Origin of the sequence: Vibrio sp. RM-69-4, assembly GCF_024743775.1 — a bacterium.
Classification (GTDB): domain Bacteria; phylum Pseudomonadota; class Gammaproteobacteria; order Enterobacterales; family Vibrionaceae; genus Vibrio; species Vibrio anguillarum.
The window spans coordinates 1-57,671 of the sequence record NZ_JAMQXI010000017.1; the positions used below are offsets into that span (position 1 = coordinate 1).

Consider the following 57,671-nt stretch of genomic DNA (forward strand, 5'->3'; position numbering starts at 1 on the left):
AGCCTGCCTAGCCTTTTTAAGGAAAAACTATGAATGAGCTTATCCACGAACTAAGCCTGTTAGATACTGATGCGTTGTATTTGTTTACGGTCGATAATGTGAGGATACAAGGGAATATTGCAGAGTTTGACTTAACTATCCAAACGTCATCCCAGATTTTGAGCCGATGGCTCGTAACATGTAAGCACTGCCTAAAAGCTAAGATAGATCACACAAATCTAGCCAGAGAGGTAACAATCAAATACGACATATTCATCGTTGGCAGTAGCTACTTTTCAGGGTCATACTTTGAGGCCACGAGGTTAACTTCATGACTTCGGAAGACATACTGCACATAATACAAGACGAGATGGGGGAGAAGGTAATCGCATCGGTCACATTAAGTGATACCGGAAACCTTATAGTCCAGTACGGCGATAAGGTTGTGGTCTACAAAACTGCCACCTCTGCAAAGCCTGCATCTGAGCTATTAAAAATAGTGGCTGATTTCATTAACTGATTTCCCAATCCAATCATGATGAAGGGGCGTTAGGGTGTTTAGCTCAAATTCCCCCCAAAATAGTTGGCAAACAAACCCCATACCGTGTTCTAGTTTATAACTCATAATTGAGTTTAATCATCGAAGCTAAAATGGACATGAATTAGCAGAAAAATAATATAAACCAGTAAGCTGTTTAGCAACTGATGCTTAAAATCTCTGTGTATAGCATCAGAAATTTCGATATGATGAAAAATAAAATGGAGTTCTATATGAGTTACCAATCTGTACTCAGTGAGTTCAAAGGCGCATCCGACTCACTTGTTTTCACTAATGACCACATTAATCTAACTTTTGGTGGTAAACAAAATCGATTTACCGTAGACCTGATGGAAGGTGAGCACCAGTTTTTTGTTCGATATCATGATGCCGACACACCTCTAATTGCAGCGTACTTGCTTGATAATGAGACACAAGTTGCGGTTGAGACTGGAGTAATTGCATGGCTAGAATATAATAATTTTGTTTATAAAATAGAGGCTTTAACTGAAGATGCAGAGCACTCTCCGCTAATGCCACTAGATTGCTGCCTTACTGTAAATATGGATAAAACCATCAGGCATTTGATTGAAGAAAGCCAATAAAGATGAAAGCAGCAGACTGAGTTATTTCTTATAAGGCTGCTCTTTGCGCAGCCTTACTTTAGATAAACAAAGTATTTGGCATCTTCCGGGCTTTGTTGCGTAATTCAGGGTGGAGACAGATTTATCCTGCTTTGTGTATTTCTTAGTCAACACGACAAGTTTCAGGCATACCTAACCCTGTAAGCTTGTTTAACGCTTTCATCATGGCGAGAAGTGGAAGCCTAACCAACCTGAGCGTTGTAGTTTCTCCGGCTTAATTTTCCGCCTAGCAGTTGCTTCACCAGATGCATAGCCGTTTCTGAAATAGAACGCTTGTGGTAATCACACCATTGTTTCCAGTGCTTATTAGAGCCATACAACTTCTGACAAGCCGAGCTTGTTCCCAGAATGTGGCTCCGTCTCGTGGAGGAATGAGTGCGTCTGTTCGCTTTCTACGGATAGCTTCGTACAGTCCTTGGTGCCATAAGCTCCATCGCCCGATATCTCAGTAATCTTTCTGAGTGTTTGCTTGAGTAGATTGGATAGCACTTCTGCATCAGTCACATTCGATAAACTCAACTCCGCAGCGATAATTTCGTGAGTATCTGCATCAACGGCTATATGGAGTTTTCGCCAAACTCTGCGTTTACCGTCCGTGCCATGTTTTTTAACTTTCCATTCACCTTCATCATAAACCTTGAGACCAGTGGCCTCGATGGCTAAGTGTCTTATCACTCCAGAAGTTTTAGGTTTGAACGAGATTTCCACCTGTTTAACTCGCGACTGATACAAGTGTAATGCGGGCGCTTCAATGGTACTTGGGCAAGCATAAATACAGAGTCAATAAAGCCTTGCAGAGTGCGTAACGGTATTGAGAAGATATGCTTCTTCATCAACGCAGTTGTGATCGCTAGGTCACTAACTCAGCGAGGTCTTCCACGCTTTTTTGTTTGCTTTGTTTCCACTCTCTTATCGCTTCTTCATCAATCCAGAAGGTGAGTGAGTCTGTGTTCTGCCCAGTTGTTCAAATAAGTGGGAGTGAAAATAGAGAGCTTTTTAAGCTGTGACCTCATGAGTCTATGATACAAACCGTTATACTACTCATTGCGATAAGATTGCTTGTGTACACTCCAATGGCACAACAGAAATTTGATGTAGTCTTATAATTTAGATACTTAACAATGATTTGCATATTTATGCATAAATGTTTTATACCAAAAGAGTGTTTTTATGAGACCATTGATTTATCAAAGTGGAAGCCTGATGCTATAATAATCGCACCATTGGTGCATTGGTGTGTTGTGCTTTGATATATTGTGTTATAGGGCTTGGAGGCCTTACTGTTCAAGGTTTGGTAAATTTAAAGTGCACACACACATGTGTGTTGCTTGAAAATAACCTTATATAAGAGTTCGAATCCTACAGGGCGCGCCATTTATTCAAGAAAGCCCCGATAACTCAAAAAGTTGTCGGGGCTTTTGTTTTTCATGTTCATCCGTTCGGTTTTTTACTCCGATGGTACTTTTGTGCAGAGTGTTGATAATTTCATCGCTTTCATCTTATTACATCTTGCTCCTACTGGCCTCGCAAAACGCACCTTCTTAGCTATCCCACGAATATTTTGTGCCACACTCCAAGTGAAACTTAATTCATATGAAGGATGCGTAATGAATCTAACCAAATCTTCTTTAGTGACATGGTTTATCTGTTTTAGCCCAATGGTGGTAAGCCATCAGTTGTATCCTGATGTCGATACACCACGACTTAACGAAGCGCAGCTTGCAGAGAGTCAACTGCCATTTTCTCTGATTAGCGATGATGAGTTTGTTTTTCGACCTCATCAACGTCCTTTCAATATTGAAGATTTTATTGGCACCCATCAGCCACATTGGCTTGAGCTTGTCGAGTCAGTTAGCCATTGGGCTGGGGCAACGGGGGTTGATCCTCGAGTGTTATTGACCACTTTAGCGTTATTAGAACAAGAGAGTGCTTCGGAGCAAAGCTTGGACGATAGACAGCGGCAGATCAAAGATATTGCGAATCAACTGTCTCAGCGTTTTTATCACTATCAAGAAAGTTCATCGGCTCTTCAATACAATGCTGCGACATTAGCGGTCATACAGCAATTGAATCGGGTGGATGATTGGGCATTATGGAAATCGCAATATGAGCTTTGGTTTGGTGCTTTCAGCGAACCACAAAACACACCAGCTCCTATGCGTATGGGAAACCTCATTGCTTCGCCTAGTGAGGGGTTTATGCAGTGGCCATGGCGCAAAGGGTACCAGTGGATACCTAACGGTACGCATGCGCACAGTGGCTCAGGTTTTCCGCTTTCTTCAATCGACGTTTCTTACGATTGGCCAGCTTGGGGCGCGCCAACTTACAGTGTAACGGCCGCGCATGATGGCTACGTGTCGGTGATGTCTCGGTGCCAACTGCGCGTGACGCATCCAAACGGTTGGGCGACGAACTATTACCATATGGACGGAATCCAAGTCGCGAATAATCAGTGGGTGACGAAAGACAGTAAGTTGGGTGTTTATGCTAATCAGCGTTCCATTGCTTTGTGTGAAGGTGGATCGTCCACCGGCCCTCACTTGCACTTCTCATTGCTTTATCAAGGGCGTTTTCAATCTTTACAAGGTGTGAGTTTTGGGCCATATAAGGTTCAGACTGGGCGATATAGTTACGATAATCATTGCCAATATACATGGCTGTATGACCAACGTAAGCAGCAGAAAGTCTGCTTATGGCAACCTATTTATAATTAAGGTTTACGCTGAAATGTTGTGATGGAAAATGTTGGTGCAAGGTTCTCTCTTACACCAACATTCATTTTGTGCTCAACCGATTTGTTGTGTCGTGAGCCGATCACTGACTTATCGTTCTTTAACGACGAAACGAACGGTTACGTGCGGAACGCTCTTTATGGGCAGAAGCCGCTTTAGCCTGTGAGTTTAAAATGGAATCAACCGTCAGCTCCATTGGCTCTTTAGGTTTGAGGCCATGTGGGAAAGTGCGCGCGCGCGGTGGCAGATCATATTCTTCAGCTGAAGCGCGTGGCATACGTTTAAAGCGATATAGGTAGAAGTTTTCTACTTTCTCTCTCGCCCAATCGGTTTTATTGAGATATTTCACGCTGCTGGCAACCGATGGGTTGGTATGGAAGCAGTTAAAACGCATTGCCGTATCGAGAATATCCCAACCGTAAAAATCCACTAGTTCTTGCAGTAATGTTTCTAACTTAAGACCGTGTAATGGGTTATTTCTTTGTAATTCAATTCTTTCTTCTTCAGTCATCATAACGAGTTCCTAAGTAGTTCACTAACCGAGGCCAGCAGGGGTGTATGGTTTTCGTTGGTTTTTTATTCAAACAACGTGGCATCACGAATGATCATCTCTTAACACGCTAGTTGAAGGGGCCGCATTCTAACAGAATTCAGTGACCCTCCCTAAGATTATCGTGCGGAAGATCAGCGTTGTTTGATTGGTCAGATTTTTCTGCGTTCAATAAAAGGACATAGCGCTTAAAGAGTTTGGATTGCCGTCTTTACACAGATTTACTTGTTACTTCATCTACTTTACGTTGTGATTGTTACTCTTAGATAACCTTTCAATTTAAGTGGTTATTGTGATGAGCAGAGTAAGCAAAACGGTATTGATTGTGATGGTGGTTGTCTCGGTATTATGGATGCAAGCCGAGCCAACGCTTTTGGTGTCTGAAAACCTCTTCAAGTGGCGATCGGCTTTTATCCAGTGGTCAGGCATTTTGGCCATTGTGGCGATGTCATTGGCTATGGTGCTGGCGCTTCGTTTGCCCCTTGTTGAACAGTGGACACAAGGAATCGATAAAGGCTATCGGATACACAAATGGCTGGGCATTTCGGCCACGTTGCTTGGTTTATTTCACTGGCTTTGTTACCAGATACCGAAATGGATGATCGCACTTGAGCTCCTGACTAAACCTAATCGGCTCAATGGCTCTGGTCCACAGGGGAGCTTGTCGGGTTTTGCGCTTTGGGTAAAAGAGATGCGCCCGATTGGGTTAGCCATTGGCGAATGGGGGTTCTACTCATTATTGCTGCTGGTGGGTGTATCACTGTGGCTAACCATTAAATACAAACCGTTTCGCTTATCGCACCGTTTGATGGCGGTGGTGTACCTTTTGCTGGCTGGGCATTCGGTATTATTGTTGAAAAAGGCGTATTGGGGCTGGCCGATTTATTGGTTAGTGTTGATGTTTATTGCGCTTGGCTCCGCGGCCGCAGTCTACAGTTTGCTTGGATTTGTGGGCCGAAATGCACGTTATTCAGCGAAGGTTAGCGCATGCCACTACTGCGCAGCGAGCCAAACGTTAGATTTAAGAATTAAGATGGAGAAACCTTGGCCCGGGCATAAAGCAGGGCAGTTTGCCTATTTGAGTTTTGTTGACGAAGAGCCACATCCGTTTACTATTGCTTCGTACAATGAGGCTAATGAGCTGCGATTTTTGATCAAAGAGCTCGGCGATTTTACCACAGGTCTTTATAAGAGAATTACCGTGGGTGAGCCGATTGAGGTCGAAGGTCCATATGGACGATTTGAGTTTTATAGTGATAGGCCACAAGTCTGGATTGGTGGCGGTGTCGGCATCGCTCCATTTATGGCTGGGTTAGATTATTTACACACGGTAAAAGCGCATCCGGCTACTTATCTGTTCTTCTGCTGCAATCATGCAGAGCAAGCCCTGTGTGATGAGCTTAAGCAGAAAGCATTGCGTGCAGGTGTCTCCCTCACAGTGATTGATTCAAGCATTGCGCCGCATTTGTCTGCCGAGACTATTGCTCGCCAGTGTGGTGATTTAAGCGGTTTTGAGTTTTTCTTTTGTGGCCCTGTTGCGTTTTCTCGGACTTTAAAACAGGCGTTGAAGCCTTACCATGTAGACGTTGAAACTCAGTTCCATGAAGAGTTGTTTATGATGCGTTGAGTATTTGTTGTGAAATGACCAAGCCCCATGTTTTCTAAGAATTACAGCACGAATGACAGCATGAACAACAGATAGTGACCTTGCGAAAAAGAATAGATAAATCAAGTCACTTACTTGAATAAAATTCATATTGCACTTCAATGTTATTCACTATGATCCTGCTCACAGTATGCTTCAATGGCACTGACCAATAAAGCATTATGGATACGATATTATGAGCAAATTAACCCTTCTTGATGGTGGCATGGGGCGTGAATTAAAAAGAATTGGCGCTCCTTTTTCTCAGCCACTTTGGAGCGCGCAAGCGCTGATTGAATCTCCACAACATGTTCGTTTCGCTCATCAAGGATTTATTGATAGCGGTGCCGACATTATCACGGTGAATAGCTATGCGTGTGTCCCTTTTCACTTGGGCGAGTCACTATATCAAACCGATGGTGCAAGGTTAGCGAACTTAGCCGCGCAGATTGCTGCGGAAGTAGCACAACAGTCAGAACGTCCGATTTTAGTGGCGGGTTCTATGCCACCGGCTATGGGAAGCTATCGGCCTGATCTCTTTCAAGCCGACGTCGCACGAGCGATTTCACTCACTTTGTATCAAGCACAAGATCCTTATGTGGACGTCTGGTTAGCGGAGACGATTGCCAGTTTAGAAGAGTTGAGCATGATCCAATCGGTGTTTGCCTGATCAACGAAGCCTTGCTATTACGCACTGACTCTGAAAGATGACTCTAATATCGCACAATTGCGTTCTGGGCAGTCAGTGTCTGAAGCCGCAGAACAAATCTATTCTGCGGGTGGGGCGGGTATTTTCTTTAACTGCTCAATACCCGAGGTGATGGCTGATGCCATTCAACAGGCGAAAACGGTGTTGGAAGGCCGAGCGCAAAAGATTGAAATCGGCGTTTATGCAAACAGTTTTACGCCGATTAAATCGGATCACGCCGCTAACGAAACCGTACAAGCCATGCGTGAGTTTAGTGCAGAAGATTATCTCGCATTTGCCAAGCAGTGGTATGCCCTCGGTGCAACCGTGATCGGCGGATGTTGTGGCATCACCCCTCGCCATATTCAAGCACTTTATGAATGGAGGCGCAGTTTTGAAAAATCTTAATTATGGGTTGGCTTTTCCTGCGATTGCGTTAGTGCTTGTTTTGTTAACGGTATCTGCGCTTTATCCAGCCACCTCTCAAGCGATGGCGGCGCAAGCTATGGGCTGGGTGAGCCATTGGTTTGGCTGGTTAGTACAGATGGCAAGTTTGGCGTTGGTGGTTTTTTTACTGTGGCTGGCGTGTTCGAAATACGGCCGCATTCGTTTAGGTGAAGAAAAAACCGAATACAGTAATTTTTCTTACGGCGGGATGATTTTTACCGCTGGCGTCGGGGCGTCACTCATTTACTGGGCGATAGGTGAACCGATGTATTATTTACAATCGCCGCCGTTATTTGCTGAGCCTAATAGTTATCCTGCTGCGGCATGGGCCGTTACCTACTCTATTTTTCATTGGGGCATTACAGGCTGGGCGATTTACTGCTTTCCAGCGATTCCGTTTGCTTATGCATTTTATGTACAAAAAAAACGCACGTTAAAAGTTTCCAGTTTGTGTTCTTCGGTAGTGGGTGACCATCCTTTGGTGGCAAAAAGTATCGATCTATTGTCGATTTTTGGTACGTTGGCCGCGTTTGCTAGCTCGCTAGCCTTAACTGTGACCTTGGTCAGCGCCGGTGTGGCAGAGCTGTTACAGATTGAGAATAGCCTTGGCTTACAAGGCACAATTATTGTGCTTTTTGTGGCTGCGTTAGTGGTTGTGATGGGGGTTGGTTTTAATCAGGGCATCAACATGATTTCTAACTGGACAGTCAGCATGGCGGTGTTGTTTGCCCTGTTTGTATTATTGGCGACTCAACCTTCTTTCATTCTTAATAGTTTCACTGACTCGCTGGGCGTGATGTTGGATAATTTCTTTAGAATGTCATTGTGGACAGACCCTGTTCAGCAAAGTGGTTTTGCACAAGGCTGGACTCAGTACTATTGGTTTTGGTATTACGCGTACTTGATTATGATGGGCCTATTCATCACGCGAATTTCTCGTGGACGAACGATTCGTGAAGTGGTTTTGTACACCATCTCGATGGGCGCTTTGGGTTGTGCATTTTTTATCTCCATTTTTGGTGGCTATGCGGTGTGGGCTCAAATGCTGGGCGGTTTACCCGTTCAGGGCTGGATGGCAGAAGGTGGCTTAACCTACGCAGTGGTTTCATTGATAAAAACCTTGCCTGGGGGAAATGGGGTGCTTGGGCTATTTCTACTCATTCAGTTTTTATTGATGCTGACCACTATGTCCAGTGCGAGTGTTGCGACGGCGATGCTCACCACCAATGAATTGGCTTTGAATGGTGATCCTGATAATCGAGTAAAATTGCTTTGGGCCTGTGCGATTGGGCTGATCAGTTTAAGTGTATTTTTGGCTGGGGGAGGGATTGAAACCATTAAGTCGCTTTGTGTGGTCGCAGGCCTTCCTATGATGTTCATTTACGCCATCATGCTCAAAACCTTTTTACATACTTTAGGCATTTTGCCCAATCAGCATGAGCGGGAATCTGATCAAGAACCCGTGTTAATGAAAGTCACTTAAAGCAAGCCTTAACCTTATAGCGTTTAGAGCGCTTAGCTCTATAGCGTTTAGCAAAACAAGCCAGCACGATGAAGATGCTGGCTTGTTGTATTGAAAGAAGACCAATGACTCTCTTTGAGGCTTAAATATTATTGAGAACCATGAAATGGGTCGAAAGTGGGGTGAAGTCGATCATCACATAGCTCTCTTGTTCGTTGACGAAGAGCGTCAGCGTTTGTTGATTTAGCGGGTCGAATAGAGTGTGCTCACCACAGGTTAACTGCCAATAAGTGGTCAATGCTTTAGGTAAATGCAGTTTTACGGTTTTGCCACTTGTGGCACTGAAGTTCGCGGCGATGATCAGCTTTTGTGACGGGTTAGAGCGAGCAAAGGCAAATAAGTAATCTTGCTGGTCGGAGAAGTGTTCAACATTGGCGGCGTACAGATCATGATATTCACCGGTCAGTGCGGGGCTCTGTTGGACTAAATTCAGTAATGTTGAGTAGAAATCGCGCAGCTGTTTCCCGCTCTCGCTTAATTGGCCACCATCAAATGCACCGTTATTCATCCATTTTTGGTGTTGTGGAACACCGATATAGTCAAAAATAGAGGTGCGCGAAGGCTGGCCAAAGCCGGCATATTCCGCTCCTGGTTCGCCCACTTCTTGCCCAAAATAAAGCAAGGTTGGTGAGCTGGATAAACAGGCTGAAATCAACATGGCTGGGCGTGCTTTATGTGCTTCCCCTGCAAATTCAGGCGAGGCAATTCTCTGCTCGTCATGGTTTTCCAAGAAATGCAGCATGTGATGCTCAATGTCGCGCAGTTGATATTCAATACGACCAATCTCTTTGGTAGAGCCGTGTCCTTGCATGATGGCTTTGAGACTATCGTAAAGGTCGACTTTGTCGTACAGATAGTCCATTTTCCCGAGCTGGATATAATCGCGGTATAAATCTGGCTGATACACCTCTGCCATTAAAAAAGAATCGGGGTTGTGTAGTTTAATCGCCGAATTGAGATAGCTCCAAAATTCAATCGGTACCATTTCGGCCATATCATAACGAAAGCCATCCACGCCTTTATCGATCCAATAAAGGGCGATATCCCGAAATTTACGCCATGAATCCGGGACACTTTTGTCTTGCCAGAAAACGGCGTGTTCAAAGTGAGATAGAAAACGGTATTGCTGCGGAAGTTCGGCAAAATCTTTGCTTCCATCAGGTTTGATGCCGTAGTTTATTTTGACGGTTTCATACCAATCATCGATGTTCGGCTTGGCTAAACGAGATCCATTGCCTGTCCATTTTGCGGGGTGTTCGTAAAACGGGGTGGCTAAATCTGGGTGGCATTCACCGCCCAACGGTAGCAATGAGGTGGGCATATCTGGCAGTTTAAAGGGGGTGTCGGGTAGGTAATAGAAGTTATTGTCCCTGGCGTATTGCACACTGGTATCATCATTTTCACCAAAATCATTGACTCCGACAGGGTTATTGAGCCCTTGATATTGGCGCGCCACGTGGTTAGGGACAATGTCGATGATGACTTTCATGCCCGCTTGGTGTGTACGCTTAATCAAGGCTTCAAATTCGTGATTACGCTGAGCTGGGTCGTCGGCTAAATCAGGGTTTATCGAATAGTAGTCTTTAATGGCGTAAGGCGAGCCCGCTCTACCTTTGACAACACTTGGGTGATCATTCTCTATTCCCCATGCACGGTAATCACCCACCAGTGCGTGATGTAAAACACCGGTATACCAAATATGAGTGATCCCAAGTTGATGAATTGCATTGAGTGCATCGTCAGTGAAGTCACTTAATTTACCGACGCCATTTTGTTCTTTCGTTGCCCAAGGTGTGTTGCAACGGTTTGTATTACCGAATAAGCGCGTGAAAACTTGATAGATAGTGTATTTGTTGTAAGCCATAACGTGTCAACCTAAGCGATGATGGGATGCGAGAAATAGGAGATGAGTTGCAGGCTAATAGAAGTTGATGAAGACAGAATCATCCTTGAGTAGTGATTTTGGGGCGTAGAGAGAAAGAAGGCGTAAAAGTGTGATGCGGGAATGGTTTAGTCAACAAAATCCCACCGGGCGGTGGGATTTGTAAAGAAACATTATGCTTATGAGCGTTTTTCTTGTTTAGGGCGAGGGCTACGACGCGGTGCACTTGAGTGCTCGTTATCACGCTTTTTCAAGTGGTAATTTAAAATGGAAATAGGCACGTCTTTTTTCGGTGTGAAACCTTCAATTTCTTTACGCACAAGCAAATGTCCTAAGCGGCTTTCAATCATGCACAAGTTTTTAAAATCATCGCGTGATACGAGAGAAATTGCTTCACCGGTTGCACCAGCACGACCGGTTCGTCCAATACGGTGAATGTAGTTCTCCGCAGGATAAGGCAAGTCGTAATTCACCACTCTTTCTAAGTTATCAATATCAATACCGCGCGCGGCAACGCCCGTTGCAATCAAAAATTGCAGTTTACCTGCTTTGAAATCGGCTAATAATTTTTCACGAACTTCTTGGCTACGGCCACTGTGAAACGCCTCTGCCGCAATGCCACGCTTTTCCAGTTGGCTCGCCAGCTTTGCCGCACCGTGTTTGGTTTCGATGAAAATCATCGCCTGTTGCCATTGGTTTTCAGTAATCAAATGGCTCAGTAGTGCAGATTTTTGATCTTTATCGACAGTGATAATCCACTGCTCGATTTGATTTGGCGTGCGGTTGTAACCAGCGACATCAATTTCAATCGGATCATTAATGGCTGATTTGGCCAACTCACGCACTGGACGAGAAAGGGTCGCCGAAAACAGTAAGTTCTGACGGTTTAGTGGCAGGCGATCAACAATTTTATTGATGTCTTCAATGAAACCCATGTCGAGCATGCGGTCAGCTTCATCCATCACCAACACTTCAAGCTCATCAAAATGAACGGCGCGTTGGCCATACATATCAAGCAAGCGCCCCGGCGTGGCGATCAAAATATCCACCCCTTCAATCAAGCGTTGTTTTTGTTTTTGCGAATCGACACCGCCGTACATCGCAAGGCAGGTTAAGGGCAGATACTTTGCGTATTGAGTGACGTTCTCTTCCACTTGCAGAGCCAATTCGCGAGTGGGCGCTAAAATTAATGCGCGAACACGTTTGGCGCGCTGAGTTGTTCCTTGACTAAGCATCTGCAAAATGGGCAGTACAAAGCTAGCGGTTTTACCCGTGCCGGTTTGCGCTGCCGCAATGACATTTTTACCCGTCAAAATGGCTGGGATTGCCTGTTCTTGAATTGGTGTTGGGGCAGAATAGCCGAGTTCGTGAACGGCTTTTAAGATTGGATCGCTCAATCCTAGGTTGGAAAATGGCATGCGGGCTCTCAGAGTTAAAAAGTCAAAACAGTTAGCAAGCGATGGCTTTCTCATAGTAAGGCGCTAGACCCCAATACTTTGAGTGCAACTCATCGCAAATTCGGCGCATTCTAGCATGAACTCTTCAAATGCGGTGAGATACCTCAGTGTCAGCGATCGTCTCTTTATTCAGAATAGCGCCTCGTTGCCGAGTCGCTATTCTGAGATACCAATAAGATTGTTATCAATGAGTGCAGGGAGTTGGATTGGCATCACAGAGCTTTTAGAACAAGTGGGATCTATTTTCGATATATTAACCTTACTTATTTGTCAGGGAATAGATTCATGGAATATCAGCAGCTACCGATTCAGTATACTGTGGTGAGTGCGTTAAAATTAGTCCAAAAAAATTGGCTGACTCTCATGCTGCAATCTTCACCTTTTTTGGTGGTGAATCTCTATTTCACGATTGGTGTTGTTGACTTTGATGATCCACAACAGTTGTTCACATTAACGAATGTCATTGTTTATGTGCTTTATACGGTAACGGCGGCGATGGCGACAGTGCGCTTGCATCGTTTGGTTCTGTTGGGTGAAAAATCTTGCCGTTTGAGCACGATTTTTTACTTAAGTTCGCGTGAATTGCGCTTTATTGGATGGTGGGCTGCGTTAGGCGCTATGCTGTTTGCCATTCTAATCATACCCATGTTTATCATTGGCTCGCTGGCAAATATAGTGACTATACCAATGTGGTTAATCCAGCTTTGTACCTATGCCGCAATGCTGCCTATTGGCTGGTTTATCTCCCGCTGGTCATTAGTTTTGCCAGCAACAGCACTAGATCATCAACCTAGAGGTTTGAGTGTCGCGTGGCAAATGTCAAAGCCCCACGCCAAAGCACTATTTGTGCTGATAGGTGTGATCCCCATGCTTATCAACGCACTACTACAGCCCTTGTTTAATCTGCATTTTCTGCCATTGACATTACTATTGTCACTCGTCTGGTTAGTGGTTTGTGCGGTTGAGATTTGTGTGTTGTCGCTCAGCTTTCAGTGGATTGTGCAGCGAGAAGCGATTACCCAGAACCAAGAGTTACGCATTCCTGAATTTACCGCTTAAACAAGCCCTGTATTCACACAGGGCTTGATGAGGATTGAACGGTATTACTATTCACAAGGTGGTGATAGGTGGATTAACGCTAAGCCACCTAACGAGGTTTCACGATATTTCCGATTCATATCTTTCCCCGTCTGGTACATGGTCTCAATCACTTTATCTAGAGAAATTAAGCATTTGCTGGTCCGTTTTAAGGCCATGCGTGAAGCGTTAATCGCTTTCACGGCTCCCATTGCATTGCGTTCGATGCAAGGGACTTGAACTAAGCCACCCATTGGGTCGCATGTCATACCCAATGAATGCTCCATGGCAATTTCAGCCGCCATGCAAATTTGTTCGTTGCTGCCACCTCTTAGTGCGGTCAACCCTGCCGCCGCCATTGAGGAAGAGACTCCAATCTCCCCTTGACAGCCTACTTCGGCCCCCGAAATAGAAGCATTGGTTTTGTACAAAATACCAATAGCGCCAGCCACGGCGAGAAAATCTTTCAACTGCTTAGTATCAAGCTCTCGGATAAAGCGGTGGTAATACATTAATACGGCGGGTATCACTCCTGCCGCGCCATTGGTTGGCGAGGTGACCACTTGCCCTCCCGCTGCATTTTCTTCACTGACCGCGAAAGCAAACAGGTTAATCCAGTCCATGATCTCCATTGGGTCACTTTCAATCGCCGCGTTAGCTTCCAGCTTTTTGAGCAGTGCTGGTGCGCGGCGCGTGACATGCAACCCACCTTCGAGAATGCCTTCCGTTTCAAAGCCGCGCTGCATACAGAGCGACATCACTTTCCAAATTTGATCGGCTTTGTGGTTAATCGTTTCAAGATCATGAAACGCTATTTCATTGCGCAAAACGAGACTGCCTAAACTTAAGCCATGTTTTTCGGCTTTAAAGAGTAATTCATCAGCAGAAGTAAAAGGAAATTCGACCTCCACGGGTGCATTTGCACTACCGTGTTCCAACTCTTTGGCGGTAGCAACAAAGCCGCCTCCCACCGAGTAGTAAGTTTCAAAGGCTAACGTTTCTCCTTGCGCTCCAAAAGCGGTAATCGTCATACCATTTTCATGTAAGGGAAGATTAGTATTTTGGAAGAGGAGGTCAGTTTTTAGCTGGAATGGAATGAGCTTTTTTCCCGCTAAATTAAGCTCACCGTGTTCAATAGCATGCGCTAGCGCTTGATTGGCGCTGGTGATTTTGATGGTGTCAGGCTTATTGCCCAGCAGGCCTAATATCACGGCGCGATCCGTGTGGTGGCCACGTCCTGTAAGTGATAATGAACCGTAAAGGTCAATCTGCACTCTTGCCACTTGCGTTAAATCAGCAATGATTTGGCTAAATTGATAGCCCGCAATCATTGGCCCATTGGTGTGTGAGCTAGAAGGGCCCACACCAATTTTAAAAATATCAAAAATGGATAACATCGACTTCACCTTGAATGTGACCTGTAATAGGTGACAACTTTGCCTAATAATACCCTAGTCTAGAGCTCAAGTATTTGCTAACGTGCAAAAGTCTAACCAAAAACCATATTATGAGGACTTCGCATGTCGATTTGGGATGAAGTAACACTGCACACTCGCTATGGTGAATTACCCTCGGCTTTTTATTCTCAAGTGAACCCAGCGCCTTTAGACAATGTGCGTTGGGTTGCTTGGAATGCCTCACTGGCTGGCGATTTGTCTTTACCAACACAACCTAATGATGAGCTACTGCACAGCCTGTCTGGCCAAGTTATTCCCGCGCAATTTAAGCCATTAGCGATGAAATACGCAGGCCATCAATTTGGTATTTATAACCCTGATTTAGGTGATGGCCGTGGCTTACTGTTGGCCGAAATCGAGAGTAAAACGGGTGAAGTGTATGATCTGCATTTGAAGGGTGCAGGGCTTACGCCTTATTCGCGTATGGGGGATGGCCGCGCCGTACTGCGCTCCACTATTCGTGAATACTTGTGTAGTGAGGCGATGGCGGGTCTTGGGATTGCGACCACAAGAGCATTAGCGATGATGAGCAGTGACACGCCTGTTTATCGAGAAAAACAAGAGCGAGGTGCGCTGCTGGTACGTGTAGCGCAGAGCCATATTCGCTTTGGTCATTTTGAACATTTTTTCTATACCAACCAATTAGCAGAGCAAAAGCAACTGGCTGATAAAGTGATTGAGTGGCATTACCCTGATTGCCTTACACAAGAAAAACCTTATGCGGCCATGTTTAGTCACATTGTTGAGCGTACTGCTAAGATGATTGCCGATTGGCAAGCGGTTGGATTTGCCCATGGTGTGATGAATACCGACAACATGTCTATCCTCGGTCAAACCTTTGACTACGGTCCTTTTGCTTTTCTCGACGATTATGAACCGACTTATATTGGCAATCACTCCGATTATCAGGGCCGCTACGCGTTTGATCAGCAGCCGCGTGTGGCGTTGTGGAACCTGTCCGCTTTAGCACATGCATTGTCACCGTTAGTGGAAAGAAGCGATCTGGAAGCGGCTCTCGCTCAGTTTGAAGCGCAGCTCGGCCGTTATTTTAGCCAGCAAATGCGTCGTAAACTGGGGTTGCTGACCTCTCTACCCGGTGATTCGGTGTTGTTTGAGCAAATGTTTGAGTTATTAACCAAAAATCACACCGACTACACTCGTTTTTTCCGGCAATTATCCAATTTGGATCACGAAGGGGAGCAACCTGTATTGGATCTCTTCATTGACCGCGGCACGGCACAAGTTTGGCTTGAACAGTATCTGGCTCGTTGTGAGCGAGAAATCGAAAGTTCGGGGAACGCGATTTCGATTGAGCAGCGCTGCGCAGAGATGAGAAAAGTGAATCCGAAATATATTTTGCGTAATTATTTGGCTCAACAAGCGATCGATAAGGCAGAACAAGGTGATTACCAACAAGTGCACCAATTAGCACAATTGTTAGCCAACCCTTATGCCGAGCAGCCGGAAAAGAGTCATTTTGCCCAGCTTCCTCCTGAATGGGGGAAAAAAATGGAAATCAGTTGTTCCTCATAAGTAACGCATTTTGTGATCTCTATCTAGACAGAATTCAAACTTTACATAAATATCAATAATCAAAAAAATGACCTATAGCTACACTAGGCCGATCAGTTGAAAATATGGATAGTGGACATGCAGGCAAGAACGCGCATTCTAGTCGTGGATGATGACGAAGAGATTCGGCAATTATTAGATGAGTACTTGACGAAGTCTGGTTTTGATATCGTCACCACCGCGGATGGCATCGAGCTATTAGCCTATTTGGAACGCAACAGTTATCCCGATCTTATTTTGTTGGATGTGATGATGCCCGGAGACGATGGTTTTACTTTATGCCAAAAAATCCGTCGTCATTCGAACGTTCCTATCATTATGTTGACCGCGGTTTCTGATGAAACTGACCAAATCATTGGTTTAGAAATTGGCGCGGATGATTATGTGGCGAAACCTTTTAACCCGCGTCAGTTAATGGCGCGCATCAAGGCTTTGCTGCGCCGGGTACAAGTCAATGATGAAAAAACAACCGATGCGCTGCCCAAACAGATTACGTTTGGTGATTGGCAACTCGATACCTTGTCACACCGAATTACACATCTAGAGCGTGCCGATGAGCATGACTTGTCGGGCAGTGATTTTGCACTACTGATGCTGTTTTTAACCCGGCCTAAGGAAGTGCTTGATCGCGATACCATCTCATTTGCTACTCGTGGACGTGAAGCGCTCCCTTTTGAGCGAGGTATCGACGTGCAACTTAGCCGTTTACGTCAGCGATTGGGTGATAGTGCAAAATACCCTCACTACATTAAAACTATGCGTGGCAACGGCTATATTCTGGCCGTTCCGGTCAGTTACGGCCATTAAAAATGACGCTAAGACGTCTCTTTTCACGATTAAAACCCAACTCTCTTGTCTCACGAACACTGCTGCTGACTTTGTTGGCGGTGGTGATAGCGCAGGGCATCGCAACGGCGATTTGGTACAGCCAATCTAAACAAAAAGAGTTGGAAGGGATCAGTTCCGTTTCTTCTAGCATGGCAGGTATGTTTGCTTCCACCGTGACCTTTTTTCAATCACTACCCGTCAAATATCGGCATATCGTGCTGGATCAAATTCGCAATATGGGGGGAACCCGTTTTTTTGTCTCATTCAATAAAGAGCCATTGACTGTGGAGCCGATTATCGATACGCCGCTCAAGCGAGCTTCAGTCGATGCGGTGAGGGAAGTGTTGCAACAAAAGCTCAATAACGTTGAGAGTATTCAAGTTGAATTTACCAAACCAGAACATTTGCGATTACTAAAAAACGATATTTTTCTCAGCGACTTACCCAAGTCGTGGGCCTACCATACACTCACACTTGAACCGCTAAACCCGCCAGTGCTGGTGGTGCAAATCGAACTCTCAAGCCATGAATGGGTTTACGTGGCGGCGCTACTTCCCGCTCCATACGTGAAATTGGATGACACTCTACTAAGAAAAGAGCAGATCTTATTTCTCTTTTTTTCCACCACCATTTTGTTAGCGTTGACCTACTTGCTTATGCGCCGCCAAGTTCGGCCACTGAGAAATTTAGCCAAAGCGGCGAATGAGATGAGTATGGATATTGCCCAGCGTCCCTTGCGTGAAGAGGGGGCGACAGAATTGATTACGGCGACCCGCGCATTCAATCGTATGCAGCAACGAATTCGACGTTACGTGGCCGATAGAGAGCATCTGTTTTCGGCCATCTCTCATGATTTAAAAACACCCATCACCCGCTTACGCCTAAGGGCTGAATTGCTCGAAAGCGATGTTAAGCGCGAAAAATTTAACCGCGATCTCGATGAGCTAGAGATGATGGTTAAAGGGGCATTGCAGTGCGTGCGAGATACCGATTTACACGAAAATAACAGCAGTATTGATCTCAATGAGATGATTCAGACGATTGCTGAAGGGTACAACTTAACTCGCCAAGTGGTCCATTTTACGCCTACACAGCTTGAACCGATAATCGCTAAGCCTCTAGCTATTCAACGAGTATTGACAAACTTGATTGGCAATGGCGTGAAGTATGGTCAGCAAGTGTGGGTGAAGTTGGAAGAAAATCCAGAGTGGGTGGTTATCACCATTCAAGACCAAGGCCCGGGGATCCCGATAGATAAATTAGAAGCGGTCTTTGAGCCCTATTTTCGCCTTGCCGATGATGATCAAGGCCACGGTCTTGGTCTTGGAATATGCCGAAGTATTTTACATGGACACGGCGGAGATCTCATTTTACGCAATCCAGCTCATGGTGGTCTGGAAGCACAAGTCTTTATCCCACCTACGTTAGCGGTGTAGTGTAACGCTTTCGTTACGTTAAAATTACGGTTTGTTTCAACGAAAAAAATTTTCTTTGATTAGACTAGTAGGTAAACGATCAGCACTTTAATGGTTAATAAAAGTTTGCGAATCAGGTTTGCCGAATCAAAACCAAGGAAGATGATGATGAAATTTCATAACACTCTGCTTGCTTTATCTTTCCTCTCTGTCTCTTTCATCCCTTCGACTCACGCTGGTGAAGTGGAAGTACTCCATTGGTGGACTTCCGGTGGTGAAGCCAAGTCGATAGCTGTGCTCACCGAAATGTTGGAGCAGCAAGGCCATAGTTGGAAAGATTTCGCTGTCGCAGGTGGTGGTGGTGAAAGTGCCATGACGGTATTGAAAACGCGCGCGGTGTCGGGTAACCCACCGTCGGCGGCTCAAATTAAAGGACACGATATTCAAGAATGGGCGGGGCTTGGTTTTCTCACGAATCTTAATGATGTAGCCAAACAGGGTGGTTGGGATGAAGTCGTACCACCGATGATCACCAATGTCATGAAGTGGAATGGCCAGTATGTGGCCGTGCCAGTTAACGTGCATCGCGTCAACTGGTTGTGGGTTAACCCTGCGGTACTGGCTAAAGTGGGTGCTAAAGTGCCAACTACGTTAGACGAGTTTTTTGTTGCGGGCGATAAGATCAAAGCCGCGGGTTATGTGCCACTGGCGCACGGTGGCCAACCTTGGCAAGACGCGACGGTTTTTGAAACGGTGGCGTTGAGCGTTCTTGGCTCACAAGATTACGTGAAAGCGTTTGTTGAGCTCGATATGGCTGTGCTCGCGGGCGACAAAATGGTTGACGTGTTCAGCCAGTTTAAAAAAGTTCATGACTACATTGATGTTAACTCTCCAGGCCGTGATTGGAACGTTGCGACTTCAATGGTGATAAATGGTGAAGCGGCGATGCAGATCATGGGCGACTGGGCAAAGGGTGAGTTTACCGCAGCGGGTAAAGTTGCGGGTAAAGATTACCTGTGCGTGGCCGCGCCAGGTACGGCCGATCAATTTATCCATAATGTCGATAGTTTTGTCTTTTTTGAGCTAACTGATGCGGACAATAAGCAGGCGCAAAAAGCGCTAGCCGCCACGATCCTAGATCCTAAATTCCAAGAGGTATTTAACCTCAACAAAGGCTCGATCCCGGTACGCACAGATATGAATATGTCAAAATTTGACCAGTGCGCGTTGGACTCAATGGCGGCCTTTAAAGCGACGGCTAAGTCCAACAACCTTGTGCCCAGTATTGCCCATGGTATGTCGACAACCAGCTATGCCCAAGGCGCGATTTTTGATGTCGTAACGAACTTCTTCAATGATCCGAAAGCGGATCCAAAACAAGCAGCACAAAAACTAGCGAAAGCGGTGAAAGCTGCGATGTAGCCCTAACCCCCAGAGTGGGTAGGTTTTTTAGCCTGCCTGCTCACCCTCTTCTTGTAGCACACCACTTTCTGTGTGCTACTAACATAATCTGTCGGTTCTAACCAATTAGCGCGCTCTCCGATAAAGAGCTCGGGGGGAGTGCCCAAACTAGGCTTGCTGTTTGGGCGGAGGGTGCGCTTCCTTCCTGTTTCACATTTTTTCGTCATTCTCATCGCCACCCTCTGATGGATTTAGCTGGGTGTCATTTCCCACCCAAAATTCATATTCCTTGGGTCATTTTCTACCCATTTTTGCTTTATATCATAAGATTCTATGGGTTGTTGTTAACTGAATAGCTGGTGACACCTTATGGTTACTGGCTTGTTAATGGAATGTGTCATGTTGGCTTGTTAATTGCCTTATAGAAAACAACCAGCACCCATTGATGGGGCTGATATGTTCAATCAAGGAGAATAATAATGTTAAAGCCACTGACTTTGCTGACCGCTTCCATTCTTGCTGTAACCAGTTTTAATGCGGCCGCAAATTGCGACCCCGGCGAAATCGTCATTAAGTTTAGCCACGTCACGAATACAGATAAGCACCCTAAAGGTATTGCGGCTTCGCTGCTTGAAGAGCGTGTTAATAAGGAGATGAATGGTAAGGCTTGCCTACAAGTTTTCCCTAATTCAACCTTATACGATGACGACAAAGTATTGGAAGCCATGCTAAACGGCGATGTGCAGCTAGCGGCGCCTTCATTATCAAAATTTGAAAAATTCACCAAAAAATTCCGTATTTTTGACCTGCCATTCCTATTTGAGGATGTGGACGCAGTTGACCGTTTCCAAAACTCGGCTGACGGTGAAAAACTGAAAAATTCAATGACACGTCGTGGTGTGAAAGGGTTGGAGTTTTGGCATAACGGTATGAAACAGATGTCAGCCAATAAACCTCTACTCGTTCCGGCGGATGCAAAAGGATTAAAGTTCCGCGTGCAAGCATCTGATGTACTGGTGGCTCAGTTTGAGCAGCTTGGTGCAAACCCGCAAAAAATGTCTTTTGCAGAAGTGTATGGCGGTTTGCAAACCAAAGTTATTGATGGTCAAGAAAATACATGGTCCAACATTTACGGTAAGAAATTCTTTGAAGTGCAAGATGGCATTACCGAAACCGATCACGGCATTTTGGACTACCTAGTGGTGACATCGAGCAAGTGGTGGGACAGCCTACCAGCCGACGTGCGTGACCAGTTCGCGACCATTTTAAAAGAAGTCACTGAAGCGCGTAATGCGGAATCAAATAAAGTCGAGCTCCAAAATAGACAATACGTGTTGGAAGCCGGAGGCGTGATCCGCACTCTCACACCTGAACAGCGCCAGCAATGGGTTACAACGCTGAAGCCTGTGTGGCAGAAATTTGAAAAAGACATCGGTTCAGATTTGATTGAGGCAGCGCTGGCTTCAAACAAATAATCAGCCTCCAACCCCACCTTGCGTGGTGGGGTTGGACTCAACGCGTTTATTGCTCGTCTCATTGATAACTAACCTGAAGCCGTGCGGTGACCTTGAGTCAATTCCGATAATTACTATGAGAGCGATGTATCACATGGAACACTCTTTTTTCTCTAAAGTCGGCCGATTTACCGATGCGATTGAAGAAATGCTGATTGCATTCTTCTTGGGCTCGATGACCTTATTAACGTTCGTTAACGTTGTTTATCGCTATGTTTTTAACGGCAACATTTTATGGGCATTGGAATTAACCGTGTTCATGTTTGCATGGATGGTACTGGTTGGTGCGTCCTATGGGGTAAAGAAACACTTTCACATCGGAGTTGATGTGGTCATTAACATGGTGCCTGCAACCATGCGAAAAGTGTCTGCACTGGTCGCGGTGGCTTGTTGTTTAACCTTTTCTATTTTACTGCTCATCGGTTCGTGGAATTACTGGTATCCGTTTGCGACTGAGCGTGCTTGGTATGAAACCGACGATATTCCTATGCCGGAAATGCTGCAATTTCTCTCCGATTGGCTCAATGAAGGGGAGCGCTATGAAAAAATGCCGCGCTTTATTCCATACATGGCATTGCCTATCGGGATGGGATTACTCACTTTTCGCTTTTTACAAATCGCCTATCAAATTCTCAGCGGTAAGTTAGACAGAATGATTTCTGGCCATGAAGCCGAGGAAGATCTTGAAGCGCTGAAAGCGGAAATGGCACAAGTGAGCGAGACCATATTAGAGCCGAACCGCGAAGCGACCCCGCCTATTGATTCTCGCAAGGAGCGTTAATTCATGGATATTTTACTGCTGTTTGTTATGGTCATCGGCTTTATGTTAGTCGGTGTACCCATTGCTATCTCGCTCGGATTATCCAGCGTTCTGTTCCTACTTTGGCACTCCGATACTTCTTTAGCGTCAGTGGCTCAAACCTTGTTTAACGCTTTTGAAGGCCATTACACTTTGCTTGCGATTCCATTTTTTATTTTGGCTTCCAGCTTTATGTCAACCGGAGGTGTGGCAAAACGCATTATCCGTTTCGCTATCGCTATGGTGGGTTGGTTTCGAGGAGGGCTGGCGATTGCCTCGGTAGTGGCCTGTATGATGTTTGCAGCGCTGTCAGGTTCTTCACCGGCGACAGTGGTGGCGATCGGCAGTATTGTTATTGCCGGAATGGTTAAAAATGGCTACAGCAAAGAGTTTGCCGCTGGGGTTATTTGTAATGCTGGCACACTGGGCATCTTGATCCCACCTTCGATTGTAATGGTCGTGTACGCAGCCGCGACCGATGTATCGGTAGGGCGCATGTTTTTAGGCGGTGTGATCCCAGGTTTATTAGCGGGTTTGATGCTGATTGTTGCTATCTACATTTTTGCACGAATTAAAAACCTGCCGAAACAACCTTTTGTGGGTTGGAAAGAAGCGATCTTCGCCGCCAAAGATGCCAGCTGGGGTTTGTTGCTGGTGGTGATCATTCTCGGCGGGATTTACGGTGGTATCTTTACGCCAACCGAAGCGGCTGCGGTGGCAGCGGTATACGCTTTCTTGATTGCCAATTTTGTTTACAAAGATATGGGGCCGTTCGCCGACAAAGAAAATACCAAACCTGCCTTGGTCAAAATCGTGCAAGCCTTTTTCCATAAAGATACGCAAGCGACTTTGTTTGACGCTGGTAAACTGACCATCATGCTGCTGTTTATCATCGCCAATGCATTGATATTGAAACATGTTCTGACCGAAGAGCGCATTCCGCAAATTATTGCTGAATCGATGCTTTCCGCCGGTCTCGGGCCTATAACATTTTTGATTGTAGTCAACATATTACTGCTACTTGGTGGTCAGTTTATGGAGCCATCAGGGCTGCTGATCATTGTTGCTCCATTGGTCTTCCCCATCGCCATCGCACTCGGTATTGACCCCATTCACCTTGGGATCATGATGGTGGTGAACATGGAAATAGGGATGATCACACCGCCCGTCGGGTTAAACTTGTTTGTCACCGCAGGGGTTGCCAAAATGTCGATGATGAATGTGGTGAAAGCGGCGCTACCGTGGGTGGCGATTATGTTCCTATTTTTGATGATTGTGACCTACGTGCCTTGGATTTCCACTTGGTTACCAACCACCTTAATGGGGCCGGAAATCATCACTAAGTAACCAAAATGCTGACCTGAAATTTCTATGGCTGCGGCATGTTATTAGAGCTCTATATTTTATAGAGCTCTTTGTCTAATCCGTAACGCTGCATTTTGTCGTACAACGTTTTACGCGGTACGTTGAGCCTTTCCATTGTTTCATTGATACGCCCACCACACTCAATCAATGCTTGTTCAATCACTGATTTTTCAAATTCGGCCACTTGTTCGACTAAATGGGTGGGTAACTTTTGTGATGGCTCGCTGTCGCCTAACTGAGCCAGTTTCCCCAATAGCACATAGCGCTCTGCGGCGTTGCGTAGTTCGCGCACGTTTCCCGGCCAGTCATGGCTGATTAAGCGCTGCATTTCAGGTTGAGAGAGTGCGGTTGCCGCTTTACCGTAACGAGCCGCGGCCACTAACAAAAAGTGATGGAAAAGGGCAGGAATATCCTCTTTACGTTGGCGAAGTGGTGGAATATCTAATGTGACAATGTTTAAGCGATAGTAGAGATCTTGACGAAAGGTTCCTGCTTGAGCTGCTTGCTTTAAATCGACTTTTGTTGCGGCGATGACTCGAATATCCAGAGGAATCAAGGTATTGGACCCAACTCGTTCAATGACTCTTTCTTGCAATACGCGTAATAAACGAATTTGTGCCTGCATCGGCATTGATTCAATCTCGTCCAGAAATAAGGTGCCGCCTTGTGCGTGTTCAAATTTACCAATGCGTTTGGTTTCAGCGCCAGTAAAGGCGCCTTTTTCATGGCCGTAAAGTTCACTTTCTATCAAATTTTCAGGCACTGCGCCGCAGTTCAGTGCGACGAAATTGAGCTCGCGGCGAGAACTCTGCTCATGTAACGATCGAGCAACCAGCTCTTTTCCTGTACCAGTTTCGCCAAACAGTAGAATATCAGCCTGAGTGTCGGCGACATGAGTGATGGTGTCCCTTAACGCTTGGATGTTGCCAGTATTACCGATAATGCGTGGTCCAAGAGTTTGGCTCGCTTTTAAGCTGCGTTTTAGCTGCTGATTTTCTAACGTTAAGTGGCGTTTTTCTATCGCGCGGTGGATGGTTTCTATCAAGCGTTCAGTAGCAAAAGGTTTTTCGATAAAATCGTATGCGCCATCGTGCATCGCTTGTACGGCCATCGAAATATCGCCATGTCCTGTGATCAAAATAACAGGGACCTCAGCATCTTGATGATGAATCGAGTTGAGTAAGCTCTGGCCACTGAGGCCAGGTAAGCAAATATCGCTCACCACCACAAGAGGCAGCCCGTCGGCTTTGGCCGCCAGTAAGGCTTCTTCCGCACTGGAAAATAACCGCGCTGTGAGGTCGGCGAGCTCGAAACTTTGCGCAATGGCGATACGGATATCCGCCTCATCATCGATAAAAAATACATCACACATTGGTTGTCCTTAACTGCTTTTTATCTTTAAACCATACTTTGTCTGTAAATCACACGCTTGGCCTAACGATCGGTAGAGAGACTGAAAATCGCGCCCCACACTGCGGTGAACTGGCCATCGTTAACTCACCGTCCATGCTTTGTATTATCTGCTGTGAAATCGACAAGCCTAAGCCTAAGCCATTTTTTTTCGTGGTGAAAAACGGTTCGAAAAGATGGGCTATTTTTTCTTGTGTAATTCCCGGGCCGTTATCATCAATATGGATCAACACTTGAGAGGCTTTGCACTCAGTGCTCAAACGAACGCATTTTTGATGCTGTTCCTCAAGGGCCTGCATCGCGTTGGTTAGCAAGTTAATCAAGACTTGTTCTAGTTGGATTGGATTGACACGCACCCAAAGATCCATCGCGGGTAATTCCATCTCAAACTGAATCAAATTCGATTTAAATTGCGGTTGCATCAACTCTTTTGTCGACAAAATAATCGGTAATAATTGCGCGTTCACTTTCTCATCGGTGTTACTTTTTCGCGCAAACGATTTGAGCTGTTCACTGATTTTAGCCATGCGTTCGGTGAGCGCTGAAATGCGAGTCAAGTTGTCATCGGTCCGTTCCGGCTTACCATTGGCTAAAAAACGCCGCCCATTGTCGGCAAAACTGTGGATAGCGGCCAGTGGATTATTCAGCTCGTGACTAATACTGGCGGACATTTGCCCAAGCACAGCCAGTTTCGCAGCTTGGATCAATTCATCTTGAGTTTGGCGTAACATGCTCTCTGTTTTACTTCGCTCCGCAATTTCCGCGTGCAGTGCAGAGGTTCGCTCCATAACCAGAAACTCTAATTTTTGTTTTGCTTCAGACTGTAACTGTTCGATTTGGCGCTGTTTGAGTTGGCGGTGATGAACCAGTAATAGCCCTAAGTAGACGATGGCAAACAGCATGCTGTTGATCAGAGTAAATCCAAAGCTATCCCAGAAAATGTTTATTTTGGGCGATAAAACCCGAATGTTGAGCCCGATACTGGGCAGCGGTTTGGTTGAAACGATGAAATCGCCTTTAATCCAAGTTTGATAAGGATTTTCCCATTCGGCAACGGATGCATTGAAATCGCCGATCAATCCGAGTGAGCGAATAGAGGTATCAAGATATTGGCGGCTATTTTGAACCGCAATTCGATCGCTTTCGCTCAGCATGGCAACACTTTTAAACAGCCACTCCGGTTGGCTGGACATGAAAATAATGTTGTTGCTGTCGGTGGCGACAAAATAGCTTTGTTTGCTCTGCCAGTTTTCCTCAATCGCGGAAAGATCCATCTTCACTACCACTACGCCAATGACATCCGCGGCATAAACGATAGGGTAGGAGTAGTAATATCCTCGTTGCCCCGATGTTGATCCTAACGCAAAATATTGGCTCTCTTGCCCAGTTATGGCCGTTTTAAAGTAAGGCCGCCAAGCGAAGTTTCGGCCAATAAATGAATGAGTGAGGTGCCAGTTACTTGCTGCGATCGTGTTGCCATATTGGTCGATGAGGTAGGTGTCAGCGGCTTGAATCACTTCATTGACCTGTTCTAAATAGCGATTAGTGATTTCAATTTGGGCGCTATTGCTGGGGCTGTGTAAAGCGTCAATGAGTTCTTTATCTTTGGCTATCAATCTTGGGATATGTGCATATTTATCAAGTTTTGTGGTGATGTGGCTAGAGAATCGCTCTAGCTGAGCTTGATGTTCAATCAATAAACTTTGGTAGTTGTGCCGCCAAACAAAATGCGCCCCAGCCGCTGTAGACAAAAGGAATAACGTTACAAAAATAAGGTTTACTCGGCGAATATGTAGCATCCTTTCTCCATGTTCAGCGGCGCGACAAGGGCAGTTCTTTTGCGAGAGATATCCATTTTTACAAGTGATAATGCTCCCAGCATTGACTCATAATTCTACTGGTTTTCCTTTGGGTGATGTTTAAAAAGAGCGCAATTGTGGGGTGCAAAACAGGAGCAAGATCTCTTTTTACGCTTTTGGGGTAAAAAAAGCCTCGATTCCCTTGAAAAAGCCTTTATTGTCCCCATTTCAAAACTGTGCTTTTTCACGTTGGTGGAATTTTTAGCACTTAGAAAGCAATTTAGGGTACGGAATCATCTCTCTGCGGTGATTGGCTCGACAGCACTGATTCTGGTCGGTAGAATGTCGCGTCTAAATTTTCTGTCCTGAGACTAATCAGAGATACCTTTTGTGATGCATTAGAGTCTCTAAAGATATCGCTTATTAGTCCAATATTGGGTCTTTTGGCCAATGTTGATGCTGGTTTTAATATAAGTGTTCGGATAGAGCACAACACAAGGATGCAGCCAAGCACAAGGCATCGCCTAAGTTGCGGCTCATATTGCTCAGAAATACTGGGCCAGTTTTGAGGTTTATAAATAATGCAAGTTACTGTTGAAACGCTAGAAGGCCTAGAGCGCCGTCTGAATATTACTGTTCCTGCTGCTAACATCGAAGATGCAGTTACAAAAGAGCTACGCAATATCGCTAAGAATCGTCGTTTCGATGGTTTCCGCAAAGGCAAAGTGCCTTTGAAAATGGTTGCGCAAATGTACGGTAAAGCGGTACGTCAAGACGTCATGGGCGAAGTGATGCAACGCCACTTCATTGAAGCTATCGTAAAAGAGAAAATCAACCCAGCAGGCGCACCAACATTTGCACCAGTTTCTATCGAAGAAGGCCAAGACCTTGTTTTCAATGCAACTTTTGAAGTATATCCAGAAGTTGAGTTAAAAGGTCTAGAAAACATCACTGTTGAAAAACCAGCGGTTGAAGTGAAGGAAGAAGACGTTGCTGAGATGCTAGAAACGTTACGCAAGCAACAAGCAACGTGGAAAGAAGTAGACGCAGCTGCGGAAGCGGGTTCGCGCGCGACGATCGATTTTGTTGGTTCTATTGATGGCGTTGAGTTTGAAGGCGGTAAAGCTGAAAACTTCCCTCTAGAAATGGGTGCAGGTCGCATGATCCCTGGTTTTGAAGACGGTATCGTTGGCAAAACCAAAGGTATGGAATTTGAAATCGACGTTAACTTCCCTGAAGATTACCACGCGGAAAATCTAAAAGGTAAAGCGGCGAAATTCGCAATTAAAATCAACAAAGTTGAAGTGCGTGAATTACCAGAGTTAAACGACGAGTTCGTTGCCAAATTTGGTGTCGCTGAAGGTGGCGTTGAAGCGCTGAAAGCTGAAGTTCGCAAGAATATGGAACGTGAACTTAAGCAAGCAGTAAAAAACCGCATTAAAGAGCAAGCGATTGAAGGTCTAGTAAAAGAGAACGATATCAATGTTCCTTCTGCACTGATCGATCAAGAGATCGACGTACTGCGTCAACAAGCTGCGCAACGCTTTGGCGGTAACCCAGAAGCGGCCGCTCAACTACCACGTGAATTGTTTGAAGAACAAGCAAAACGTCGCGTAGTGGTTGGCCTACTTCTTGGTGAAGTGATCAAGTCTGAAGAGCTAAAAGCTGACGAAGATAAAGTGAAAGCATTGATCGAAGAGATGGCAACAGCGTACGAAGATCCAGCTGAAGTAATGGCATACTATTCTCAAAATCAGCAAATGATGAACAACATGCGTAACCTTGCTCTAGAAGAGCAAGCAATCGACGCGATCATTGCTAAAGCACAGGTTTCTGAAAAGGCTGTTAGCTTCAATGAGCTAATGAACCAGCAACCTGCTTAATAAGCAATATGTAGCGTAGGTGGTTGACTACAGGTTAACTATTCTGCTAACAATGGTCCGTGTGATACCCATCATTCGGGCCATTTATTTTAGGGACATAACAATATGAGCTACCAAGAAAAAAACGCAATGTCGCCAATTTTTGACGCGCTAGTACCCATGGTGGTTGAGCAGACTTCCCGCGGTGAGCGCTCATACGATATTTATTCTCGCCTACTCAAAGAACGAGTGATTTTCTTAACGGGTCAAGTTGAAGATCACATGGCTAACCTTGTTGTAGCGCAGCTGTTGTTTTTAGAATCGGAAAACCCTGATAAAGATATTTTCCTCTACATCAACTCGCCAGGAGGTAGTGTGACTGCTGGTATGTCAATTTATGACACCATGCAGTTCATCAAGCCGAATGTTAGCACTGTTTGTATGGGCCAAGCTTGTTCAATGGGAGCATTCCTATTGGCTGGTGGCGCTCCGGGGAAACGTTATGTGTTGCCTAACTCACGCGTGATGATTCATCAGCCGTTAGGTGGTTTCCAAGGCCAAGCTTCGGATATCCAGATCCATGCTCAAGAGATCCTTACCATCAAGCAAAAACTCAACAAATTGCTTGCTGAGCATACAGGCCAACCGCTTGAAGTTATCGAGCGTGATACCGACCGTGATAACTTTATGTCTGCTGACCAAGCTGTGGAATACGGTTTAGTCGATGCAGTCTTGCGTCACCGCGGCGAATAACAGTTCTCAGAATTGTTTAACGCATTTTGGCGTAATTTGAGTTACACTCAGACGATTAAAAGTAAAGGCTAAGAGGTTAGCGAATGACAGACAAAAGCAAAGAGAGCGGTAGTAGTAAACTGTTGTATTGCTCTTTCTGTGGCAAAAGCCAGCACGAAGTTCGCAAGCTGATCGCCGGTCCTTCTGTTTACATCTGTGATGAATGCGTTGATTTATGTAACGACATCATTCGTGAAGAGATTAAGGATGTTCTGCCAAAAAAGGAATCTGAGGCGTTACCTACGCCGCATAAGATCCGTGAACATCTTGATGACTATGTGATTGGCCAGGAACATGCAAAAAAAGTGCTCGCAGTGGCCGTATATAATCACTACAAGCGTTTACGAAACGGTGATAAAACGAGCGATGGGGTTGAGTTAGGTAAGAGTAATATTCTTCTTATTGGCCCAACAGGTAGTGGTAAAACACTGCTTGCAGAAACATTAGCTCGTTTCCTAGACGTACCTTTCACAATGGCAGACGCCACCACATTAACTGAAGCAGGTTATGTCGGCGAAGATGTTGAAAACATCATCCAAAAGCTGCTGCAAAAATGTGATTATGACGTTGCAAAAGCGGAACGTGGTATCGTCTACATCGATGAAATTGATAAGATTTCTCGTAAAGCAGAAAATCCTTCAATTACCCGAGATGTCTCAGGTGAAGGGGTTCAGCAAGCGCTGTTGAAATTGGTGGAAGGCACTATCGCTTCGGTTCCGCCGCAAGGTGGCCGTAAGCATCCACAACAAGAGTTTTTACAGGTAGACACATCCAAAATCCTCTTTATCTGTGGTGGTGCATTTGCGGGCCTAGATAAAGTGATTGAACAACGTGTTGCGACAGGTTCAGGTATTGGCTTTGGTGCGGAAGTTCGCTCTAAAGATGAAACCAAAACTATCGGTGAGTTGTTCAATCAAGTAGAGCCTGAAGATTTGGTAAAATATGGGTTGATCCCTGAATTTATCGGTCGTCTTCCCGTAACGGCTACCTTGACAGAGCTGGATGAAGAAGCACTGATTCAAATCTTGTGTGAGCCGAAAAACGCGCTGACGAAACAGTACGCAGCCTTGTTTGAGTTAGAGAACGTTGACCTAGAGTTTCGTGAAGACGCATTGCGCGCCATTGCAAAAAAAGCAATGAACCGCAAAACGGGCGCACGTGGTTTACGCTCAATATTGGAAGGTGTACTACTCGAAACCATGTATGAACTGCCATCGGTAAACGATGTCAGCAAAGTGGTTATCGATGAATCAGTCATTAATGGTGAATCACAACCGCTACTAATTTACAGCGGAAATGAGAGCCAAGCGGCTGGCGCAGAGTAAATCTCAATCAGAAATATTTAAAGGAGGTAGCAAATACCTCCTTTTTTTTATTCTGTTATTGAATCCAGTGAGTTAGCCCCCATATACTCGGTAATCAGTTGAAGCGGAAGAGAGAATAATATGAACTTGGAACGTTCCGAGCGTATCGAGATCCCCGTACTACCTCTACGTGACGTGGTGGTTTATCCTCACATGGTCATTCCTTTGTTTGTTGGCAGAGAAAAATCCATCCAATGCCTTGAAGCGGCGATGGATAACAACAAGCAAGTGTTACTTGTGGCACAAAAGCAAGCGGAAACCGACGAACCGAAAATTGAAGATCTTTTTGAAGTCGGGACAGTTGCAACGATTTTACAACTTCTGAAATTACCTGACGGTACCGTGAAAGTGTTGGTTGAAGGCCAACAGCGAGCGAAAATTGATCGCTTCATCGAGCGTGAATTTTTCTCCGCAGAAGCGCAGTATCTTGTCACTCCTGAGTTGGATGATAAAGAGCAGGAAGTCGTCGTTCGCAGCGCAATCAACCAATTTGATGGTTTTATCAAACTCAATAAGAAAATCCCGCCTGAAGTATTAACGTCGTTAAATGGGATTGATGAAGCAGCGCGTTTGGCTGATACCATCGCCGCTCACATGCCATTGAAATTGATTGAAAAACAAAAAGTTCTCGAAATTGTTGATGTCAGTGAACGTTTGGAATTTTTAATGGGACAAATGGAAGCGGAGATCGACCTATTACAGGTTGAAAAACGAATTCGTGGTCGTGTTAAAAAACAGATGGAAAAATCTCAGCGTGAGTATTACCTCAACGAGCAGATGAAAGCGATTCAGAAAGAATTAGGTGAGATGGATGACGCACCTGATGAATTTGAAATGCTGAAGAAGAAGATTGACGATTCCAAAATGCCGCAGGAAGCGCGCCAAAAAACGGAACAAGAGCTGCAGAAATTAAAGATGATGTCTCCAATGTCTGCAGAAGCAACCGTTGTGCGTAGCTATATTGATTGGATGGTCAATGTTCCTTGGGCCAAACGTTCAAAAGTTAAGAAAGATTTGGCAAAAGCTGAAGAGATTTTAAATGCCGATCACTATGGTTTAGATCGTGTCAAAGAGCGTATTTTAGAATATCTCGCGGTACAAAGTCGTATCAACAAGCTGAAAGGGCCAATTTTGTGTCTTGTTGGTCCCCCGGGCGTTGGTAAAACGTCTCTTGGCCGCTCGATAGCGGCGGCAACAGGTCGACAATATACCCGTATGGCGTTAGGTGGAGTGCGTGATGAAGCAGAAATTCGTGGTCACCGCCGTACTTACATCGGTTCTCTTCCGGGTAAGTTGATTCAAAAAATGGCGAAAGTTGGCGTGAAAAACCCACTGTTCCTGCTTGATGAAATCGACAAAATGTCTTCAGATATGCGTGGTGACCCATCTTCCGCATTGTTGGAGGTGCTTGATCCTGAACAAAACAGCACCTTTAACGATCACTATTTAGAAGTGGACTATGACTTGTCTGATGTCATGTTTGTTGCGACATCAAACTCAATGAACATCCCAGGTCCGCTGCTTGACCGTATGGAAGTTATCCGCCTTTCCGGATATACAGAAGACGAAAAGCTGAATATTGCTAAACGCCATCTAGTGACTAAGCAAGTTGAGCGGAATGGTTTGAAGCCTCATGAAATTGTTATCGAAGATTCAGCCATCATTGGTATTATCCGTTATTACACACGTGAGGCGGGCGTACGAAGCTTAGAGCGAGAGATTTCAAAAATTTGCCGTAAAGCGGTGAAGAAAATCTTGTTGAATAAAGACGTAAAAACCGTGGTAGCCAACCAAGAGAATTTAAAAGAGTTTCTAGGTGTGCAACGTTGTGATTTTGGCAAAGCCGACGACAGTAACCAAATTGGCCAAGTTACGGGTTTAGCATGGACAGAAGTAGGCGGTGATTTGCTGACTATTGAAACCGAATCAATGCCTGGCAAAGGCAAGTTGACGCAAACTGGTTCTCTGGGCGAGGTGATGCAAGAATCTATTCAAGCTGCGATGACTGTGGTTCGCGCACGCGCCGAGAAATTAGGGATTAACGCTGATTTCTATGAAAAGCGTGACATTCACGTTCACGTGCCAGAAGGCGCAACACCAAAAGATGGCCCAAGCGCGGGTATTGCTATGTGTACGGCGCTTGTCTCTAGCTTGACGGGTAATCCTGTGAAAGCGGAAGTCGCGATGACGGGTGAGATAACGTTGCGTGGTGAAGTATTACCTATCGGTGGTTTGAAAGAAAAACTGCTCGCAGCACATCGTGGTGGTATCACCACCGTATTGATCCCAAAAGAGAATGAGCGTGATTTGGAAGAGATCCCTGCAAATGTGATTGCTGATCTAAAAGTCATTCCCGTTCAATGGATTGATGAAGTTTTGAAGATCGCACTTGAACGAGACCCTTCTGGGGTTGAATTTGATGCTAAAAAATAGTGATGTGCAGCAAAAATAAGTAAAAGATCACGCTGATAGGCTTAAAAAGGCTTGTCAGCGTTTTTTTTGGGCGCTAACGTAAGCCCCTATAGCTTGCAGCCCAGATGTAATAAGGCTTCAAGCTAGTTTGGGAACTTAATGGAACGAAAAGTCACCGTTAAAAAATAATAATGGGTGACGCAAAGGGGAATCACAGTGAATAAAACACAATTAGTAGAAAAAATCGCAGAAAACGCTGACATCTCTAAAGCATCGGCAGGCCGTGCTCTTGATGCATTCATCGAAGCCGTTAGTGGCACTCTTCAATCTGGCGATCAAGTAGCGCTTGTTGGCTTTGGTACATTTAGCGTTCGCACTCGTGCAGCGCGCACGGGTCGTAACCCTAAAACGGGTGAAGAGATCCAAATCGCAGAAGCAAAAGTACCTGCTTTCAAAGCAGGCAAAGCGCTTAAAGACGCTTGTAACTAATCAAAATCGTTATTTTTTGCGGCTTAAGCGCAAAATTAATTCGAACCTTTTGAAATTATGCGCATCCTACTGATGCGCATTTCTTTTTCTGATATTATCGCGCTATTCAATTTTTAGGCTGAAGTGTGAAGCTTCTTATCCGGAGAGCAGTTAGATTATGATGGATCGATTACGCGAAGGCGTGAACAGCATCGCGGTGAAAATTATTCTAGGAATGATTATCTTATCATTCGTATTCGCAGGTGTCGGTAGCTACTTGGTCAGCGGTGGTAGTAATGCTGCGGCCAAAGTTGGCAATAGTGAGATTGGCCGTGGTGAATTTGAACAAGCGTACCAGAACGAGCGCAATCGCATGCAATCCCAATTAGGGGATTATTTTGCTAACTTGCTCGCTGATCCTCAGTATGTCGAGTCATTTCGTAAGTCAGTGCTTGATCGTATGGTTAACGATTTATTGTTGGAGCAGCATGCACAATCACTAGGTTTACGAGTGAGCGATGATCAGGTTCGTAAAATGATTTTAGACATGCCTCAATTCCAGACTGGCGGTAAGTTTGACCAAGAAATCTATCAAGCGGCTCTTCGCCGTGCGGGTTTCTCTGCTGAAAGCTTTGCAGAATATCTGCGTCGTGATCTTATTCGTAACCAGTTGCTTAGTGCTATTCAAGGTAGTGAATTTACGTTGCAGGGTGAGGTTAATCAGCAAAGTGAACTGATCTCTCAAACCCGCGATATCCGTGCGCTCACATTGTCACTCAGCGAGTTTGCTAAAAATGTTGAGTTGAGTGATGAAGAAATTACTCAATATTATCAACAAAATGCAGAGCGCTATACTCGTCCAGAGCAGGTTAAAGTGGCTTATATTGAGCTTTCTGCCCAACAATTGAAAGACCAAATGGTAGTGTCTGATGAACAGGCCGAGCAGTACTACCAAGAGCATTTAGACAAATACTCCACTCAAGCACAGCGTAAAGTAAGCCATATTTTGGTTCAAGGTGATGATAAAACTAAAGCGCAGGCGATTCTCGATGAACTGAATGCTGGCGCTGATTTCGCGACCTTAGCGAAAGAAAAATCAGAAGACGTAGGAAGCGCAGAAGAGGGGGGGTCACTAGGTTGGATTGAACATGATGTGATGGACCCAGCTTTTGAACAAGCAGCCTTTGCTATCGAACAGATAGGGGATATCACAGGGTTGGTCAAATCTGAATTTGGCTATCACATTATCCGTCTTGATGATGTTAAAGCCCCTATCGCACAGCCCTACGCACAGGTTGCCTCTGAAATCAAAGCTGAAATGGTAGACCAAAAGGCCGCTGATCAGTTTTATGAGTTGCAGACTAAGCTAGAAAAAGTGGCATTTGAATCACCTGACTCTCTGGATGAAGCAGCAAACGCTATCTCAGCTAAGATTCAGAAAACCGATTTTATTTCTCAGCAAGATGCGCCTGAAATTCTTAAAAATCCAGCTGTTCTTCAAGCTATTCTAAGCCCAGAGGTAAAAGAAGATAGGCTCAATTCTGAGGTATTAGAAGTTGCCCCAGAACACGTTATCGTTGTTCGTGTTGATGATGCTCGGGAACAAATAGTTCTTCCTTTGGCTGAAGTGAAAGAGCAAGTGGTTGCTCAGCTTTCTAAAGTCAAAGGCGAACAACAAGCGATTGAGTTAGCCACAAAATTGATTGATACCCTAAAGCAAGGTGACCAATCCTTATTGGAACAGCGTGGGTTAAAATTTGCTGACTTGGAAATGATTGATCGTAGCTCTCCATTGGCGAGTACGGTGTTTTCTCTTCCTAAACCCGCTACAGATAGTGTGGTTTACGGTCAAGCGAAAGCAATGAACGGTGATATTGTTCTTGTTGAACTACATAAGGTTGAGGCTAAAGTCACACCTCAGTACAACGATCAAATTACGGCTCAGTTAGAGCGCATCGGTAGCCAACGTGATTTGGCTGCGATACTTACAACTTTGCGTAAAAATACAGACATTGAATATTATGTTGTGAGCCAATAAAGGCTAGTAATGTAATTGATATGAAACTCAAAATGGGCTGCTTATGCAGCCCATTTCAATTTCTACCTTTTTGATTCCCTCTCATTTCCAAGCTCAATTAATATTGGTACCCACTAATAAACAAGGAAATGTTCATATGAAATTGAAAACAAAACTCGGGTTATTACTTCTAAGTATCGTATTGCCTCTTTCACCGACATTAGCAGAAGAAAAGGTGGTAGAAACGCACCAAGGCATTGAAATTACGGTTAATATAAATCAGGCTTCCGCTGAGGAAATTGCTACTTTGTTGAAAAGTATTGGACTTAAAAAAGCACAAGCGATTGTTGAATATCGTCAACAAAATGGCGATTTTAAAACCAAAGAAGATCTGAGCTTGGTGAAAGGTATTGGTGCCGCTATTGTCAGGCAAAACGCTGAGCGTATTATTTTATAAGAGTCTCTATCAAAAGCGTCGCCCCCTAAAAGCGACGCTTGTATCACTGTGAAATTTCAGTCATACCACCATTCCTTCCTAGCGCCTGTAACGGATAAGCACTATAATTTGTCGCCGACAAAAGCGAGCAAGCAAGCCGCATAAAAACTAAGTGGAGTAAATCATGTCCTCTCACACTCCGGTAATTACCGTAGATGGACCAAGTGGTGCAGGTAAAGGCACTCTTTGTATGTTGTTGGCTAAGAAATTAGGCTTTCATTTGCTCGATTCTGGAGCTATTTACCGCGTTCTTGCATTGGCGGCGATTCACCACGGTGTGGATACGGAGTCGGAAGAAGCGCTTGTTCCTCTGGCGACACATTTAGATGTCCAATTTATCGCAGAAGGCGACTTGGTTAGAGTGATTCTTGAAGGTGAGGACGTATCGAAAGAATTGCGCAAAGAAGAGACAGGAATGGCGGCATCAAAAGTAGCGGCATTGCCTAGAGTTCGTGAGGCATTATTACGTCGCCAACGAGCCTTTGCGAAAGGGCAGGGACTGGTTGCTGATGGACGTGATATGGGCACCGTTGTGTTTCCTCAAGCAGAAGTGAAAATATTCCTCGATGCCAGTGCGCAAGAGCGAGCCCAACGTCGCTTTAAGCAGTTGCAACTCAAAGGGCTAGATGTTAAATTTGACGCCCTTTTAAGCGAGATCCAAGAGCGTGACGACCGAGATCGTAACCGCCCAGTGGCCCCATTACGCCCTGCAGAGGATGCGCTATTGCTTGACTCAACCTCAATGTCTATCGACGAAGTTGTAGAAGAAGCATTACAATACGTAGAATCTAAGCTGGCAGAGTAGTTCTGCTAGGTAAGAGCGTCGGTCGCAAGGATGATGACTGGCGAATTTAATAACCCCATGCGGTAGGATACCCATGGAAGTTTAATTATTGAAGATTAAATAAATGACTGAATCTTTTGCTCAACTCTTTGAAGAGTTTTTAAACGAAACACAATTTCAACAAGGTACAATCGTTAAAGGTACTGTAGTCGCTATCGAGAATGGTTTCGTTCTTGTTGACGCTGGTCTTAAGTCTGAGTCTGCTATCCCTGCTGAACAGTTCAAGAACGCTGCTGGCGAACTTGAAGTTGAAGTTGGTTCTGAAGTAGACGTTGCTCTAGACGCTGTTGAAGATGGTTTCGGTGAAACTCAACTTTCTCGTGAGAAAGCTAAGCGTCATGAAGCTTGGATCGTTCTTGAGAAAGCTTACGAAGAAGCTGAAACTGTTATTGGTATTATCAATGGTAAAGTTAAAGGTGGCTTCACTGTTGAACTAAACGGTATCCGTGCTTTCCTTCCAGGCTCTCTTGTTGACGTGCGTCCTATCCGTGACACTACTCACCTAGAAAACAAAGAGCTAGAGTTCAAAGTTATCAAACTAGACCAGAAACGTAACAACGTTGTTGTTTCTCGTCGTGCTGTTATCGAATCAGAAAGCAGCGTTGAACGTGACGAACTTCTTGAAACTCTACAAGAAGGCACTGAAGTTAAAGGTATCGTTAAGAACCTTACTGACTACGGCGCATTCGTTGACCTTGGTGGTGTTGATGGTCTTCTACATATCACAGATATGGCTTGGAAACGCGTTAAACACCCATCAGAAATCGTTAACGTTGGTGACGAAATCCTAGTTAAAGTTCTTAAGTTTGATCGTGATCGTACTCGCGTATCACTAGGTCTTAAGCAACTTGGCGAAGATCCATGGGTAGCTATCGCTAAGCGTTACCCAGAAGGTCATAAACTATCTGGCCGTGTAACAAATCTAACTGACTATGGCTGCTTCGTTGAAATCGAAGAAGGCGTTGAAGGTCTAGTACACGTTTCTGAAATGGATTGGACTAACAAGAACATCCACCCATCTAAAGTTGTTAATGTTGGCGACGAAGTTGAGGTTATGGTTCTTGATATCGACGAAGAGCGTCGTCGTATCTCTCTAGGTCTTAAACAGTGTAAAGCTAACCCATGGCAGTCATTCGCTGAAGCGCAAGCTAAAGGCGACAAAGTTACTGGTAAGATCAAGTCTATCACTGACTTCGGTATCTTCATCGGTCTAGACGGCGGCATCGACGGTCTAGTTCACCTATCTGACATCTCTTGGAACGTTCCTGGAGAAGAAGCGGTACGTGATTACAAGAAAGGCGATGAAATCTCTGCAGTTGTTCTAGCAGTAGATGCAGAGCGTGAGCGTATTTCTCTTGGCGTTAAGCAAATGGAAAACGACCCGTTCAACGCATATGTTGCTGATAACAAAAAAGGTACTCTAGTTAACGGTACTGTTACTGCAGTTGACGCGAAAGGTGCTACAATTGAACTTGTAGACGGCGTTGAAGGTTACATCCGTGCTTCTGAAGCATCTCGTGACCGTATTGAAGATGCGTCTCTAGTCCTAAGCGTTGGTGACAGCGTTGAAGCGAAATTTACTGGTGTAGACCGTAAAAACCGCGTAATCAACCTATCTATCAAAGCTAAAGATGAAGCTGATGAGCAAGAAGCAATGGCTACTCTGAACAAAGCTGATGAAGGTGCGTTTGGTAATGCTATGGCTGATGCATTCAAGGCTGCTAAAGGCGAATAATCTAACTCGCTAAAAGGGGCCGTAAGGCTCCTTTTTTTTCAGTTAGTGCCTACTTTGATAAGTAATGAGGGAAACTATGACTAAGTCTGAATTGATAGAAAGACTCTGTGCTGAGAAAACGCACCTATCTGCTAAAGAAATTGAAGACGCTGTGAAAGATATTCTTGAACATATGGCATCAACTTTAGAAAGCGGAGAGCGAATCGAAATTCGCGGATTTGGTAGTTTCTCTTTGCACTATCGTGAGCCTAGAGTAGGTCGTAATCCTAAAACCGGTGATAAAGTGGTGTTGGATGGCAAATTCGTCCCTCATTTCAAGCCAGGTAAAGAGTTACGTGAGCGAGTTAATGAGAATATCTAAAGCGATTTAGAGAGTATTCTAAAAAACGGCATACAGTTTAAGTATGCCGTTTTTTTAAGAAAGGAATCCATAATAGACATGGTTTGTAAGGCCATTTTCCTGCATAATCAGACCAGATCAATACTGGATAGGTAGTGGCATATGAAAATTATAAAAATCGTTCTAATTCTTGCACTTTTTTTGATTGCTTTAGCATTAGGGGCTCAAAATCAAGCAGTTGTGACGTTTAACTATTTGATCGCTCAAGGCGAATTTCACCTGTCTACTTTACTTGGCACTGTCTTTGTCTCTGGTTTTTTACTTGCTTGTTTGCTTGGCAGTAGCTTCTACTTCAAGTCTCAGTTGCAAGTTAGAAAGTTGAATAAGCAACTGAAAAAGCAAACAGCAGAGAACAGCTCTGTAACAAGTAAAGCGTAGTGAAATAAAGGCTGACTTGATGTTAGAAATTCTCTTCTTGCTATTACCGATTGCCGCCGCCTACGGCTGGTATATGGGAAATCGTAGTGCTCAGCAAGACAAGCAGAAACACTCTCACCAAATTTCTCGTCAGTATGTGACGGGTCTTAACTTACTGCTTTCTGATCAATCAGATAAGGCCGTTGACCATTTTATCGAGCTACTCCAAGTAGACAATGAAACGATTGACACCCACTTAGCGCTGGGCAACTTATTCCGTTCAAGAGGAGAGGTTGATCGTGCTATCCGCATCCATCAAAATCTCATATCTCGTTCAAGTCTTACTATTGACCAAAAAAATCTCGCCTTACAACAATTGGCAAAAGATTATATGGTGGCAGGTTTTCTCGACCGCGCTGAAAAAATATTTGAACAACTGATTGAAGAGCCCGAACACAAAGAAGCGGCGTTGCAACAATTGGTTTCTATTTACCAACAGACTCGAGAGTGGCATAAAGCTATCGATTACGCTTATGCGTTGGTAAAATTAGGCAGAAAAAGGATGCACAGTGTTATAGCCCATTTTTGGTGTGAACTTGCAATGCAAGAGAAGGCTGAAGGACGCGATAGCAAAGCGATTCAATATCTTAAAAAAGCGCTGTCTGAAGATCCGAAATGTGTACGCGCAACGATCTCTTTAGGTAAGCTGTATCTTGAAAATGATGACTACCGTCATACAATCCAGTATATGCAAATGGTCTTGGAGCAGGACATTGATTTTATCGGCGAGGTATTGCCTACGCTTGCTGAGTGCTATCACCATATTGGGAAAGAGGGTGAACTTGTTGAGTTTTTACGCGAGTGCATTATCAATGAAGCTGGAGTGTCAGCTGAACTGATGCTCGCACAGTTGGTGGCACAACATGATGGTGCTGGAGCAGCACAGGAACTTTTGACACGGCAATTGGTTAAAAATCCGACCATGAAGGGCTTCTACCGTTTAATTGACTACCATCTCATCGAAGCGGAGGAAGGTCGAGCGAAAGAGAGCTTGTCGACCTTGCAAAAATTGGTAGGTGAGCAACTAAAAGTAAAACCTCACTACCGATGCAGAAAGTGTGGTTTCTCAACTCATTCTCTCTACTGGCACTGCCCATCATGTAAGAATTGGGGTTCAATTAAACCTATCCGTGGTTTGGATGGTGAATAGAGTTCATGTACTGGAGTTACTGATCGACTCGAAAACTGCAGCTTATGAAAGCTGCATTTTTTTAGCTTAATTATTTTAGGAGTGAAAATGAAAGACCAGAGAGTAATTGTCGCGTTGGATTATGAGCAACAAGCGGAAGCGTTAGCTTTTGTTGATAAAATTGACCCCAGCAGCTGTCGATTAAAAGTGGGTAAGGAGATGTTTACCCTGTTTGGTCCCGATTTTGTGCGTGAGCTACACAAAAGAGGTTTTTCGGTATTCTTAGACCTAAAGTTTCATGATATTCCCAACACGTGCTCTAAAGCCGTGCGTGCGGCGGCTGAGCTTGGCGTATGGATGGTGAATGTTCATGCCAGTGGTGGGGAGAGAATGATGTCGGCGTCTCGCCAGATTCTTGAACCTTATGGCAACGATAGACCACTACTTATTGCTGTCACAGTACTAACCAGTATGGAACAACCTGATCTTCGTGGTATTGGCATCGATGTTGCGCCTAAAGAGCATGTAATGCGTCTGGCTAGCCTAACTCAAAATGCAGGGTTAGATGGAGTGGTATGCTCAGCTCAAGAAGCGCACATGCTTAAGAGCCATCTTGGTCAAGAGTTTAAATTAGTTACGCCAGGGATTCGTCCTGTTGGTTCTGCAACAGGAGACCAAAGACGTATTATGACTCCGAGTGAGGCCATAAAAGCTGGTTCAGATTATCTAGTCATCGGTCGCCCAATTACTCAGGCAACAAGACCGGATGAAGTCCTAAAAGCGATAAATGATACGTTAATTTAAATTAATGTTTTCTTTACGTTGTTGTATGAAAAAGGTCGCTTATGCGACCTTAAAAATACTTCCTAATCAAAAATAATGGGCTACCATTTTTTCTTTTCACCAAACAGTGCTTCCATATCACTATTTCTCTCGTTATCTTCAATTTGTTGAAGATCCGTTGCACTTTTTGTTTGGCGTCGTTTTTCTAAGTCATCATACATTGACTGAAGTTTTTCACGAGCTTGATTGGAATAAGCATCATTTTTTGAGCTCAGAACATCGATCCCTTTACGCAATAGCTGAATCGCAGTTCCGGGTTGCCCACGAACGATCGAATCATTTGCCCGCTTAACAACATTTTCAATGTTGATTCGAATTTGTATTGTTTCTAGACGCGCATTTTCAGCGACGTAAGATTGTGTTTCAAAACGTCCTTTATTGTGCTCACTACGAATCGTGTCTCTTAAACGTTTCACTAGTTTAAGCATAATCAAAGCTTGTTTATCGCTGGTGGGTACTTTAAACGTTGTACTGTCACCACCTGGGTGGTTTTCTTGTAAATGCTTAATTTGCCCTTTCATATGCTCAATGCGTTGTGCTAACTGCTTATTTTTCGGGTCAAGCTCATACATACTAAGTAGGGCATCAAGGATACGGGTATTTAAACACACTAAGAGTTCTTTACTAAACGGCATGTGGTGTGCGTTGCCGATAAGGTCTTCTGTCGCATCAATAATTGCGATATATCGAGTCGACTCCTGCTTTTTAGCTGACTCGACCTTTACTTTGTATTGAAGCATGATGTTATAGCCAAGGACTAACACCAGCAAAACTGCTACAAGAGCAATGATTAAACCTATATTCATATAATCCGTATCTTTATTAGAATTCAGTGGCTAGCAATTAAGAATACACGATCCTTAGTTATCACTACACCTTCAAATTGACTATTTTTATTATTCCTGTTTTAACCCCTAAAAACTGCCTTTTATTGCTTAGATTGGGCGATAGTTGGCAAAAATTTAGTCAGCTACGCAAAATACTTACTTTTTTCTTCGCTCTTGAATCATCAAGCTTTGAATTGAGAGTGTTAAGCGTTATAACTAATAATTATAAACTATGATTGAAAGATCTGGATCTTTGATAATGGATTACGGGGCCAATAATGAAGTTACAGCAGTTAAAATATATTGTTGAAGTGGTTAATCACAACCTGAATGTCTCAGCAACTGCGGAAAGCCTTTATACCTCTCAGCCAGGCATTAGTAAACAGGTTCGTTTACTCGAAGATGAATTGGGTATTCAAATTTTTGAGCGTAGCGGTAAGCACCTGACACAAGTCACGGGTGCAGGTGAAGATATTATTCGTATCTCACAAGAGATCCTTTCACGTGTGGAAAGCATTAAGGCCGTGGCAGGGGAGCATACGCACCCTGAGATGGGTACGCTGAATATTTCAACGACTCATACACAAGCTCGCTACGCGTTACCTGATGTAATCAAAGGATTCACTGCGCGTTATCCGAAAGTGTCGTTACACATGCACCAAGGTACTCCAAGTCAGATGTCGGAAGCTGTTGCAAAAGGCACCGCTAATTTTGCGATAGCAACAGAAGCGCTTCATCTGTACCAAGATGCCATCATGCTACCTTGTTATCATTGGAATCGTTCTATTGTTGTGCCTAAAGATCATGCTCTTGCAAAAAAAGAACGGGTAACGATTGAGGATTTAGCCGCGTATCCATTGGTCACTTACGTGTTTGGTTTTACTGGTCGTTCAGAGTTAGACACTGCATTTAATCGCGTAGGGTTAACGCCGCGAGTTGTCTTCACCGCCACCGATGCGGATGTGATAAAAACTTATGTCCGAATGGGAATTGGGGTGGGTGTTATCGCAAGTATGGCGATAGATAAATCACGCGACACCGATCTTATCGCGATTGATGCCAGCCATCTTTTTGGTGCGAGCACGACTAGCATTGGGTTTCGCCGAGGCACATTCCTGCGCTCTTATATGTTTGACTTTATGGAACGTTTCGCGCCTCATCTTACTCGCCCTGTCGTCGAACGGGCTACCTCGTTAAAATCGAATATCGAAATAGAAGAGATGTTTAAAGACATTGAATTGCCAGTTCGTTAAGCAAATTTCGATCATTTAAAACGAAACACTTTCTAATTAAACCATCACCTCCTAGAATTGGCCTTTCTAGGGGGATATATGCGCGCGCTTTTCAAACATATCGATGCTTTTTTAATTGAAAACCAACGTTTTTGGCGATTTGAGCCCTTTCATCATAGTGGCTTAGACAGTTCACCTTGGAAACATTCAGATCATAGGCTGGATCAGTGGTTGCAAACGCTATCTTTGGACAGTATCGATAGCTTAAAGTCATCGCCGCAAGCGCTCATTGAGCAACTTCATCCGTATATCGAGGGGTTAAAAGAAGCGGATATCATGATTAGGCTTCAAGATGCCCCTCGTAATACTCAGCAAGCACTCAGCCCTTACTTAGAGCAGGGGATCCCTGGCAGAAAGCTAGAACAAATTCGTTTAATGAGCGAATCACTCCTCTCTAGGCATTCAGGAACGGAATGGCTAGAGTGGTGCGCGGGTAAAGGCTTTTTAGGTCGAATTATCGCAGCGCAGTCAAAACAAAAAGTCACTAGTTTTGAATATCAGTCGCAGCTCTGCCATGCAGGACAAGCTTGCGCCGATGAACATGATCTTCCGATGCAATTTATTCAAGGGGACGCTTTTGAGCCGCAAGCGTTTGGCGTTTTCAATACCAATCAGCATGCCGTCGCTTTACATGCCTGTGGTGATCTCCATGTTCGCCTACTCGAATATTCTGTTGCTCATCGCTTGCCTGCGATTACGTTTTCACCATGTTGCTACCATTTAATCAAAGCCGATAGCTACCAACCCATGTCCAGCTACGGTCGTACTTCTTCTCTTGCCTTGTCCAAAGAAGAGCTGCGTATTCCGCTACAAGAAACCGTTACGGGGGGAGAGCGGGTTCGCCGTCATCGTTTGCAAGAAATGACGTTTCGTTTGGGTTTTGATTTGTTGCTAAGATCTGAGCTTGGGCATCATCAATATTGCCCAATTCCGAGCCTCAAAAAATCACAACTAGCCGAAGGATTTTTAGCTTTTTGTTATTGGGCGGCGGCACAAAAAGGCATCGTATTACCAGAAGTGGATTGGCCTGCTTATGAACGTAAAGGCAAGCAGCGTTTTTGGCAGATGGAAAGGATAGGCTTAGTACAACAGGCATTTCGCCGCATGATTGAGCTTTGGTTGGTATTGGATAAGGCACTTTATCTTCAAGAGCAAGGCTATGAGGTGCAGATTGAGCAGTTTTGCGCTAGGAAAGTAACGCCACGCAATATATTGGTTCACGCTTATAAAAAATAAAAGCCAAGCGCATGACGCACTTGACTAAGAATTGAGAGCTTTACCGCAAATTGTTATCGTTAGTTAAACAGAGCGATAGCTTCAGATGGGTCAAGATATTCAAGGTTGAAACTCTCGGCGACCTCTTTACAGGTGACTTTACCGTGTATCACGTTTAAACCTTCTAGGAATCCTTTATCCTCTAATAATGCACGTTGATAACCTTTATTGGCCAGTTTAACAATGTAAGGCAACGTAGCGTTATTCAAGGCGAAAGTTGATGTGCGAGCCACAGCGCCTGGCATGTTTGCGACGCAGTAATGAACGACGTCATCAACGATATAGGTCGGGTCATCATGAGTGGTAGCATGTGAGGTTTCAAAGCAGCCGCCTTGGTCAATTGCCACATCAACGACCGCAGAGCCAGGTTTCATTCTAGAAATCAGATCTTTAGTTACGAGTTTAGGAGCTGCTGCTCCGGGGATCAGTACTGCGCCTATTACTAAATCGGCTTCGAGGACGTATTTTTCAATCGCATCCTTTGTTGAATACACGACTTTAGCGTGACCTTGGAATTCTTCATCGAGTTTACGCAGCATATCAACACTTCGGTCGAGAATCGTCACATCAGCACGCATTCCGACAGCAATTCTGGCTGCGTTAGCACCGACTACACCACCACCAATCACCACCACTTTTGCTGGTGCGACTCCGGGTACACCACCCAGTAACAAACCACAGCCCGCGTGTGATTTTTCTAAACACTGCGCACCTGATTGAATAGACATTCGACCAGCGACTTCAGACATTGGTGCTAATAGTGGCAAGCGACCCATATTATCTGTTACAGTCTCGTAGGCTATACAGACAGCTTTGCTCTTGATTAGCTCCTCAGTTTGTGGAAAATCTGGAGCTAGATGTAAATAGGTAAATAAAATTTGGCCTTCGCGGAGCATTGCTCGTTCAGCAGCCTGAGGTTCTTTGACCTTAACAATCATTTCTGCTTTCGCAAAAATGTTAGAAGCAGTAGGAAGAATGGATGCGCCTACAGCGATGTAATCATCGTCTGAAAAGCCGATGCCGGAACCGGCATTTGTTTCAACATAAACTTGGTGACCGTGTGAGACAAGTTCGCGCACGCTTGCGGGAATCATGCCCACACGATATTCGTGGTTTTTGATTTCTTTAGGAACTCCAATGATCATCCTGACTCCTTAGGTTTTTTTGGTTGTTATAACTATATGTAGGGTTGTTGTTTCGAATTTGTGACTAGTATAGATGTGAATGTGTAAAATTTGATACTGAATATTAAAAAGTTGTAGTATATATTTTTGCAAGGAAGTAATAAGGTGGAATAAAAAATGGCAGACAACTATAAAAGGCCGTCCAAGGATTTAGACCGTATCGATCGCAATATTTTGAATGAATTGCAGAAAGATGGTCGTATTTCGAATGTAGAATTATCAAAACGAGTGGGTTTATCTCCAACCCCCTGTTTAGAGCGTGTACGTCGTTTAGAGCGTCAAGGTTTCATTACCGGTTATACCGCGTTGTTGAATCCACAATATCTTGATGCTTCGCTGTTGGTATTTGTGGAAATTACATTGAATCGCGGTGCACCTGATGTGTTTGAACAGTTTAATACTGCGGTTCAAAAACTGGATGACATTCAAGAATGCCATCTTGTTTCGGGTGATTTTGACTATCTTCTCAAAACTCGAGTCTCTGACATGGGGGCGTATCGTAAATTGTTGGGTGATACGCTATTGCGTTTGCCCGGAGTCAATGACACTCGCACTTATGTTGTGATGGAAGAAGTGAAGCAAAGTAACCAGTTGGTTATCAAAACTCGATAACGCCAGATTGTCTGAATAGTGGTACTTCTTTCCACATTCTGACGTTCGCCAATTGGGTTTTTAACCTTGATGTGGTTAAATCACACAACAAACCGAGCGGCTTTTGCCGCTCGGACTGTTTTCACCCAAACCAACGCATCAAGCCGCAATAAACCTTGAGTGTTGGCGTTAATCAGAATCTAGGTTTATGTTCAAAGAGAACCAAAATAAAGTTGAGACCATTATTAAGACCAGCGAAGAGCCTCAGTCTTCACGCCTCAATGGATCGCAACGTCTGAAAGAGTGCGGGCTTATTGTCGCTGTGCTTGCCTCTGTGCTTCTTTCCATCGCTTTATTAACATTTAGTCCCGCCGATCCTTCATGGTCGCAAACCGCGTGGGGAGGCGATATTAAAAATGCAGGCGGTATTATTGGCGCATGGATTGCCGATACCTTGTTCTTTATTTTTGGATCGCTGGCCTACCCAATACCGCTCATGATTACTGTGCTAGCATGGGTTTTTCTGCGTAAAAGAGAAGAGAATGAACCCCTTGATTTTGTGCTGTGGGGAACGCGTTTACTCGGCTTAACCATCTTGATTTTGACCAGTTGTGGCCTTGCGGATATCAACTTTGACGATATTTGGTATTTTTCATCTGGTGGTGTGATTGGGGATGTCTTAACCAGTTTGGCGCTGCCAACGCTTAATTTACTAGGCTCAACCCTAGTATTGCTCTTTTTATGGGGCGCTGGTTTTACGCTGCTAACGGGTATCTCCTGGCTAAGCATTGTGGAATGGTTAGGCACGATGAGTATTTCTCTTGGCGTTGCGTTGATCAATCGATTACGTGGTGAGAAAGATGAAGATATTGCGCCCGTTTTGTCGCCAATGGAATTGTCGCCGCTTGAATCATCATCCGCAGACTTAGCCGTTGTTGAGTCTAGTTCGCCAAATGAAGAATATGTCAAATCAGCCCTCGATGCGTTTGGGGCCGAGCAATACACGCCTGCGGTAGCGGTTGAAGAAGAGCTGGAACAGACTCACTCGCCAAGACGTTTTAATATTCACATGCCAGCGGCCAAAACTCAGGCTAACACTTCTCCTGAATTCAGTGAAACTCACTCAGATGAAGTGCCATTTGATCGCAGCAAGCAACTTAGTGCAACGATTGAAGAGTTAGAATCTGTTGCTTTGGAAGAGGATGACCTTGCTCTTTCATCGGCAGACTGGGTAGATGAAAGAGCTAATGAGCATCAAGCATTAGCCAGTGCCGACCTCGATGCCAGTCAAGAAGCTCAGCAATATGCATGGGCAGAGGACGAAGAGGTGAGCGATCCGTCGCTTACGATGACAGAAGTTGATCTTGATGTGTCGCGTGTTGAACCGGTTATTTCTAATTTGGATGTGCTGGATGAAGATGAATCAGATCAAGCGTTGGCTGCTGATCTTGATGTGATGTCAGAAGATGACGAGCCACCGTTAGGCCCGCAAGACAGTGATGTGACGGCTTTTCAGAACATGGTGTCTTCGGCTCAGGCCAATATGGCGGCCAAGCAAAACCCATTTTTAATGCAAAAAGAAACTAACCTGCCTAAACCGACGGAGCCACTACCGACGTTAGAGCTTCTGTATCACCCAGAAAAGCGTGAACACTTTATTGACCGAGAGGCATTAGAGGAGGTTGCTCGTTTGGTTGAATCTAAACTCGCGGATTACAAAATCCAAGCGCAAGTGGTTGATATCTTTCCGGGGCCGGTTATCACTCGTTTTGAATTAGATTTAGCTCCAGGCGTAAAAGTGAGCCGTATTTCTAGCCTATCGATGGATTTGGCGCGTTCTTTATCGGCAATGGCGGTGAGGGTGGTTGAAGTGATCCCTGGTAAACCTTATGTTGGTCTTGAACTGCCAAACATGAGTCGTCAAACCGTCTATTTGTCAGATGTTATAAAAAGCCGTCAATTCCAAGAAGCGAAATCACCCACGACCATCGTTTTAGGGCAAGACATTGCAGGCGAAGCATTGGTCGCGGATTTAGCCAAAATGCCGCACGTGTTGGTGGCTGGTACTACAGGCTCAGGTAAGTCGGTTGGGGTCAACGTGATGATCCTCAGCATGCTTTATAAAGCGAGCCCAGAAGACGTTCGCTTTATTATGATTGACCCGAAAATGTTAGAGCTATCGATCTACGAGGGTATTCCTCACCTGTTGGCTGAAGTCGTGACTGACATGAAAGACGCATCAAATGCTTTACGTTGGTGTGTGGGTGAAATGGAACGTCGTTATAAATTAATGTCTGTGCTTGGTGTGCGTAACATTAAAGGCTTCAATGATAAGCTAAAAATGGCTGCTGCTGCTGGCCACCCCATCCACGATCCTTTGTGGAGAGAAGGGGACAGTATGGAGAGTGAACCGCCACTGCTGGAAAAACTGCCTTACATTGTCGTGGTTGTTGATGAATTTGCTGATCTGATGATGGTGGTGGGTAAAAAAGTAGAAGAGTTGATCGCACGTTTGGCACAAAAGGCTCGTGCTGCGGGTATTCACCTTATTTTGGCCACTCAGCGCCCATCGGTTGATGTGATCACCGGTTTAATCAAAGCGAATATTCCGACCCGCGTTGCGTTTACCGTTTCGACTAAAACTGACTCAAGAACTATTTTGGACCAAAGTGGTGCAGAATCACTGCTCGGTATGGGCGATATGCTCTATCTACCACCGGGTTCTAGCCACACGATCCGGGTTCACGGTGCGTTTGCCTCGGATGAAGATGTGCATGCGGTGGTAAACAACTGGAAAGCACGCGGTAAGCCGAACTACATAGAAGAGATCACTTATGGTGACCAAGGACCAGAAGCCTTGCTACCCGGTGAGAAGATGGAAAGTGATGAAGAAGTGGATCCGCTATTTGATCAAGTGGTTGAACATGTAGTGGAAACGCGTCGAGGTTCAGTTTCAGGTGTACAACGCCGATTTAAAATCGGTTACAACCGCGCTGCAAGAATTGTAGAGCAGCTGGAAGCACAAGGTATTGTGAGCGCTCCCGGCCATAATGGTAATCGCGAAGTTCTATCGCCAGCGCCGCCGCGAGATTAATCACGGTCATTGTAGGCAACACAAACAAAACAGCGCCACCCATGATGCCATGAGCGGCGCTGTTTCAATTTAGCTAGCATAAACTCTCGCCAGCCTAACGGCTATTTTTCTTGCATCAGCCCCATCAGTGCTTGTTGCGTGTCAGATATTTGCTGCTGCGCGGATGGTGTACTGCCAATTCCCAATTGTTGTTTAGCTTCATCTTCAGAGAGACCTAAGTGGCAACACAGTAAATCAATCGCCATTTGATAGTTGCTCGTTTCAGCCATGATGCTGTCCTTTGTCCGTCGAAAATGTCTGTTTCCCCATGTAATGTAGTCACTTTAGCTGGCACTCTCAATACGACCAAAGTCTTATGCGTTCAATTGCCCATTACGTGCTGTAAGGGTAGGTTAACCATCTTGCTGTTCAATAACAGATTTTAGAAAACTCGGTGTCAGACATTAAATGTTTCAATTTATCGCTTAACCTTGTTTTTCAAATCTTAGACTATATGTATATGAAAAATTGTGTAGGTTCATGCTAGCGTCGCTTGCAGCCTACACTCATAATAAGCTTTTCATTCGGAGATAAGTAATGAAGCGAGTCATGTTATTTCTAGCAACCAACCTTGCGGTGGTTCTGGTTCTTAGCCTTGTATTAAATATTGTTTATGCTGTGACGGGGATGCAGCCGGGCAGTTTATCTGGCTTGCTCGTCATGGCCGCGTTGTTTGGTTTTGGCGGCTCATTTATTTCATTATTGATGTCAAAGAGCATGGCTCTGCGCTCAGTAGGTGGAATGGTGATTGAAAGTCCACGTAACGAAACTGAGCATTGGCTAGTGCAAACGGTGCGTCGTCAAGCTCAGCAAGCGGGTATTGGTATGCCAACGGTAGCAATTTATGATTCACCGGACATCAACGCTTTTGCAACCGGCGCTAAACGTGATGATTCTCTCGTCGCTGTTTCAACGGGGCTATTGCACAGCATGACGCGTGACGAGGCCGAAGCGGTATTGGCGCATGAAGTGAGCCACATTGCCAATGGCGATATGGTTACGATGACTTTAATGCAAGGAGTGGTTAACACCTTCGTTATTTTCTTATCGCGCTTTATCGCAAACATCGTGTCGTCTCGTGATTCAGAAGAGGGTGGCGGTAGCAATATGATGGTTTATTTTGGCATCTCTATGGTGCTGGAATTGGTATTTGGCTTCCTCGCGAGCTTTATTACGATGTGGTATAGCCGTCATCGCGAATTCCACGCCGACGCAGGTGCAGCAAAGCTTGTGGGTAAACACAAGATGATTGCGGCGTTAGAGCGTTTAAAAATGGGGCAAGAATCTCAATTAGAAGGTTCCATGATGGCTTTTGGTATCAACGGTAAACGTTCAATGACGGAATTATTGATGAGTCACCCGCCGCTTGATAAACGCATCGCCGCTTTGCGCAATAGTTAATCTAAGCTAACTAAAAAGAGAAGGCCAGCGAATTACGCTGGCCTTTTTGATCGTCGTAACTATTGGAATTTTGGTCTTTATTTTCTTTTTTGATCTTAATTCCTTGCAACCACGTATGCATTGAAAAGATACAAAGTTATACAAGAAATATTTTGTATAACTAAGCGACTTGTACTATTTTGTACATGTGAAGTTTTTGTATAACTTATGGAAACGTACAATGGATGTCGAATCGGTTGCTCAAGTTTATCGTCAACTCAACAAAGAGAACTTGCCTTTATTACGTCAGGTTTATCACGACAATGTCCTTTTTGAGGATGCCGCTCATCGAATAGAAGGTTGGTGTGCGCTATCGGATTATTTTGCTCGTTTGTATCAGAACGTAGAGCGTTGTGATTTTACCATCCATGATCACCAGCAAGTCGGTGACTGCGGCTTTCTCACATGGACTATGTCTTTGCAGCATCCTCGGCTAGCTCGTGGAAAACTTATACAAGTGCAAGGGATGAGCCATCTCAAGTTTCAAGACAACCAAGTTATTTATCACCGTGATTACTTCGACTTGGGAGAAATGCTCTATGAGCACATTCCGCTGCTGGGAAGTGTTATTCGTTCGATCAAACAGAGGTTAGGGCAATGAAGAGTGTACTTATCACGGGAGCCACTTCTGGTATTGGTTATCAGCTAGCTGTTGATTATGCAAAAACGGGTTGGCAAGTTATTGCTTGTGGGCGTAACCAAGCCAAGCTTAATCAAATGCATCAAGAGTATCCGCAGATCCAAGGCATTGCGTTTGATATTACCGATTTTGAGCAAACGAAATCGGCTTTATCGCAACTGCCTTTTACTCCTTCACTGTGGATCCTCAACGCTGGCGATTGCGAATACATCGATCATGGTCAAATGGATTCACTTCGGTTTAAGCGTGTGTTTGACGTAAACGTTTTGGGTTTAGCTCATTGCATTGAGGCGATACAGCATCACTTTGTTGCTAACCACCGTGTGGCGATCGTTGGTTCCATCGCCAGTGAAATCGCGCTGCCAAGAGCAGAAGCCTATGGCGCTTCTAAAGCGGCGGTTAGCTACTTAGCACGCTCGCTCATGCAAGATTGGCGAGCGCAAGGTGTTGCTGTGACGATGATCTATCCTGGGTTTGTTGCCACGCCTTTGACTGATAAAAATAGTTTTTCGATGCCAATGATGGTCAGTGCCGAGTATGCATCGCAGGCGATTCGCCGTGGGTTGGAAAAAGGCAAAACCACCCTCTATTTTCCGGCCCGTTTTACGAGCCTATTACGTTTGATTGGCAGCTTACCTTACGCATGGCAAGGCAAATTAGTTGCGGCATTACTTAAATAACGAGCTGTTTTGTAATTAAAGGAATTGAGTATGAAAATCGCCATTATTGGTAGCGGTATTTCCGGTTTGACATGCGGTTATTATTTGCATAAACATCATGATGTTACCGTGTTTGAAGCCAATCATTACATTGGGGGGCATACCGCCACCGTCGATATTGAGCTCGATGGTCAAAATCATGCAGTTGATACTGGTTTTATCGTGTACAACGACCGGACCTACCCAAATTTCATCGCAATGATGAATGAAATTGGCGTAAAAGGCATTCCGACTCAAATGAGCTTCAGTGTGCGCAATGATGCGAATGGGCTGGAATATAACGGTCATACCGCAACTACGTTGTTTGCACAAAAGCGGAACTGGTTAAACCCTGTCTTTTATCGCTTTATTTTTGAAATCATTCGCTTCAATCGGTTAGCGAAACAACAAGCAGAACAAGCGCATCAATCAATGCAAACCTTAGGTGATTTCTTATTTGAGCACCAATTTTCTGACTATTTTTGTGAAAATTATATTTTACCGATGGGAGCGGCAATTTGGTCATCTTCCTTGGCTGATATGCGGGTTTTTCCGTTAAGTTTCTTTTTGCGTTTCTTCCTCAACCATGGCCTGCTAGAGATCACTAACCGACCACAATGGTATGTGGTTGAAGGCGGATCGCGCGCGTACATCGAACCCTTGACGCAAGGTTTTAAAGATAAGATTCATCTTGATAGCCCAGTTACACAAGTCAAACGCGGCTCGGCAGGTGTCGAGCTCATTGTTAATGGGCAATCACACCACTTTGATCATGTAATTTTTGCATGTCACAGCGATCAGGCATTAGGTATGTTAGAGCAACCGACAGAGGCTGAACAAGAGGTGCTCGGCGTAATGCACTATCAAGCCAATGAAGTCACTTTACATACCGACACATCATTGCTGCCTAAGCGAAAAGCCGCTTGGGCAGCTTGGAATTATTGGCTTGATGGCAGTTCAGATCAAGAATCGCGTTTACCAGCGCTGACCTACAATATGAATATCTTGCAGCATATTAAAGGCGCTCATACTTTTTGTGTATCGCTCAACAGCGGTGACCGCATTGCTGGTGAGAAAGTTTTACGACAGTTTACTTATCACCACCCGGTATTCACCACGCAATCTATCGCGGCTCAGCAACGCAAGCCTGAAGTCAACGGTGTGAATAACACTTGGTACTGTGGCGCTTATTGGCGCAATGGTTTTCATGAAGATGGCGTGACCAGTGCGCTGGATGTGGTGACACAACTTGAAGCGCAAGCGCAGCAGTTAAAAGGCGCGGCGTGATGGAGACGGAGCCCAACAGTTGTTTGATGGTTGGCATGGTACGTCACCGACGCTTTACACCGATTGAACATGCGCTCAATTATCCATTGTTTATGCCGTGTATTGATCTCGATGAACTGGAGCAACTGAGTGATTCAGTTTGGGGGTTTGGCGAAAAATGGTGGCACTGGGCGCGTTTTCAGCGCGCCGATTATCTTGGTGAAGGGGATTTAAAACAGTGCATACAAGATAAAGTTCATGAGCTGACGGGCGACCGCTGCTCTGGAAAGGTGATAGCAGTATGTCACCTTCGTTATTTAGGAATCTATTTCAGCCCGGTTAATTTCTACTATCTTTATGATCAACAAGGTGAATGGCAATACTTGTTGGCCGAAGTGAGTAATACACCTTGGAATCAACGGCACTACTACGCGGTGAAAGCACAAGCGGGAGAAGAGCAGCAACAGTGGCGTCATCAAAAGGCGTTTCATGTTTCTCCCTTCAATCCTATTGATCAGCAATATCATTGGAAGTTGAAGCCGCTTGGTTCGTCATTGAGTGTGCATTTGGAATGTCACAAAGAAGGTAAAGTTTTCGATGCTACTTTATCGATGAAGGCACAACCATTTAATTCAAAAAATTTACTCAAGTTATTGATCAAAACACCCGTGATGGCCGTAAAAGTGACAATAGGTATTTACTGGCATGCTTTAAAGCTGTGGCTTAAAGGAGCACCTTTCTACTCCAATCCACATTCATAAATACGCAAGATCTACACAGAGACAGTGTCTAAATAACAATAACAAGGAGAACGCTCAATGCTTAATTCACAAACTCTCGCGTTGCCCAAGCAACTGACAGGGTTGCAAAAGAGTGCAAGAAGCTTCATTTTTCGCTGTCTACAGCGTTTAGACGTCGGCACTTTAACCATCATTGAAACCTTTTCCAATGAAGGCGCGTCCAGTCAGGAGACTTTTGGCGTACTTAAAGAGCATCAACCCCATGCAACTATTGAAATACATCACCCTCATTTTTATGCTCGTTTATTAAAAGGGGGTAGTATTGCAGCGGGTGAAGCTTACATGGATGGTTGGTGGGATAGCCCGAATTTGACCAGCCTAATGGAACTGATGGCTCGTAATGTCAGTGCATTAGATGGCATTGAAGCTCGCAGTAGTGTGTTGACCAAACTTTTTTATAAAGTCAGCCATTGGCTCAACCGAAATTCAATCGATAAAGCCAAAGAGAATATTCATGCCCACTACGATCTAGGCAATGATCTCTACCACACCTTTTTAGACAGTAATATGCTCTATTCCAGCGCGTTGTTTCTGCATCTGGATGAAACGTTAGAGCAGGCGCAAATCAATAAAATGGAACGTTTGTGCCAGCAGTTGCAACTCAAAGCAAGCGACCACGTGATTGAGATTGGCACCGGTTGGGGTGCGATGGCGATTTACATGGCCAAAACTTACGGCTGTCAGGTCACGACGACGACCATTTCTGAAGAGCAGCATTACTACACCGCGCAACAGATAGAGCGGCAGGGGCTGGAGAGTCAAATCACCTTGCTCAAGCAAGATTACCGCCTGCTACAAGGTCAGTACGATAAATTAGTCTCGATAGAGATGATCGAAGCAGTCGGTAAAGAGTACCTCGCCTCTTATATTGAAAAGTGCCAGTCACTACTAAAACCCAATGGTTTGATGGCGATTCAAGCCATTACCATTGCTGATCAACGTTATGATTATTACAGCAATAATGTCGATTTCATTCAGAAATACATTTTCCCCGGCGGTTTTTTACCCTCAATTACTGCATTGACAACGGCGGCGACACAGCACAGTGATTTAGTGGTTCGCAACCTGTTTGATCTTGGTCCTGACTATGCGCATACGCTTGCTCATTGGCGTCACCGTTTTGAGCTTGCAAAACATCAGGTTTCACAACTTGGGTATGATGAGCGATTCACGCGTATGTGGCGTTACTATTTCTGCTACTGCGAGGGGGGATTTTTAGCAAAATCCATCAGCACCGTACATATGACTTTGCAAAGACCGATGTAATGAAAACGCTGTTTGCTGTCTCTCTTTGGTTTCAAGCGATCTGGTTTGTTGCTGTGTTGGGGACAGAACGTTTGCAGTGGTTGGCATTGACCATGATGTTAGCCGCATTGATGTTTTCCTTGCGGCACTTCTCTTACTCTTTGGAAAGGGTAATTGCCTTAACCATTGTGGGTATTGTTATCGATGCCCTTAATCAGTATTTCGGATTATTACGCTTTGCTACCAATGACTTTCCCATTTGGTTAATGGTGTTGTGGGGTGCTTTTTCTTGGTATGCCTCCCATTTAGTGGTGCTGATGAAACGTTATTCATCCAAACTCATTTGTTTGATGGTCGGCGTGTTAGGCAGTTTAAGTTATTGGGCGGCAGAACGTTTAGGCGCTGTACATTTTGATTGGCCATTGGGTTTGACTATGGCCATCTTGTGGCTGCAGTGGATGATGATCGGTGCATTGATACTTAGGGTATTTAGCGATGATGTTAGCAAAGAGAAATAGGCTAAGAAAATTCAACCTGTTACTGATAGTGATTGCCTTTCACAGCTTGGTGAATAATGCTTTTGCGGCGGTGGCAGACGATAAACTGACCGAGTGGCAAACTTGGCCAGTGATTGGCCAAGCGAATTTAAGCTGGTTATGGCTAGATATTTATTTCTCGCAGCTGCGTACCCCATCAGGGCAGTACGAGCAAGGAAGCGATTTATCACCTCATCCCTTGGCGCTTGAAATTGAATATCAGCGCGACATCAGTAGTAAACAGCTGGTGGAATCGACCGCAGAGCAGTGGCAAAAACTCAAATTAACCGAGCAACAAATTGCACCGTGGCTGGTGCACCTATCGTCCATTTTTCCCTGCGTTACTGAGGGCGACCGCTTGATTTACACCTCCGATGGGCAGCAGGGCGCTTTTATTTTTCATCCTAAGAATGGTGTTCAAGCTCAGGTTGGTACAGTAGTCGACGAAGCGTTAAATGACGCCTTTCTCGCGATATGGCTGTCGCCACAGACGCAATACCCACACTTACGCAAACAATTGATAGGAATGCAACCATGAAAGCGATAGCCAGACGCAGTTATCTGTTACTTCTACTTTGGTTAGTGGGGTGCAGCGCTGATCTCACTCAATACCAATCCACGCAACCTAAGTTTGATCTATTTGAATACTTCTCTGGTCGAACGTTCGCATGGGGGATGGTGCAAGATTATACGGGGATGCAAACGCGTCGTTTCGAGGTTGCCATCGACGGAACAGTTGAGGGGAATAAACTTACTTTGGTTGAAGACTTCAATTTTGATGATGGTGAAAAAAGCCAAAGAGTATGGGTGATTGAACGTTTTGCTGATGGAAAATATATCGGTCAAGCGGATGATGTATTAGGCCAAGCCCAAGGGGAAGAAGTGGGTAACGCTTTGCGTTGGCAATATGACTTTTCCTTACCTTATGGTGATTCTACGTTAACCGTTACCTTTGACGACTGGCTTTACCGGCAAGATGAAAAGCGGGTGTTTAACCTGACCAAAATTAAAAAATTTGGTATCGAGGTCGGTAAACTAACGCTGTTCTTTGAAAAACAATAAGGCTCCTTTCGGAGCCTTATTGTGCTGATCATATGGCTTTGGAATTATCTCTGTTCTACGCGTGGCGCTCTTGGTTTAGAGGTTTGAGCAAACGGTTTGCCTTTACTTGTCGGGCGAGAGTGTGCAGGTTTAGATGGGCCGCCTTGGTTTTTCTTACCGTTGTCTGTCGCGCTGCTAGCGCG

At 44.8% G+C, this 57,671-nt stretch carries 49 protein-coding genes and 2 pseudogenes (1 of these 51 running past the window's edge); 40 read left to right on the forward strand and 11 right to left on the reverse strand.

Annotated features, from left to right (window positions below; all coding sequences use genetic code 11):
- Window positions 1–310: 310 nt before the first annotated feature.
- Both NB504_RS01190 and NB504_RS01195 read left to right on the forward strand, forming a co-directional pair.
- Window positions 311–499, forward strand: a complete 189-nt coding sequence (locus tag NB504_RS01190; RefSeq protein ID WP_057567852.1) for a hypothetical protein — start codon at window positions 311–313, stop codon at window positions 497–499.
- Window positions 500–750: 251 nt separating this feature from the next.
- On the forward strand, window positions 751–1,122 hold the full coding sequence (locus tag NB504_RS01195) for a hypothetical protein (RefSeq protein ID WP_258428101.1): 372 nt from the start codon (window positions 751–753) through the stop codon (window positions 1,120–1,122).
- A gap of 142 nt (window positions 1,123–1,264) precedes the next feature.
- Here the strand turns inward: NB504_RS01195 and NB504_RS01200 are convergent.
- Window positions 1,265–2,113, reverse strand: a pseudogene (locus NB504_RS01200) (IS5 family transposase); the annotation flags it as partial.
- 655 nt (window positions 2,114–2,768) lie between these two features.
- Here NB504_RS01200 and NB504_RS01205 point away from each other — a divergent pair.
- Window positions 2,769–3,875: a M23 family metallopeptidase gene (locus NB504_RS01205; protein ID WP_258428102.1), complete on the forward strand. Its 1,107-nt coding sequence runs from the start codon at window positions 2,769–2,771 to the stop codon at window positions 3,873–3,875.
- A 118-nt stretch (window positions 3,876–3,993) separates the two neighbouring features.
- Here the strand turns inward: NB504_RS01205 and NB504_RS01210 are convergent, their stop codons facing one another.
- A complete protein-coding gene (locus NB504_RS01210) occupies window positions 3,994–4,407 on the reverse strand; it encodes a VF530 family DNA-binding protein (protein WP_013857204.1) in 414 nt (137 codons plus the stop codon).
- A 331-nt stretch (window positions 4,408–4,738) separates the two neighbouring features.
- Between NB504_RS01210 and NB504_RS01215 the strand changes: the two genes are divergently transcribed.
- From NB504_RS01215 to NB504_RS01225, 3 genes and pseudogenes are all read left to right on the forward strand, one after another.
- Window positions 4,739–6,070, forward strand: coding sequence for a ferric reductase-like transmembrane domain-containing protein (locus NB504_RS01215; protein ID WP_258428103.1), 1,332 nt, complete (start codon window positions 4,739–4,741; stop codon window positions 6,068–6,070).
- A gap of 214 nt (window positions 6,071–6,284) precedes the next feature.
- Window positions 6,285–7,184 (forward strand): annotated as a pseudogene (locus NB504_RS01220) (homocysteine S-methyltransferase family protein).
- The gene (locus NB504_RS01225) at window positions 7,171–8,706 is read left to right on the forward strand and encodes a BCCT family transporter (RefSeq protein WP_094144900.1); all 1,536 of its coding nucleotides are present in this window, start codon (window positions 7,171–7,173) and stop codon (window positions 8,704–8,706) included. Before NB504_RS01220 ends, NB504_RS01225 begins: the two are co-directional and overlap by 14 nt.
- A 121-nt stretch (window positions 8,707–8,827) precedes the next feature.
- Here NB504_RS01225 and NB504_RS01230 read toward each other — a convergent pair whose 3' ends face one another.
- Window positions 8,828–10,609: an alpha-amylase family protein gene (locus NB504_RS01230; RefSeq protein WP_258428104.1), complete on the reverse strand. Its 1,782-nt coding sequence runs from the start codon at window positions 10,607–10,609 to the stop codon at window positions 8,828–8,830.
- A 197-nt stretch (window positions 10,610–10,806) separates the two neighbouring features.
- The gene (locus tag NB504_RS01235; RefSeq protein ID WP_026028635.1) at window positions 10,807–12,045 is read right to left on the reverse strand and encodes a DEAD/DEAH box helicase; all 1,239 of its coding nucleotides are present in this window, start codon (window positions 12,043–12,045) and stop codon (window positions 10,807–10,809) included.
- Between the two features lie 324 nt (window positions 12,046–12,369).
- Here NB504_RS01235 and NB504_RS01240 point away from each other — a divergent pair, with 324 nt between their 5' ends.
- Entirely contained in the window at window positions 12,370–13,143 is a 774-nt protein-coding gene (locus NB504_RS01240) for a hypothetical protein (protein WP_258428105.1), read from the forward strand.
- Between the two features lie 47 nt (window positions 13,144–13,190).
- On the opposite strand, the gene NB504_RS01245 is transcribed toward NB504_RS01240, so the two are convergent.
- Window positions 13,191–14,558, reverse strand: a complete 1,368-nt coding sequence (locus NB504_RS01245) for an L-serine ammonia-lyase (RefSeq protein ID WP_029189727.1) — start codon at window positions 14,556–14,558, stop codon at window positions 13,191–13,193.
- Window positions 14,559–14,681: 123 nt separating this feature from the next.
- Between NB504_RS01245 and NB504_RS01250 the strand changes: the two genes are divergently transcribed.
- From NB504_RS01250 to NB504_RS01280, 7 genes are all read left to right on the forward strand, one after another.
- On the forward strand, window positions 14,682–16,151 hold the full coding sequence (locus NB504_RS01250) for a protein adenylyltransferase SelO (protein ID WP_258428106.1): 1,470 nt from the start codon (window positions 14,682–14,684) through the stop codon (window positions 16,149–16,151).
- A 117-nt stretch (window positions 16,152–16,268) separates the two neighbouring features.
- Window positions 16,269–16,997 carry a response regulator gene (locus tag NB504_RS01255; protein WP_026028047.1) on the forward strand — a complete coding sequence of 243 codons (729 nt, stop codon included), beginning with the start codon at window positions 16,269–16,271 and terminating at the stop codon, window positions 16,995–16,997.
- Window positions 16,998–16,999: 2 nt separating this feature from the next.
- Window positions 17,000–18,454 carry an ATP-binding protein gene (locus tag NB504_RS01260; protein WP_017044591.1) on the forward strand — a complete coding sequence of 485 codons (1,455 nt, stop codon included), beginning with the start codon at window positions 17,000–17,002 and terminating at the stop codon, window positions 18,452–18,454.
- 147 nt (window positions 18,455–18,601) lie between these two features.
- Entirely contained in the window at window positions 18,602–19,855 is a 1,254-nt protein-coding gene (locus tag NB504_RS01265; RefSeq protein ID WP_026027514.1) for an ABC transporter substrate-binding protein, read from the forward strand.
- A gap of 458 nt (window positions 19,856–20,313) precedes the next feature.
- The gene (locus NB504_RS01270; RefSeq protein ID WP_017044592.1) at window positions 20,314–21,309 is read left to right on the forward strand and encodes a TRAP transporter substrate-binding protein; all 996 of its coding nucleotides are present in this window, start codon (window positions 20,314–20,316) and stop codon (window positions 21,307–21,309) included.
- Between the two features lie 133 nt (window positions 21,310–21,442).
- On the forward strand, window positions 21,443–22,129 hold the full coding sequence (locus tag NB504_RS01275; RefSeq protein ID WP_094165740.1) for a TRAP transporter small permease: 687 nt from the start codon (window positions 21,443–21,445) through the stop codon (window positions 22,127–22,129).
- Between the two features lie 3 nt (window positions 22,130–22,132).
- Window positions 22,133–23,494, forward strand: a complete 1,362-nt coding sequence (locus NB504_RS01280; protein ID WP_013857190.1) for a TRAP transporter large permease — start codon at window positions 22,133–22,135, stop codon at window positions 23,492–23,494.
- A 49-nt stretch (window positions 23,495–23,543) separates the two neighbouring features.
- Here NB504_RS01280 and NB504_RS01285 read toward each other — a convergent pair whose 3' ends face one another.
- Together NB504_RS01285 and NB504_RS01290 are read right to left on the reverse strand one after the other, a co-directional pair.
- Complete coding sequence (locus NB504_RS01285; protein WP_047690794.1) at window positions 23,544–24,884, reverse strand: sigma-54 dependent transcriptional regulator; 1,341 nt, start codon at window positions 24,882–24,884, stop codon at window positions 23,544–23,546.
- A gap of 49 nt (window positions 24,885–24,933) precedes the next feature.
- A complete protein-coding gene (locus NB504_RS01290) occupies window positions 24,934–26,721 on the reverse strand; it encodes a sensor histidine kinase (RefSeq protein ID WP_258428107.1) in 1,788 nt (595 codons plus the stop codon).
- A 581-nt stretch (window positions 26,722–27,302) separates the two neighbouring features.
- Here NB504_RS01290 and tig point away from each other — a divergent pair.
- The 13 genes from tig (at window position 27,303) to pyrF (ending at window position 41,461) form a co-directional block, all read left to right on the forward strand.
- On the forward strand, window positions 27,303–28,604 hold the full coding sequence (gene tig / locus NB504_RS01295; protein WP_013857186.1) for a trigger factor: 1,302 nt from the start codon (window positions 27,303–27,305) through the stop codon (window positions 28,602–28,604).
- Window positions 28,605–28,709: 105 nt separating this feature from the next.
- Window positions 28,710–29,336, forward strand: a complete 627-nt coding sequence (gene clpP, locus NB504_RS01300; protein WP_010317461.1) for an ATP-dependent Clp endopeptidase proteolytic subunit ClpP — start codon at window positions 28,710–28,712, stop codon at window positions 29,334–29,336.
- An 83-nt stretch (window positions 29,337–29,419) separates the two neighbouring features.
- On the forward strand, window positions 29,420–30,700 hold the full coding sequence (gene clpX, locus NB504_RS01305; RefSeq protein WP_013857185.1) for an ATP-dependent protease ATP-binding subunit ClpX: 1,281 nt from the start codon (window positions 29,420–29,422) through the stop codon (window positions 30,698–30,700).
- Window positions 30,701–30,820: 120 nt separating this feature from the next.
- Window positions 30,821–33,172, forward strand: coding sequence for an endopeptidase La (gene lon / locus NB504_RS01310; protein WP_094133673.1), 2,352 nt, complete (start codon window positions 30,821–30,823; stop codon window positions 33,170–33,172).
- Between the two features lie 195 nt (window positions 33,173–33,367).
- Window positions 33,368–33,640, forward strand: a complete 273-nt coding sequence (locus NB504_RS01315; RefSeq protein WP_026027116.1) for an HU family DNA-binding protein — start codon at window positions 33,368–33,370, stop codon at window positions 33,638–33,640.
- A gap of 157 nt (window positions 33,641–33,797) precedes the next feature.
- A complete protein-coding gene (ppiD, locus tag NB504_RS01320) occupies window positions 33,798–35,657 on the forward strand; it encodes a peptidylprolyl isomerase (protein ID WP_258428108.1) in 1,860 nt (619 codons plus the stop codon).
- A 136-nt stretch (window positions 35,658–35,793) separates the two neighbouring features.
- Window positions 35,794–36,093 carry a helix-hairpin-helix domain-containing protein gene (locus NB504_RS01325; protein WP_258428109.1) on the forward strand — a complete coding sequence of 100 codons (300 nt, stop codon included), beginning with the start codon at window positions 35,794–35,796 and terminating at the stop codon, window positions 36,091–36,093.
- Window positions 36,094–36,256: 163 nt separating this feature from the next.
- On the forward strand, window positions 36,257–36,937 hold the full coding sequence (cmk, locus tag NB504_RS01330; protein ID WP_013857180.1) for a (d)CMP kinase: 681 nt from the start codon (window positions 36,257–36,259) through the stop codon (window positions 36,935–36,937).
- A gap of 103 nt (window positions 36,938–37,040) precedes the next feature.
- Window positions 37,041–38,711 (forward strand): 30S ribosomal protein S1, encoded by a 1,671-nt coding sequence (gene rpsA / locus NB504_RS01335; RefSeq protein WP_013857179.1) that lies wholly within the window; start codon window positions 37,041–37,043, stop codon window positions 38,709–38,711.
- Between the two features lie 76 nt (window positions 38,712–38,787).
- Window positions 38,788–39,072: an integration host factor subunit beta gene (ihfB, locus tag NB504_RS01340; protein ID WP_010317449.1), complete on the forward strand. Its 285-nt coding sequence runs from the start codon at window positions 38,788–38,790 to the stop codon at window positions 39,070–39,072.
- A 141-nt stretch (window positions 39,073–39,213) separates the two neighbouring features.
- On the forward strand, window positions 39,214–39,489 hold the full coding sequence (locus tag NB504_RS01345) for a LapA family protein (protein WP_017044598.1): 276 nt from the start codon (window positions 39,214–39,216) through the stop codon (window positions 39,487–39,489).
- A gap of 19 nt (window positions 39,490–39,508) precedes the next feature.
- Window positions 39,509–40,678, forward strand: a complete 1,170-nt coding sequence (gene lapB / locus NB504_RS01350) for a lipopolysaccharide assembly protein LapB (RefSeq protein ID WP_026028046.1) — start codon at window positions 39,509–39,511, stop codon at window positions 40,676–40,678.
- 87 nt (window positions 40,679–40,765) lie between these two features.
- Entirely contained in the window at window positions 40,766–41,461 is a 696-nt protein-coding gene (gene pyrF / locus NB504_RS01355) for an orotidine-5'-phosphate decarboxylase (protein ID WP_043004292.1), read from the forward strand.
- 80 nt (window positions 41,462–41,541) lie between these two features.
- On the opposite strand, the gene NB504_RS01360 is transcribed toward pyrF, so the two are convergent.
- Window positions 41,542–42,306, reverse strand: coding sequence for a hypothetical protein (locus NB504_RS01360; protein ID WP_013857174.1), 765 nt, complete (start codon window positions 42,304–42,306; stop codon window positions 41,542–41,544).
- A 299-nt stretch (window positions 42,307–42,605) separates the two neighbouring features.
- On the opposite strand from NB504_RS01360, the gene cysB reads away from it, so the two are divergent.
- Both cysB and NB504_RS01370 read left to right on the forward strand, forming a co-directional pair.
- Complete coding sequence (cysB, locus tag NB504_RS01365; RefSeq protein WP_010317444.1) at window positions 42,606–43,580, forward strand: HTH-type transcriptional regulator CysB; 975 nt, start codon at window positions 42,606–42,608, stop codon at window positions 43,578–43,580.
- Window positions 43,581–43,658: 78 nt separating this feature from the next.
- The gene (locus NB504_RS01370) at window positions 43,659–44,855 is read left to right on the forward strand and encodes a methyltransferase (RefSeq protein ID WP_017044600.1); all 1,197 of its coding nucleotides are present in this window, start codon (window positions 43,659–43,661) and stop codon (window positions 44,853–44,855) included.
- A gap of 59 nt (window positions 44,856–44,914) precedes the next feature.
- Here NB504_RS01370 and ald read toward each other — a convergent pair whose 3' ends face one another.
- Window positions 44,915–46,039: an alanine dehydrogenase gene (gene ald / locus NB504_RS01375; RefSeq protein WP_017041996.1), complete on the reverse strand. Its 1,125-nt coding sequence runs from the start codon at window positions 46,037–46,039 to the stop codon at window positions 44,915–44,917.
- A 156-nt stretch (window positions 46,040–46,195) separates the two neighbouring features.
- Here ald and lrp point away from each other — a divergent pair, with 156 nt between their 5' ends.
- The gene (gene lrp, locus NB504_RS01380) at window positions 46,196–46,690 is read left to right on the forward strand and encodes a leucine-responsive transcriptional regulator Lrp (RefSeq protein ID WP_010317439.1); all 495 of its coding nucleotides are present in this window, start codon (window positions 46,196–46,198) and stop codon (window positions 46,688–46,690) included.
- A gap of 187 nt (window positions 46,691–46,877) precedes the next feature.
- The gene (locus NB504_RS01385) at window positions 46,878–49,763 is read left to right on the forward strand and encodes a DNA translocase FtsK (RefSeq protein ID WP_258428110.1); all 2,886 of its coding nucleotides are present in this window, start codon (window positions 46,878–46,880) and stop codon (window positions 49,761–49,763) included.
- A 101-nt stretch (window positions 49,764–49,864) separates the two neighbouring features.
- Here NB504_RS01385 and NB504_RS01390 read toward each other — a convergent pair whose 3' ends face one another.
- Entirely contained in the window at window positions 49,865–50,032 is a 168-nt protein-coding gene (locus NB504_RS01390; RefSeq protein WP_017041998.1) for a hypothetical protein, read from the reverse strand.
- Between the two features lie 307 nt (window positions 50,033–50,339).
- Between NB504_RS01390 and htpX the strand changes: the two genes are divergently transcribed.
- The 9 genes from htpX (at window position 50,340) to NB504_RS01435 (ending at window position 57,489) form a co-directional block, all read left to right on the forward strand.
- On the forward strand, window positions 50,340–51,203 hold the full coding sequence (gene htpX, locus NB504_RS01395) for a protease HtpX (protein WP_013857168.1): 864 nt from the start codon (window positions 50,340–50,342) through the stop codon (window positions 51,201–51,203).
- A 220-nt stretch (window positions 51,204–51,423) separates the two neighbouring features.
- Complete coding sequence (locus tag NB504_RS01400) at window positions 51,424–51,843, forward strand: nuclear transport factor 2 family protein (protein WP_170899133.1); 420 nt, start codon at window positions 51,424–51,426, stop codon at window positions 51,841–51,843.
- On the forward strand, window positions 51,840–52,562 hold the full coding sequence (locus tag NB504_RS01405; protein ID WP_013857166.1) for an SDR family NAD(P)-dependent oxidoreductase: 723 nt from the start codon (window positions 51,840–51,842) through the stop codon (window positions 52,560–52,562). Before NB504_RS01400 ends, NB504_RS01405 begins: the two co-directional genes overlap by 4 nt.
- 30 nt (window positions 52,563–52,592) lie before the next feature.
- Window positions 52,593–53,867: an NAD(P)/FAD-dependent oxidoreductase gene (locus tag NB504_RS01410; RefSeq protein ID WP_258428111.1), complete on the forward strand. Its 1,275-nt coding sequence runs from the start codon at window positions 52,593–52,595 to the stop codon at window positions 53,865–53,867.
- On the forward strand, window positions 53,867–54,607 hold the full coding sequence (locus NB504_RS01415; protein ID WP_208871761.1) for a DUF1365 domain-containing protein: 741 nt from the start codon (window positions 53,867–53,869) through the stop codon (window positions 54,605–54,607). The genes NB504_RS01410 and NB504_RS01415 overlap by 1 nt, the downstream gene beginning before the upstream one ends.
- A gap of 57 nt (window positions 54,608–54,664) precedes the next feature.
- The gene (locus NB504_RS01420) at window positions 54,665–55,912 is read left to right on the forward strand and encodes a cyclopropane-fatty-acyl-phospholipid synthase family protein (RefSeq protein ID WP_258428112.1); all 1,248 of its coding nucleotides are present in this window, start codon (window positions 54,665–54,667) and stop codon (window positions 55,910–55,912) included.
- The gene (locus NB504_RS01425) at window positions 55,912–56,409 is read left to right on the forward strand and encodes a DUF2878 domain-containing protein (RefSeq protein WP_258428113.1); all 498 of its coding nucleotides are present in this window, start codon (window positions 55,912–55,914) and stop codon (window positions 56,407–56,409) included. Before NB504_RS01420 ends, NB504_RS01425 begins: the two co-directional genes overlap by 1 nt.
- Window positions 56,387–56,965, forward strand: coding sequence for a chalcone isomerase family protein (locus tag NB504_RS01430; protein WP_258428114.1), 579 nt, complete (start codon window positions 56,387–56,389; stop codon window positions 56,963–56,965). Before NB504_RS01425 ends, NB504_RS01430 begins: the two co-directional genes overlap by 23 nt.
- On the forward strand, window positions 56,962–57,489 hold the full coding sequence (locus NB504_RS01435) for a DUF3833 domain-containing protein (protein ID WP_017049908.1): 528 nt from the start codon (window positions 56,962–56,964) through the stop codon (window positions 57,487–57,489). Before NB504_RS01430 ends, NB504_RS01435 begins: the two co-directional genes overlap by 4 nt.
- 44 nt (window positions 57,490–57,533) lie before the next feature.
- Here NB504_RS01435 and NB504_RS01440 read toward each other — a convergent pair whose 3' ends face one another.
- A protein-coding gene (locus tag NB504_RS01440; RefSeq protein ID WP_258428115.1) for a YgiQ family radical SAM protein crosses the window boundary here: on the reverse strand, window positions 57,534–57,671 show its 3' end. Its footprint extends 2,169 nt past the window's final position; 138 of the gene's 2,307 nt are visible here — the last part of the coding sequence; its start codon lies off the right edge, out of view — the gene reads right to left on this strand; it ends in the stop codon at window positions 57,534–57,536.

Coding starts and splice junctions, on each gene's coding strand:
- NB504_RS01190 (WP_057567852.1), top strand. CDS start 311: ATGACTTCGGAAGACATACTGCACATAATACAAGACGAGATGGGGGAG.
- NB504_RS01195 (WP_258428101.1), top strand. CDS start 751: ATGAGTTACCAATCTGTACTCAGTGAGTTCAAAGGCGCATCCGACTCA.
- NB504_RS01205 (WP_258428102.1), top strand. CDS start 2,769: ATGAATCTAACCAAATCTTCTTTAGTGACATGGTTTATCTGTTTTAGC.
- NB504_RS01210 (WP_013857204.1), bottom strand. CDS start 4,407: ATGATGACTGAAGAAGAAAGAATTGAATTACAAAGAAATAACCCATTA.
- NB504_RS01215 (WP_258428103.1), top strand. CDS start 4,739: ATGAGCAGAGTAAGCAAAACGGTATTGATTGTGATGGTGGTTGTCTCG.
- NB504_RS01230 (WP_258428104.1), bottom strand. CDS start 10,609: ATGGCTTACAACAAATACACTATCTATCAAGTTTTCACGCGCTTATTC.
- NB504_RS01235 (WP_026028635.1), bottom strand. CDS start 12,045: ATGCCATTTTCCAACCTAGGATTGAGCGATCCAATCTTAAAAGCCGTT.
- NB504_RS01240 (WP_258428105.1), top strand. CDS start 12,370: ATGGAATATCAGCAGCTACCGATTCAGTATACTGTGGTGAGTGCGTTA.
- NB504_RS01245 (WP_029189727.1), bottom strand. CDS start 14,558: ATGTTATCCATTTTTGATATTTTTAAAATTGGTGTGGGCCCTTCTAGC.
- NB504_RS01250 (WP_258428106.1), top strand. CDS start 14,682: ATGTCGATTTGGGATGAAGTAACACTGCACACTCGCTATGGTGAATTA.
- NB504_RS01255 (WP_026028047.1), top strand. CDS start 16,269: ATGCAGGCAAGAACGCGCATTCTAGTCGTGGATGATGACGAAGAGATT.
- NB504_RS01260 (WP_017044591.1), top strand. CDS start 17,000: ATGACGCTAAGACGTCTCTTTTCACGATTAAAACCCAACTCTCTTGTC.
- NB504_RS01265 (WP_026027514.1), top strand. CDS start 18,602: ATGAAATTTCATAACACTCTGCTTGCTTTATCTTTCCTCTCTGTCTCT.
- NB504_RS01270 (WP_017044592.1), top strand. CDS start 20,314: ATGTTAAAGCCACTGACTTTGCTGACCGCTTCCATTCTTGCTGTAACC.
- NB504_RS01275 (WP_094165740.1), top strand. CDS start 21,443: ATGGAACACTCTTTTTTCTCTAAAGTCGGCCGATTTACCGATGCGATT.
- NB504_RS01280 (WP_013857190.1), top strand. CDS start 22,133: ATGGATATTTTACTGCTGTTTGTTATGGTCATCGGCTTTATGTTAGTC.
- NB504_RS01285 (WP_047690794.1), bottom strand. CDS start 24,884: ATGTGTGATGTATTTTTTATCGATGATGAGGCGGATATCCGTATCGCC.
- NB504_RS01290 (WP_258428107.1), bottom strand. CDS start 26,721: ATGCTACATATTCGCCGAGTAAACCTTATTTTTGTAACGTTATTCCTT.
- tig (WP_013857186.1), top strand. CDS start 27,303: ATGCAAGTTACTGTTGAAACGCTAGAAGGCCTAGAGCGCCGTCTGAAT.
- clpP (WP_010317461.1), top strand. CDS start 28,710: ATGAGCTACCAAGAAAAAAACGCAATGTCGCCAATTTTTGACGCGCTA.
- clpX (WP_013857185.1), top strand. CDS start 29,420: ATGACAGACAAAAGCAAAGAGAGCGGTAGTAGTAAACTGTTGTATTGC.
- lon (WP_094133673.1), top strand. CDS start 30,821: ATGAACTTGGAACGTTCCGAGCGTATCGAGATCCCCGTACTACCTCTA.
- ppiD (WP_258428108.1), top strand. CDS start 33,798: ATGATGGATCGATTACGCGAAGGCGTGAACAGCATCGCGGTGAAAATT.
- NB504_RS01325 (WP_258428109.1), top strand. CDS start 35,794: ATGAAATTGAAAACAAAACTCGGGTTATTACTTCTAAGTATCGTATTG.
- cmk (WP_013857180.1), top strand. CDS start 36,257: ATGTCCTCTCACACTCCGGTAATTACCGTAGATGGACCAAGTGGTGCA.
- rpsA (WP_013857179.1), top strand. CDS start 37,041: ATGACTGAATCTTTTGCTCAACTCTTTGAAGAGTTTTTAAACGAAACA.
- ihfB (WP_010317449.1), top strand. CDS start 38,788: ATGACTAAGTCTGAATTGATAGAAAGACTCTGTGCTGAGAAAACGCAC.
- NB504_RS01345 (WP_017044598.1), top strand. CDS start 39,214: ATGAAAATTATAAAAATCGTTCTAATTCTTGCACTTTTTTTGATTGCT.
- lapB (WP_026028046.1), top strand. CDS start 39,509: ATGTTAGAAATTCTCTTCTTGCTATTACCGATTGCCGCCGCCTACGGC.
- pyrF (WP_043004292.1), top strand. CDS start 40,766: ATGAAAGACCAGAGAGTAATTGTCGCGTTGGATTATGAGCAACAAGCG.
- NB504_RS01360 (WP_013857174.1), bottom strand. CDS start 42,306: ATGAATATAGGTTTAATCATTGCTCTTGTAGCAGTTTTGCTGGTGTTA.
- cysB (WP_010317444.1), top strand. CDS start 42,606: ATGAAGTTACAGCAGTTAAAATATATTGTTGAAGTGGTTAATCACAAC.
- NB504_RS01370 (WP_017044600.1), top strand. CDS start 43,659: ATGCGCGCGCTTTTCAAACATATCGATGCTTTTTTAATTGAAAACCAA.
- ald (WP_017041996.1), bottom strand. CDS start 46,039: ATGATCATTGGAGTTCCTAAAGAAATCAAAAACCACGAATATCGTGTG.
- lrp (WP_010317439.1), top strand. CDS start 46,196: ATGGCAGACAACTATAAAAGGCCGTCCAAGGATTTAGACCGTATCGAT.
- NB504_RS01385 (WP_258428110.1), top strand. CDS start 46,878: ATGTTCAAAGAGAACCAAAATAAAGTTGAGACCATTATTAAGACCAGC.
- NB504_RS01390 (WP_017041998.1), bottom strand. CDS start 50,032: ATGGCTGAAACGAGCAACTATCAAATGGCGATTGATTTACTGTGTTGC.
- htpX (WP_013857168.1), top strand. CDS start 50,340: ATGAAGCGAGTCATGTTATTTCTAGCAACCAACCTTGCGGTGGTTCTG.
- NB504_RS01400 (WP_170899133.1), top strand. CDS start 51,424: ATGGATGTCGAATCGGTTGCTCAAGTTTATCGTCAACTCAACAAAGAG.
- NB504_RS01405 (WP_013857166.1), top strand. CDS start 51,840: ATGAAGAGTGTACTTATCACGGGAGCCACTTCTGGTATTGGTTATCAG.
- NB504_RS01410 (WP_258428111.1), top strand. CDS start 52,593: ATGAAAATCGCCATTATTGGTAGCGGTATTTCCGGTTTGACATGCGGT.
- NB504_RS01415 (WP_208871761.1), top strand. CDS start 53,867: ATGGAGACGGAGCCCAACAGTTGTTTGATGGTTGGCATGGTACGTCAC.
- NB504_RS01420 (WP_258428112.1), top strand. CDS start 54,665: ATGCTTAATTCACAAACTCTCGCGTTGCCCAAGCAACTGACAGGGTTG.
- NB504_RS01425 (WP_258428113.1), top strand. CDS start 55,912: ATGAAAACGCTGTTTGCTGTCTCTCTTTGGTTTCAAGCGATCTGGTTT.
- NB504_RS01430 (WP_258428114.1), top strand. CDS start 56,387: ATGATGTTAGCAAAGAGAAATAGGCTAAGAAAATTCAACCTGTTACTG.
- NB504_RS01435 (WP_017049908.1), top strand. CDS start 56,962: ATGAAAGCGATAGCCAGACGCAGTTATCTGTTACTTCTACTTTGGTTA.